The 56986-nt window shown below is 42.5% G+C and carries 62 protein-coding genes (1 of these 62 cut by a window edge); 58 read left to right on the plus strand and 4 right to left on the minus strand.

Going from position 1 to position 56986, the window contains the following annotated elements; all coding sequences use genetic code 11:
• The first annotated feature begins 240 nt into the window (after positions 1–240).
• The 30 genes from dapB (at position 241) to U9Q08_04905 (ending at position 26039) form a co-directional block, all read left to right on the plus strand.
• A complete protein-coding gene (dapB, locus tag U9Q08_04760) occupies positions 241–954 on the plus strand; it encodes a 4-hydroxy-tetrahydrodipicolinate reductase (GenBank protein ID MEA3329011.1) in 714 nt (237 codons plus the stop codon).
• Positions 951–2123, plus strand: coding sequence for an LL-diaminopimelate aminotransferase (locus tag U9Q08_04765; protein ID MEA3329012.1), 1173 nt, complete (start codon positions 951–953; stop codon positions 2121–2123). The genes dapB and U9Q08_04765 overlap by 4 nt, the downstream gene beginning before the upstream one ends.
• Positions 2124–2195: 72 nt before the next feature.
• Entirely contained in the window at positions 2196–2672 is a 477-nt protein-coding gene (gene folK / locus U9Q08_04770) for a 2-amino-4-hydroxy-6-hydroxymethyldihydropteridine diphosphokinase (GenBank protein ID MEA3329013.1), read from the plus strand.
• A 172-nt stretch (positions 2673–2844) separates the two neighbouring features.
• Entirely contained in the window at positions 2845–3714 is an 870-nt protein-coding gene (gene panC, locus U9Q08_04775) for a pantoate--beta-alanine ligase (protein MEA3329014.1), read from the plus strand.
• 83 nt (positions 3715–3797) lie between these two features.
• Complete coding sequence (gene panD / locus U9Q08_04780) at positions 3798–4154, plus strand: aspartate 1-decarboxylase (GenBank protein ID MEA3329015.1); 357 nt, start codon at positions 3798–3800, stop codon at positions 4152–4154.
• Position 4155: 1 nt separating this feature from the next.
• Positions 4156–5097 carry a quinolinate synthase NadA gene (gene nadA, locus U9Q08_04785; GenBank protein ID MEA3329016.1) on the plus strand — a complete coding sequence of 314 codons (942 nt, stop codon included), beginning with the start codon at positions 4156–4158 and terminating at the stop codon, positions 5095–5097.
• A 150-nt stretch (positions 5098–5247) separates the two neighbouring features.
• Positions 5248–6060 (plus strand): aspartate dehydrogenase, encoded by an 813-nt coding sequence (locus U9Q08_04790; protein MEA3329017.1) that lies wholly within the window; start codon positions 5248–5250, stop codon positions 6058–6060.
• A 59-nt stretch (positions 6061–6119) separates the two neighbouring features.
• Positions 6120–8567 carry a tetratricopeptide repeat protein gene (locus U9Q08_04795; GenBank protein MEA3329018.1) on the plus strand — a complete coding sequence of 816 codons (2448 nt, stop codon included), beginning with the start codon at positions 6120–6122 and terminating at the stop codon, positions 8565–8567.
• Positions 8568–8755: 188 nt separating this feature from the next.
• Positions 8756–9388, plus strand: coding sequence for a MotA/TolQ/ExbB proton channel family protein (locus tag U9Q08_04800; protein MEA3329019.1), 633 nt, complete (start codon positions 8756–8758; stop codon positions 9386–9388).
• Complete coding sequence (locus U9Q08_04805; protein MEA3329020.1) at positions 9378–9770, plus strand: biopolymer transporter ExbD; 393 nt, start codon at positions 9378–9380, stop codon at positions 9768–9770. The genes U9Q08_04800 and U9Q08_04805 overlap by 11 nt, the downstream gene beginning before the upstream one ends.
• A 79-nt stretch (positions 9771–9849) precedes the next feature.
• Positions 9850–10536, plus strand: a complete 687-nt coding sequence (locus U9Q08_04810) for a hypothetical protein (GenBank protein MEA3329021.1) — start codon at positions 9850–9852, stop codon at positions 10534–10536.
• Positions 10537–10631: 95 nt separating this feature from the next.
• Complete coding sequence (locus U9Q08_04815) at positions 10632–10934, plus strand: hypothetical protein (protein MEA3329022.1); 303 nt, start codon at positions 10632–10634, stop codon at positions 10932–10934.
• 25 nt (positions 10935–10959) lie between these two features.
• Complete coding sequence (locus tag U9Q08_04820) at positions 10960–11169, plus strand: winged helix-turn-helix domain-containing protein (GenBank protein ID MEA3329023.1); 210 nt, start codon at positions 10960–10962, stop codon at positions 11167–11169.
• An 11-nt stretch (positions 11170–11180) separates the two neighbouring features.
• Positions 11181–12119 carry an AmmeMemoRadiSam system protein B gene (gene amrB / locus U9Q08_04825; protein ID MEA3329024.1) on the plus strand — a complete coding sequence of 313 codons (939 nt, stop codon included), beginning with the start codon at positions 11181–11183 and terminating at the stop codon, positions 12117–12119.
• A gap of 57 nt (positions 12120–12176) precedes the next feature.
• Positions 12177–12530 carry a 30S ribosome-binding factor RbfA gene (gene rbfA / locus U9Q08_04830; GenBank protein ID MEA3329025.1) on the plus strand — a complete coding sequence of 118 codons (354 nt, stop codon included), beginning with the start codon at positions 12177–12179 and terminating at the stop codon, positions 12528–12530.
• Complete coding sequence (locus tag U9Q08_04835) at positions 12527–13510, plus strand: bifunctional oligoribonuclease/PAP phosphatase NrnA (protein ID MEA3329026.1); 984 nt, start codon at positions 12527–12529, stop codon at positions 13508–13510. The genes rbfA and U9Q08_04835 overlap by 4 nt, the downstream gene beginning before the upstream one ends.
• Positions 13488–14165 (plus strand): tRNA pseudouridine(55) synthase TruB, encoded by a 678-nt coding sequence (gene truB, locus U9Q08_04840; GenBank protein MEA3329027.1) that lies wholly within the window; start codon positions 13488–13490, stop codon positions 14163–14165. The genes U9Q08_04835 and truB overlap by 23 nt, the downstream gene beginning before the upstream one ends.
• A 28-nt stretch (positions 14166–14193) precedes the next feature.
• Complete coding sequence (locus tag U9Q08_04845) at positions 14194–15180, plus strand: bifunctional riboflavin kinase/FAD synthetase (GenBank protein MEA3329028.1); 987 nt, start codon at positions 14194–14196, stop codon at positions 15178–15180.
• 18 nt (positions 15181–15198) lie between these two features.
• A complete protein-coding gene (rpsO, locus tag U9Q08_04850; protein ID MEA3329029.1) occupies positions 15199–15468 on the plus strand; it encodes a 30S ribosomal protein S15 in 270 nt (89 codons plus the stop codon).
• A 9-nt stretch (positions 15469–15477) separates the two neighbouring features.
• Complete coding sequence (gene pnp / locus U9Q08_04855) at positions 15478–17568, plus strand: polyribonucleotide nucleotidyltransferase (GenBank protein ID MEA3329030.1); 2091 nt, start codon at positions 15478–15480, stop codon at positions 17566–17568.
• Between the two features lie 134 nt (positions 17569–17702).
• Entirely contained in the window at positions 17703–18137 is a 435-nt protein-coding gene (gene dut, locus U9Q08_04860) for a dUTP diphosphatase (protein ID MEA3329031.1), read from the plus strand.
• Positions 18137–20308, plus strand: coding sequence for a DNA translocase FtsK (locus tag U9Q08_04865; GenBank protein ID MEA3329032.1), 2172 nt, complete (start codon positions 18137–18139; stop codon positions 20306–20308). Before dut ends, U9Q08_04865 begins: the two co-directional genes overlap by 1 nt.
• 160 nt (positions 20309–20468) lie before the next feature.
• Positions 20469–21236, plus strand: a complete 768-nt coding sequence (locus U9Q08_04870) for a DUF4115 domain-containing protein (protein MEA3329033.1) — start codon at positions 20469–20471, stop codon at positions 21234–21236.
• A gap of 107 nt (positions 21237–21343) precedes the next feature.
• Complete coding sequence (gene rimO / locus U9Q08_04875) at positions 21344–22681, plus strand: 30S ribosomal protein S12 methylthiotransferase RimO (GenBank protein MEA3329034.1); 1338 nt, start codon at positions 21344–21346, stop codon at positions 22679–22681.
• A gap of 2 nt (positions 22682–22683) precedes the next feature.
• A complete protein-coding gene (gene pgsA / locus U9Q08_04880; GenBank protein ID MEA3329035.1) occupies positions 22684–23271 on the plus strand; it encodes a CDP-diacylglycerol--glycerol-3-phosphate 3-phosphatidyltransferase in 588 nt (195 codons plus the stop codon).
• Entirely contained in the window at positions 23255–23704 is a 450-nt protein-coding gene (locus U9Q08_04885) for a phosphatidylglycerophosphatase A (protein ID MEA3329036.1), read from the plus strand. Before pgsA ends, U9Q08_04885 begins: the two co-directional genes overlap by 17 nt.
• Entirely contained in the window at positions 23701–24471 is a 771-nt protein-coding gene (locus tag U9Q08_04890) for a thermonuclease family protein (GenBank protein MEA3329037.1), read from the plus strand. Before U9Q08_04885 ends, U9Q08_04890 begins: the two co-directional genes overlap by 4 nt.
• Complete coding sequence (locus U9Q08_04895) at positions 24471–24857, plus strand: VanZ family protein (GenBank protein MEA3329038.1); 387 nt, start codon at positions 24471–24473, stop codon at positions 24855–24857. The genes U9Q08_04890 and U9Q08_04895 overlap by 1 nt, the downstream gene beginning before the upstream one ends.
• A gap of 31 nt (positions 24858–24888) precedes the next feature.
• On the plus strand, positions 24889–25836 hold the full coding sequence (locus U9Q08_04900; GenBank protein ID MEA3329039.1) for a transposase: 948 nt from the start codon (positions 24889–24891) through the stop codon (positions 25834–25836).
• Between the two features lie 38 nt (positions 25837–25874).
• A complete protein-coding gene (locus tag U9Q08_04905; protein ID MEA3329040.1) occupies positions 25875–26039 on the plus strand; it encodes a hypothetical protein in 165 nt (54 codons plus the stop codon).
• A 48-nt stretch (positions 26040–26087) separates the two neighbouring features.
• On the opposite strand, the gene thpR is transcribed toward U9Q08_04905, so the two are convergent.
• Together thpR and U9Q08_04915 are read right to left on the minus strand one after the other, a co-directional pair.
• Positions 26088–26645 (minus strand): RNA 2',3'-cyclic phosphodiesterase, encoded by a 558-nt coding sequence (thpR, locus tag U9Q08_04910; protein ID MEA3329041.1) that lies wholly within the window; start codon positions 26643–26645, stop codon positions 26088–26090.
• On the minus strand, positions 26630–27139 hold the full coding sequence (locus U9Q08_04915; protein ID MEA3329042.1) for a CinA family protein: 510 nt from the start codon (positions 27137–27139) through the stop codon (positions 26630–26632). Before U9Q08_04915 ends, thpR begins: the two co-directional genes overlap by 16 nt.
• A gap of 162 nt (positions 27140–27301) precedes the next feature.
• Here U9Q08_04915 and recA point away from each other — a divergent pair, with 162 nt between their 5' ends.
• The 28 genes from recA (at position 27302) to U9Q08_05055 (ending at position 55819) form a co-directional block, all read left to right on the plus strand.
• A complete protein-coding gene (recA, locus tag U9Q08_04920; protein MEA3329043.1) occupies positions 27302–28285 on the plus strand; it encodes a recombinase RecA in 984 nt (327 codons plus the stop codon).
• A 14-nt stretch (positions 28286–28299) separates the two neighbouring features.
• Entirely contained in the window at positions 28300–29766 is a 1467-nt protein-coding gene (locus U9Q08_04925) for a Do family serine endopeptidase (protein ID MEA3329044.1), read from the plus strand.
• Positions 29763–32405 carry an alanine--tRNA ligase gene (gene alaS / locus U9Q08_04930; protein MEA3329045.1) on the plus strand — a complete coding sequence of 881 codons (2643 nt, stop codon included), beginning with the start codon at positions 29763–29765 and terminating at the stop codon, positions 32403–32405. Before U9Q08_04925 ends, alaS begins: the two co-directional genes overlap by 4 nt.
• Positions 32402–33778, plus strand: a complete 1377-nt coding sequence (gene hisD, locus U9Q08_04935; protein ID MEA3329046.1) for a histidinol dehydrogenase — start codon at positions 32402–32404, stop codon at positions 33776–33778. The genes alaS and hisD overlap by 4 nt, the downstream gene beginning before the upstream one ends.
• Positions 33714–34346 carry an imidazoleglycerol-phosphate dehydratase gene (locus U9Q08_04940; GenBank protein MEA3329047.1) on the plus strand — a complete coding sequence of 211 codons (633 nt, stop codon included), beginning with the start codon at positions 33714–33716 and terminating at the stop codon, positions 34344–34346. The genes hisD and U9Q08_04940 overlap by 65 nt, the downstream gene beginning before the upstream one ends.
• A 179-nt stretch (positions 34347–34525) precedes the next feature.
• A complete protein-coding gene (gene hisA, locus U9Q08_04945) occupies positions 34526–35248 on the plus strand; it encodes a 1-(5-phosphoribosyl)-5-[(5-phosphoribosylamino)methylideneamino]imidazole-4-carboxamide isomerase (protein ID MEA3329048.1) in 723 nt (240 codons plus the stop codon).
• Positions 35249–35271: 23 nt separating this feature from the next.
• Complete coding sequence (hisI, locus tag U9Q08_04950; protein MEA3329049.1) at positions 35272–35646, plus strand: phosphoribosyl-AMP cyclohydrolase; 375 nt, start codon at positions 35272–35274, stop codon at positions 35644–35646.
• Positions 35647–35787: 141 nt separating this feature from the next.
• A complete protein-coding gene (gene trpD / locus U9Q08_04955) occupies positions 35788–36795 on the plus strand; it encodes an anthranilate phosphoribosyltransferase (protein ID MEA3329050.1) in 1008 nt (335 codons plus the stop codon).
• 1 nt (position 36796) lies between these two features.
• Positions 36797–37573 (plus strand): indole-3-glycerol phosphate synthase TrpC, encoded by a 777-nt coding sequence (gene trpC, locus U9Q08_04960; GenBank protein MEA3329051.1) that lies wholly within the window; start codon positions 36797–36799, stop codon positions 37571–37573.
• Positions 37574–37771: 198 nt separating this feature from the next.
• The gene (locus U9Q08_04965) at positions 37772–38395 is read left to right on the plus strand and encodes a phosphoribosylanthranilate isomerase (protein ID MEA3329052.1); all 624 of its coding nucleotides are present in this window, start codon (positions 37772–37774) and stop codon (positions 38393–38395) included.
• 14 nt (positions 38396–38409) lie between these two features.
• Entirely contained in the window at positions 38410–39600 is a 1191-nt protein-coding gene (gene trpB / locus U9Q08_04970; protein MEA3329053.1) for a tryptophan synthase subunit beta, read from the plus strand.
• A gap of 22 nt (positions 39601–39622) precedes the next feature.
• Entirely contained in the window at positions 39623–40426 is an 804-nt protein-coding gene (gene trpA / locus U9Q08_04975; GenBank protein ID MEA3329054.1) for a tryptophan synthase subunit alpha, read from the plus strand.
• On the plus strand, positions 40427–41449 hold the full coding sequence (locus tag U9Q08_04980; GenBank protein MEA3329055.1) for a mannose-1-phosphate guanylyltransferase: 1023 nt from the start codon (positions 40427–40429) through the stop codon (positions 41447–41449).
• Positions 41388–41804, plus strand: a complete 417-nt coding sequence (ruvX, locus tag U9Q08_04985; GenBank protein ID MEA3329056.1) for a Holliday junction resolvase RuvX — start codon at positions 41388–41390, stop codon at positions 41802–41804. Before U9Q08_04980 ends, ruvX begins: the two co-directional genes overlap by 62 nt.
• The gene (locus U9Q08_04990; GenBank protein MEA3329057.1) at positions 41804–43072 is read left to right on the plus strand and encodes a pitrilysin family protein; all 1269 of its coding nucleotides are present in this window, start codon (positions 41804–41806) and stop codon (positions 43070–43072) included. The genes ruvX and U9Q08_04990 overlap by 1 nt, the downstream gene beginning before the upstream one ends.
• The gene (gene dtd, locus U9Q08_04995) at positions 43069–43506 is read left to right on the plus strand and encodes a D-aminoacyl-tRNA deacylase (GenBank protein ID MEA3329058.1); all 438 of its coding nucleotides are present in this window, start codon (positions 43069–43071) and stop codon (positions 43504–43506) included. The genes U9Q08_04990 and dtd overlap by 4 nt, the downstream gene beginning before the upstream one ends.
• A gap of 183 nt (positions 43507–43689) precedes the next feature.
• Entirely contained in the window at positions 43690–44661 is a 972-nt protein-coding gene (locus U9Q08_05000; protein ID MEA3329059.1) for a macro domain-containing protein, read from the plus strand.
• A gap of 57 nt (positions 44662–44718) precedes the next feature.
• Positions 44719–45705, plus strand: coding sequence for an FtsH protease activity modulator HflK (gene hflK, locus U9Q08_05005; protein ID MEA3329060.1), 987 nt, complete (start codon positions 44719–44721; stop codon positions 45703–45705).
• A 3-nt stretch (positions 45706–45708) separates the two neighbouring features.
• Positions 45709–46659: a protease modulator HflC gene (gene hflC / locus U9Q08_05010; GenBank protein ID MEA3329061.1), complete on the plus strand. Its 951-nt coding sequence runs from the start codon at positions 45709–45711 to the stop codon at positions 46657–46659.
• Positions 46660–46665: 6 nt separating this feature from the next.
• Positions 46666–46944, plus strand: a complete 279-nt coding sequence (locus U9Q08_05015) for an acylphosphatase (protein ID MEA3329062.1) — start codon at positions 46666–46668, stop codon at positions 46942–46944.
• Between the two features lie 35 nt (positions 46945–46979).
• The gene (rpe, locus tag U9Q08_05020) at positions 46980–47624 is read left to right on the plus strand and encodes a ribulose-phosphate 3-epimerase (protein MEA3329063.1); all 645 of its coding nucleotides are present in this window, start codon (positions 46980–46982) and stop codon (positions 47622–47624) included.
• Positions 47625–47805: 181 nt separating this feature from the next.
• Complete coding sequence (locus tag U9Q08_05025; GenBank protein ID MEA3329064.1) at positions 47806–49206, plus strand: phosphoglucomutase/phosphomannomutase family protein; 1401 nt, start codon at positions 47806–47808, stop codon at positions 49204–49206.
• The gene (locus U9Q08_05030) at positions 49203–49757 is read left to right on the plus strand and encodes a histidine phosphatase family protein (GenBank protein MEA3329065.1); all 555 of its coding nucleotides are present in this window, start codon (positions 49203–49205) and stop codon (positions 49755–49757) included. The genes U9Q08_05025 and U9Q08_05030 overlap by 4 nt, the downstream gene beginning before the upstream one ends.
• Before the next feature lie 57 nt (positions 49758–49814).
• Entirely contained in the window at positions 49815–51602 is a 1788-nt protein-coding gene (lepA, locus tag U9Q08_05035; GenBank protein MEA3329066.1) for a translation elongation factor 4, read from the plus strand.
• A gap of 155 nt (positions 51603–51757) precedes the next feature.
• Positions 51758–52297 (plus strand): signal peptidase I, encoded by a 540-nt coding sequence (lepB, locus tag U9Q08_05040; GenBank protein ID MEA3329067.1) that lies wholly within the window; start codon positions 51758–51760, stop codon positions 52295–52297.
• Positions 52298–52322: 25 nt separating this feature from the next.
• A complete protein-coding gene (locus tag U9Q08_05045) occupies positions 52323–53618 on the plus strand; it encodes an LPP20 family lipoprotein (GenBank protein MEA3329068.1) in 1296 nt (431 codons plus the stop codon).
• A gap of 10 nt (positions 53619–53628) precedes the next feature.
• Complete coding sequence (locus tag U9Q08_05050) at positions 53629–54771, plus strand: hypothetical protein (GenBank protein ID MEA3329069.1); 1143 nt, start codon at positions 53629–53631, stop codon at positions 54769–54771.
• Positions 54772–54847: 76 nt separating this feature from the next.
• Positions 54848–55819 carry a CsgG/HfaB family protein gene (locus tag U9Q08_05055; GenBank protein ID MEA3329070.1) on the plus strand — a complete coding sequence of 324 codons (972 nt, stop codon included), beginning with the start codon at positions 54848–54850 and terminating at the stop codon, positions 55817–55819.
• A gap of 6 nt (positions 55820–55825) precedes the next feature.
• On the opposite strand, the gene U9Q08_05060 is transcribed toward U9Q08_05055, so the two are convergent.
• Together U9Q08_05060 and U9Q08_05065 are read right to left on the minus strand one after the other, a co-directional pair.
• Entirely contained in the window at positions 55826–56293 is a 468-nt protein-coding gene (locus tag U9Q08_05060) for a DUF3307 domain-containing protein (GenBank protein MEA3329071.1), read from the minus strand.
• A 150-nt stretch (positions 56294–56443) separates the two neighbouring features.
• On the minus strand, positions 56444–56986 hold the 3' portion of the coding sequence (locus U9Q08_05065) for a FecR domain-containing protein (GenBank protein ID MEA3329072.1). It continues 501 nt past the right edge of the window; the window shows 543 of its 1044 coding nt (coding positions 502–1044); the start codon falls outside the window, past its right edge; its stop codon occupies positions 56444–56446.

The raw sequence follows: 56986 nt of genomic DNA on the forward strand, positions 1-56986 counted from the left end.
ATCTCAGAAAACACGGTTTTATGGGAGATCCTTCGGTCGCCCTTCGGGAATACTCAGGACTTCCTTCGGTCGCCCTTCGGGAATACTCAGGACTTCCTTCGGTCGCTTACGCTCCCTCAGGATGACATCTATCTTAAAAAGAACAAAAATTAAGGACTTAGGGAGTGTGCAGTTTTAAACTTTAAACTGTGCACTTTTAACAGTTTAACTATTTAACAATTTTTTAGAAGTGAGGTTTTTATGTTGAGGATTGCGATTAGCGGGGCGGCAGGAAAAATGGGCGGGCGGATAATCAACCTTATCGCTAAAGATAGCTCTCTTAAATTGACGGCTACCTTAGAGCAAAACGGGCATAGCGCCATAGGCAGGGATGTTTGCGGAATTGAGATAAGTGATAATCCCGGTAATATAAAAGACGCGGATTGTTTAATAGAGTTTGCAACACCCCGGGCCTCTATTGAGCATCTGGAGGCGGTTTTAAAATATAAAAAGCCGATGGTTATTGGAACGACCGGTTTAAGCCCGGAAGAAAACCTTAAAATAAGAAAGGCTTCAAAGGTTATCCCGATAGTTTTTTCGCCAAACATGTCTATTGGAGTGAACATTTTTTTTAAGCTTGTTAAACTTGCGGCGCAAAGCCTTCCCAAAGACTATTTTGCCAGTATAATCGAGGCACATCACGTACATAAAAAGGATGCGCCTTCAGGAACAGCAAAGCGCATAGCCGGGATAATTAAGGCAGAAGGCGGGGAAATAAAAAATATAGAGTCCATTCGCGAAGGAGAAATTATCGGTGACCATCGGATCAGTTTTGAAGGGCCCTTTGACAAAATCGAACTTTTTCATTCAGCCAAAACGCGTGATATCTTTGCCCAGGGCGCGTTAAAAGCAGCGAAATGGGTTATAGATAAACAGCCGGGCATTTATAATATGCAGGATGTATTGAAAAAATGAATATCGAGATTTCAGACAGATTAAAACAATTACCTCCCTATCTTTTTGTTGAACTTGACAGATTAAAACAGGAGGCCTTAAACAAGGGCAGGGATATAATCGATCTGGGAATAGGTGATCCTGACCGGGCAACCCCGGAGCATATTATTAAAGAGTTACAGCGCTCTGCCGGCGACTCGGCTAATCACCACTATGCCCTGGATTGGGGTATGAGCCGGCTGCGTGAGGCAATAGCCGGCTGGTATAACAGGAGGTTTGACGTAAGATTAGATCCAAATAAGGAAATCCTGCCGTTGATCGGTTCAAAGGAAGGTATTTCTCATATACCTTTAGGATTTATTAATCCCGGAGATGTAGTTTTGGTGCCAACCCCCGGTTATCCTCCTTATACAGCCAGCGCCATATTTGCCGGAGCAAGGCCTGTTTTTTTACCTTTATTGGAACGGAATAATTTTTTGCCTGATCTGGAAAATATAGACAGAGATGTCCTTAATAAAGCAAAGATGATGTTTTTAAATTATCCCAACAATCCTACTTCTGCCACAGCTACTAAAGAATTCTTTGAGAAAGTGGTTGATTTTGCCGATAAAAACGGGATTATCGTCTGTCATGATGCCGCTTATAGCGAGATATATTTTGACGGCAATAAACCAATGAGTTTTTTAGAGGTTCGGGGAGCTAAAGAAGTAGGGGTGGAATTCCATTCGCTTTCCAAGACCTATAATATGACCGGTTGGCGCATAGGATTTGTAAGCGGCAATCAGCAGATTATCAAGGGCTTAAGAACAGTAAAATCCAATATTGATTCGGGTATTTTCCAGGCAATTCAGCTTGCCGGGATAGAGTCGCTTAACGGTCCGCAGGATTCGGTTGAGCAGATGAGAGAGATCTATCAGGAAAGAAGGGACGTTTTGGTTAACGGCCTGAATTCTATAGGCTGGAATGTTTCCAAGCCGCAAGCTACTTTTTATGTCTGGGCGCATGCCCTGGATGGTTATAGTTCGTCCGAATTATCCAAGATCTTTTTAGAAAAACTAGGGATAGTTACTACCCCGGGAGTGGGTTTTGGAGAAAGCGGGGAGGGCTATATCAGGATGGCCCTGACTGTTTGCAAAGAGAGAATAAAAGAGGCGGTAGAGAGAATTGCTGAGTTTAAAAAGTACTGTTAAATGGTTAAATTGCTAAACTGCTAAACTGTTAAACTGTTAAACTGTTAAACTGTTAAACTGATAAATTGCTAAATGGCTAGAATTTACATCGGCATAGGTTCAAATTTAGCAGATCGCCGGGTCAATATTGAAAAGGCCCTGAATCTTTTAAGGGAAGTAAAAAACTTAGAGATTAAGAAGATTTCCTCATTACATGAAACCGAACCCGTAGGCGGGCCTCCTGAACAGGGAAATTTCTTAAATGCTGTTTTAGGGGCTGAAACCTCTATCTTACCTTTAGAATTGTTAGCCAAATTAAAAAGCATTGAAAAAAGGTTAGGCAGAGGCAAGGGTGTTCCTGACGGTCCGCGGCCAATAGACTTAGATATTCTTTTTTATGATGATGTTGTAATTAAGGGAAAAGAATTAGAAATACCTCATCCTAGATTACACGAAAGATTTTTTGCTTTAAAACCGCTTGTCGAAATTGCCCCGGACTTGGTTCATCCTATATTAAATAAACAAGCCAGGCAATTACTGGCAGAGATTTGTGAAAGAAAACCTTTTTAGTTTGTCGAAGCTCCTTTGTCTTTGTCGATGCTGGTATTGAAGCTGGAGGCTCGAGGCTGGAAGCTGGGTAATTTAAGGCTGAACACGAGTTTCCACTTTCCAAGACAAGCATCGATACGAGCATCCACAACGTTAAACCAGCATCGTATAACTTGTTAGGTAACGGATTAAAATGCAGGTAATTACCGCGATAGATAAAATGAGGTCTTATGTTGAGGAGGCCAAAAGCAGGGGTAAAAAAATAGGCCTTGTTCCCACAATGGGCTGTTTTCATCAGGGTCATTTAAGCCTGATAGAAAAAGCCGGGACTAGTACGGACACAACGATTGTCAGCATTTTTGTTAATCCTGCGCAGTTTGGGCCGGATGAAGACTATTTGGCTTATCCCCGGGATGTAGAGCAGGATAGGCTCAAGGCAGCCAGAGCAGGAGTTGATGTTATTTTTGCGCCTGGCTTAAGTGAGATGTATCCGGAGAGTTACCTTACATATGTTAATGTGGAAATGATAACCGGGGTTCTCTGCGGTAAGGCGCGGCCCGGACACTTTAAGGGTGTAGCCACAGTTTGCGCCAAGCTCTTTAATATCATAAAGCCCGATATAGCCTTTTTCGGCCAAAAGGATGCACAGCAGACGATAGTTGTCAAAAGGATGGTAAAAGACCTGAATATGGATGTTGAAATAGAGGTATTGCCCATTGTCAGGGAAAAAGACGGTTTGGCAATGAGCTCAAGAAATAAGTATTTAAATACTGTTCAGCGTAAAGACGCGTTGGTCCTTTATCAGGCTTTGACTAAGGCAAAGGATATGATCAAAAGCGGCGAGAGAAATGCCGGTATGATCATAGGGTGCACTAAACAGATAATGGACAAAGCCGGCTTAAAAATAGATTATATATCCATAGTAAATGCCAGGCAGTTGAATTCTTTAGAAGTTATCTCCGGCGAGGTATTAATTGCTTTAGCGGTGTGGGTGGGCAGGGCGAGGTTGATAGATAACATTATAGTGAACACAGAGGTTAATACTATGGGCCATGAGCTTTGAGTTTTAGGCTAAAAGCTCATGGCTCATAGCTCAAAGCTCAAAGCCTAAGTAGTAAACAAAAGCTGTAGATGGAGGAAAGTGAAATGATGCGTTTAATGCATAAATCCAAGATCCATCGGGCCACTGTGACCCAGACCGACTTGAATTATGAGGGCAGTATTACTATAGATAGTCTTCTTATGAAGGAAGCGGATATTTTGGCTAATGAAAAGGTTCATGTGCTTAACCTTGATAATGGTTCAAGGTGTGAAACTTATTGCATAGAAGGGGAAGCGAATTCGGGTGTTATTTGTATTAACGGTGCGGCTGCTCACCATTCAAAGACAGGGGATAAAGTAATAATCATTGCTTATGGTTTAATGGACACAAAAGAGGCTGTTTCAATTAAACCAAAGATTGTCTATGTGGATGAAAAAAATAAGATAAAAAGGATAAAATAAAATGGTGCGCACTCAACAAGATGAAACAAAATACAGGGAAGAATTAAAGGAAAGAATAGCTGAATTAAAAAAGGACAAAGATGCGGCTATTATCGTGCACAATTATCAGCGGCCTGAAATTCAGGATATCGCTGATATAAAAGGTGATTCTTTAGCCTTAAGCAGGGCAGCTACCAGGATCGGCAATGATGTGATAATTTTTTGCGGAGTCAGGTTTATGGCTGAGAGCGCGTCTATCTTAAATCCCGGTAAGAAGATAATTTTGCCGGTAATTGAAGCAGGATGCCCTCTGGCTGATATGGTTAATCTTGATCAGATCAAGGCCAAAAGACAACAGTTTCCCGATGCAGCCGTAGTATGTTATGTTAATTCTTTAGCCGAGATAAAGGCGGAGAGCGATATATGCTGCACCTCCGGTAACGCGGTAAATATTGTCAAATCGTTGAATGAATATCGTAAAATAATTTTTATCCCTGATAAGAACCTTGGACTATATGTTGCTTCGCAGGTTCCCGAAAAGGAAATTATCACTTTAGAAGGCTTTTGTCCGTCGCATGTCAGGTTATCTAAAGCTGATGTGTTAAAAGTAAAAGCCTCTCATCCCGGTGCTGAATTTCTTGTCCATCCTGAATGTTATCCGGAGGTAGTTGAGTTAGCTGATGGAGTTTGCAGCACAAAGCAGATGTTCGATTACATCGAGGTTTCTAAATGTAAGGAATTCATAATCGGGACCGAAACCGGCCTGCTTTATGGTTTGGAAAAGAAATTTCCCGGCAGAAAATTTTATTCTGCTTCGGTAAATTTACTATGCGCTGATATGAAACTGACTACTCTTGGCTGGGTGGCCCATGCCCTGGAATTTATGGAGCATGAAATAAAAGTTCCGGAGAATATCAGGGTCAAGGCCAAGAGGACGCTGGATAGAATGCTGGAGGTGAAGTAGCCTATAAAAAGTGTCAGAGAGTCAAAGTGTCAGAGAGTCAGAAAGAGTCAGAAAGAATCAGAGTGTCAAAGAGTCAAAGTAAAAACTTTGACACTAGCGAACGAAGTGAGCGATGACACTTTGACTCTTTGACACTATTTAAGAGGTGTTATGAATAAGATAAGGGTAGGAATAATCGGCTGCGGGGTAATCGGCTCGGCTCTGGCTAAGGCAATAGAAAAAAATTTTTTCGGTTTAGCTGAACTGACAGCAGTAAATGATTTAGATAAAGCTAAAACAATAAAATTAGTCAGTTCTTTAACGGGTAATCCCGGCGTTTTATCTATCGAAGAATTAATAAGCGCCAGTGATCTGGTAATTGAGGCTGCTTCTAAAGATATTTCCGCAGATACCGCACACAAAGCTCTTTCAAAGGGAAAAAACATAATGGTAATGAGTGTGGGGGGGTTGGTTGGCCGTGAAGATGTATTGCGGCTTGCCGATCAAAAATCTTGCCGTCTTTATATTCCTTCCGGTGCCTTATGCGGCTTAGACGGGGTTAAAGCGGCATCGATGGGGGGAGTAAACTCTGTTACTTTAACTACCCGTAAACCACCGTTGGGATTGGAAGGTGCGCCCTATGTGGTAAAAAGTAAGATTGACCTTAATGCAATTAAACAAGAAACCGTGCTTTTTGAAGGTACGGTCTTGGAAGCTGTGCAAGGTTTCCCCAAGAATATAAATGTGGCTGCTGCTTTAAGCCTTGCCGGCATTGGTCCGGTTAAAACAAAGGTAAAGATCGTTACCTCGCCTGAATATAAAAGTAATTCCCATGAAGTTAAGGTGCAGGGTGAGTTTGGAATTCTTATAACCAAGACCGAAAACCTGCCCTCTCCTCAAAACCCAAAAACCAGTCTCTTAGCTGTCCTTTCAGCCATAGCAGCCTTAAAACAGATATTGGAACATACAAAGATAGGCACTTAAATAACACACCAAATCTCAAATGTTGAAAAAGGGATAAAAATTTGATAAACTATACCGTTATGTCAAATAAGATAAAAAAGCTATTAGTAATATTATTGCTGGCCTGCAGTTCTATTCATTTATGGGCGGGAAATAGTTATGCAAGTGGCGGACGGGAAGCTATCGTTGTCGCCAGAACAGCCTATCAAGACCGATTATATGGTTTTTGTATCGGCCGGCTTAAGTCCTTTTTAAAGAAATATCCGCTTAGTGAATGGAACCAGGAAGCGCACCTCCTTTTAGGTAAATGTTTTTATCATCAGGATAAACCTTATCAGGCCCTGGAAGAGTTCGATTTTATATTACAAATTTCTCCGCCGAGCAGATATTCCGATCAGGCGCTATATTGGTCCGGGGAGACCTATGCTAAAGAAAAGGACTTTACTGCCGCGGTCAATCTTTATCAAAAGGTCATTGCTGATTACCCTCAGTCTACTTACAGCTCTTACGCCGGTTACTCGATAGGCTTTTGCTATTATCAACAGGACTTGTATGAGGAAACAGTCGGACAGTTCAGGAAGTTTTTGAAAGATTTTCCAAATCATGCTTTATTTGCCGAGGCTAAATATAGAATAGGGGAATCCTTATATCACCTCAGGAAATTTGAAGAATCCGAAGGGGTTCTTTCTTCATATGTTTTTTCCTTTCCCGAACATGAATATACAACTGCCGGCTATTACTGGCTGGGTGAGGCAGATTATTATTTAGAAAAATTCAGAAAGGCTATTTTCAACTATCAACAGGCGATTAAGGCATCTCCGAAAAGCAAATGGGCAGCTTTGGCTTATTATGGTGCCGGATGGGCTTATTATGAGCTGGAAGATTTCCAGGAAAGCCTAAAAGCACTTTCTTATTTTAGAGAATATTTCTCGAAAAATCCCCTGATCGATTCCTGTATATTTAGAATAGGGCAATGCTACACAGGGATCGGCGATTGGAACAATGCTGTTGAAAAGTATCAGGAGCTGATAACTAAATTTCCTCAAAGTGAGTGGGTAGAGAATGCCTGGTTCTGGAAGGCTGAGGGATTGTTTAGATCGGAGAAGTTTGAACGAGCCATCCAGGCCTATAAAAAATTATTGATGGAGTTTCCCCAGAGCGACCTCTATAACCAAGCCTGCTATGGGCTTGCCTGGTGTTACCTTGAGATGAAAGATTACGAAAAGGCAATTGCTGGATTCGAGCAGGTTTCAAAACTGGGACCCGATGATCTGTTAAAGGTTGATTCACTGGTAAAAATCGGAGATTGTTGGTTGGATTTAGGCCACTTTCAGAAGGCCGTTGATGCGTTTGATGTTATTTTAAAGGAATATTCCCGGAGTGCAGTGGCTGATTATGCCCAATATCAATTAGGACAGACTCTTTATAAAAAAGGGGAATTTGATTCAGCGATCTCATCTTTCCGAAGCTTAATCGTAAATTTTTCTAAAAGCGGCCTTTTAGACAAAGCCCAGTATAAAATAGGGTGGTCATATTTTAAGCAAGGCAATTGGTCAGCTGCTTACGATCAATTTCGGAAACTTATTGATAAATATCCCCGCAGTGCTTTAGCCACAGAAGCATTATTTCAAACAGGAAGCTGTCTTTATAATAACGGTGATTATAATAAAGCGCTCAAGGTGTTTAAGAAATTAACTAAAAGCAGATCTGTTTCTCCGGAAATAGTCCGTAAGGCCCGGTATGAAATGGCCTGGTGTTACTGGCAGATGAATAAAGAAGATGAAGCGATTGGGGAGTTTAAGCAGTATCTGGCTAATTGTCCGGCTTCTTCTCTAGCAGCAGATGTATTGTTATGGTTAGGCAAATATAATTATGACCATGACCAGTTTGAAAGCGCGCGAGGATATTTTAAGAAAATCCTTTCGGAGTTTTCTACCCATCAATTGAGTGATGACGCTGCTTATTGGATAGGCTGGACATTTTATTCAAGCAAAGATTTAAGTTCAGCCCTTGAGCAATTTAAGAATATGGCAGCTCATTATCCGGGGAGCGAGTTAGCCGGTGATGCATTCTTAAGGGCCGGCGATATTTTGTCCGAGCGAAAAGAACACAGGAGGGCTCTTGTTTATTACCAGAAGGCCTTGGATAAAGCAGAAGGCAGTTTAAAAGCGGAAATTCAATTTCAGATTGCCAAATGCTATCAGGACCAAAAAAATATCGATCAGGCAAAAATCGAGTATCTTAAGGTTACCTATCTCTACCCTGAGTCTAAATACTGGGCCATGGAGGCCAGGATCCGTGCTGCTTATATATTCGAGCAGCAGAACCAGTGGAGTGAAGCAAAAACTATTTATGAAAAGATAATTTCCAGCCAGTTGAAAGAAGCTGAATATGCCAAAAGAAGATTAGAGTGGATCAGGGATAATATCGGCGGTTTAACTTCTGAACTTGAGGTAATGCAGGTTGAGATTGAAAGTCCTGAACTTAAGGTTCCAGAATTGATCATACCACAAACTAACACAAATTAGCACAGAGGAAATAACACAGATGATCGCAGATGAGAAGAAGCAGATGATCGCAGATGACATTGTAAAAAACCAAGTTACAATCTTGGCGCGGATAAACACAATTTTTTTAAAAATAGGGTGTTTTGCTTTTATCTGTGTCCGGCTGTATTTTTTAATCTGTGGTCATCTGTGTATACGAGGAGGTTAGAATGTTTAGTATAATTCAAAAAGGCGGACCGCTGATTTACCTGATACTTTTCTGTTCGGTTCTGGCCTTGGCTGTAGTGGTTGACCGTTTGTTTCATCTTTATCGGGCCAGGATTGACACTGATAATTTTCTTAAAGAGATCTCCGGTTCGATCAAGAAAAATAAGATCGTAGAAGCCATTGATCTTTGCGACAGGACTCCGGGGCCGATAGCTCATACTTTAAAGGCGGGTATAGTAAAACATGACCGGTCCCGGGAAGAGATAAAAGAAGCAGTTAATGATGCCGCTGTTCACGAAGTCCCGAGGTTGGAAAAAAACCTGGGGGTTCTGGCTACCATTGCCCATGTTACGCCGCTGCTCGGACTTTTAGGAACGGTCAACGGAATGATAAGATGCTTTCAGATAATCCAGGAAAAAGCTTCTGCCTTTAATCCGGTCAGCCCGGGTGATTTAGCTCAGGGTATATGGGTGGCATTGCTTACTACTGCTGCCGGGTTGACTGTAGCTATACCTGCGTTGGTGGCTTATAATTATCTGGTCAGCCGGGTAGATAGTTTTGTTCTAGATATGGAAAAAAGCGCTACGGATCTGGTAAACATACTTGCTCAACGGAGTGAAGGTTATGAAGTTTAAACGCCATATAGAGTTAGCAAAGGGCCGTTTGGATATCGCTCCCCTGGTAGACGTCATTTTTTTACTGATCATATTTTTTATGCTTACATCTACATTTGTGCTTCAGCCGGTTATCAAGGTTAAACTGCCCAAGGCGGTTACTTCCGAAGCGCTTGAGGGAAAAAATTTAGTTATCGAGATTACCGCTGAAGGCAAGATTTATTTCGACAATAAAGTTATTTCTTTGTCTAAATTAAAAGAAGAACTTGCAAATATAGCTGACGGAGACAAACCCCTTCTTATCAAGGCAGACGAAAAAGCTTCCCTGGGTAAGGTGGTTGAGGTCTGGGATCTATGCCGGGATATAGGGATATCCCAAGTAAGCATAGCTACTAAACCCTGAAAGGTTATTGTAAAAGGGTCAGTTTAAAATTTAAAACGCTAAATGATAATTTTTAAATGGTTTTTAGAAATAAAAGAAAATGGTTTTGTTCAGAAACAAAGTATTTAATTTGGCCCTGGTGATTTCTATTCTCTGGCATTTGCTTTGTATATGCGGGGTGAGGATAGAACTCAACCCTTTTTATACCCATGAGCTTAAGAAATATCCGGCAATTTCTTTTCTGGGGCCCATACTGGAAGAAACTGCTTTTAGAAGGGGGTTAAAAATCGGTTTGCCTGAAGCTGTTAAAGTTCCTCTCAGGAAATTGTTTTCTGATAAACTGAACTTGCGAAGTCAGTTTTCAAATGATCAAATAAGGGCCAGAGGCAAAAAAAGGATTGTTACAAGACAACAGGCAGGTAGCCCGGATAAACATGTGCTGGTTGAGTCATTTGATAATTTAAGACAGGATTCCCAAAATGCCCCGGATTATTTACCGCGGGTTAGGCTCCAGGGGCCGGTTGAAAACAGGGCGGTTCTTTACAATCCACCCCTGCCTTCTTTGCCTGACTGGGCGAGCCAAGAAGGGCTTAGGTTTGACTTAAAGATTAAATTCTGGGTTTCCTCCCAGGGCGTGGTGAAGCATGCCAAACCTGAGATTTCCTGCGGGTATCCCGAATTGGACCTCTTAGGGATTAGATATATCAGTAAATGGCGATTCGGGGTTCTTGGGTCTGATTTTCAGCAAGCCGGTCAGTGGGGTATTGCGAAAATCTCTCTGGAGTGATAAATTGCTAAACTGTTAAACTGATAAATTGCTAAATGGCTAAACTGTTATAGCAGTTTAACAATTTAACCATTTAACAATATAACAATATAATTATGATAAGGTTGGATTTAACAACAGCTGTTTCAATATACCAGTTTATTACGGTGTTTGGTATTTTGACTATCTGGATTATTGTAAACTGTACTAAAAAAAGGAAGCTGACTGACCAGGATAACGCTTTTAGGCAGTGTTCGGTTTGCACCCGTCTTTATCTGGTTGATAAGGACCAGGATATAACAAGATGTCCTGGTTGTAAAAGTTATAATAAACGAGCAGATAATTTAGCAAGTGACTTTTCGGCAAACTTAGGGTCGTCTCGAGCAAAGTCGAGAGCCGATAACGAAGCTAAATTATAACTGCGAGAAAAAAGGAGGGATAAATATGATAACCAAAATCGGGATAGTAGCCGGTGATATCTGGCATCTTCTGGATGAAAAGGATGAAGTGGCTTTATCAGAGGTGGTTTCTTACACTGAAAAACCCAGTGAGCTTGTCCTAATGAGCCTGGGCTGGCTTGCCAGGGAGGGACATATTATCTTAAAAAAAGAGACCGATGATTATAGGGTTAGCTTAAGAAAAAAGGAATTGTAAAACAGCAGGTGATGAAAAAATTCAAAACTCTCAACTCGGTTATATTAGCAGCCTTAATGCTATTTAGCCGGGGATATTTTATTCAAAAGGCTTTCTGCGGCGGCACGGTCCGCCGGCCGGTAGTCAGCGGCAGGTTTTATCCTTCCGATGCCCGGGCACTGCGAATAATGATAGAAAATTTTTTAGAGAAAGCTGCTCCTTCTAAGCTTGAAGGGGAATTAATCGGCCTGGTGGTTCCTCATGCCGGCTACCGGTATTCTGGCGAGATAGCTGCCTGGGGATATAAATTGCTTGAAGAAAAGGAGTTTGAAACAGTGGTGATCCTGGGCCCAAGTCATTATTTACATTATCAAGGATCATCAGTTTATAATATAGGTGATTATCGAACCCCGTTAGGTGTTGTAAAAGTTAACAAAGGACTTTCTGACAAAATAATAGCAGAGAATAAACAAATAACTTATTACGCCCCTCTTCATCAGAAGGAACATTCAGTAGAGGTTGAAGTTCCATTTCTGCAGGTTGTATTAAATAATTTTTCAATAATTCCTGTTGTTATCGGCGATAAAAAAATGGCAATTTGCCGGGGCCTGGCTGATGCTTTAACCAAGGTTCTGAAAGGAAAAAAAATTTTATTTATCGCCTCGAGCGATATGTCACATTACTATGAATACGCGACAGCTAATCTGATAGATGAAAAGACGCTTAGAGCAATAGAAAGATTTTCCCCGGATGAGCTTTCAGATAAATTAAATAGCGGTGATGTGGAGCTTTGCGGCGGGGCAGCAATAATAACCGTGATGATCGCAGCTAAGAAATTCGGCGCCGATAAGGTAAAGGTGCTTAAGTATGCTAATTCAGGAGATACATCGGGTGAAAAGAAGAGCGTAGTTGGTTATGCGGCCATAGCCTTTTACCGGTCTTCTAAAAAGCCGCCTGCATCATTAGAATAAAAATTTATACTAAGCAATAGAAGCTCGTTTAACATTGTCAAAAATGGAGATTTTATAATGAACAACCAGCGGTTGAGCAGGGTAGCTGAGATAATTCGCCAGGAAATATCCGAACTTATCCAAAAAGAAGTAAAAGACCCCCGGATAGGTTTTATCACTATTACCGGAGTTAAGGTAACGGCTGACTTGAGATTTGCCGATGTTTATTTTAGCGTATTGGGCAGTGATAAAAATAAGAAGTCTACCCGGATCGGCTTACAGAATGCAGCCGGTTTTTTAAGAAAAGCCGTTGGCCAGAGGTTGAGGATGCGTTTTGTGCCAGAGATCAGATTCAGGTTTGATAAGTCAATTGAATATAGCGCACAGATAGACGATGTTTTAGCGAAAATAAAAAAGGAAAAGGAAATATGACTCTAAGCCAGGTCATCAGTGCTATAAAGAAATACGACAGCTTTCTTATTTCTTCTCATGTTAATCCCGACGGTGATGCGGTTGGAAGCCAATTTGCCATGAGGTCTCTTTTGAAGCAGATGAAAAAAAAGGCCGTTATAATCAATGATAAGCCTTTGCCTGCTATGTATGATTTTTTGGGAAAGTGGACCTGTATCGACGAATTAGTCCGAAAGCCAAATTTCGAAGTTGCGATCATTATGGATTCTTCTAATCTGAACAGATTAGGCAGGGTGCCGTCTCTTTTATCGCCGGCAAAAAAGATAATCAATATTGACCACCACGTCAGCAATGAGAATTTCGGCGATATAAACTGGGTGGATACCAGGGCCGGTGCGGCCGGTGAAATGGTTTATTATCTCTACAAAAAGCTGAATTGCCCGATTAAAAATGAAAGCGCTTTAGCGATGTATGTGGCCATCTTAACCGATACGGGTTCGTTTAGATATGCCAATACAACCAGCAGTACTTACCGGGTAGCCAGCCATCTTCTCGAATGCGGGGTAAAACCGGAAATCGTGGCTGAAAAAATGTACGAAGTTAATTCGCTGGCCGGGATGAGATTGTTAGGAATGGCGCTTTCAACCATTAAGGTTATCAATCACGATGGATCTATTGCTTGGTTATATGTAACAAATGATATGCTGAGAAAAGCAGGGGCTGATTGGCAGGATACAGAATATTTTGTAAATTATGCCCGTTCACTTTATGGAGTGGAAATAGCCATCTTCTTCAGCGAGACCGAGGTAAAGGGCAGGATCAGGGTCTGCCTGCGGTCCAAAAGTGTAGTAGATGTAACATTAATTGCCGGAAAGTTTGGCGGAGGAGGACATTGTCGGGCGAGCGGCTGCAGAATAAAAGGCACATTGGATGAGGTGATTAAAAAGGTAGTAGCAGAGTCTCAAGGAGCATTGAAACATGGACGGGATATTAGTCGTTAACAAACCGAGCGGGTTGACTAGCCACGATGTAGTTGATTTTATCAAAAAGAAATTCCGAATGAAAAAAGTAGGGCATGCCGGCACATTAGACCCTCTGGCTACCGGAATTCTAGTTATCCTGCTCAACAAGTCTACAAAGCTTTCAAACAAGATAATGGATGACAGCAAAGAATACGAAGTAACCTTGCAGCTGGGTGTTTCTACTGATTCCGGGGATGCAGACGGCAAAATAATTTCGAAATCAGACAAGTTTAATATAAAACAGGAGAAATTCCAGGATGTTATCAAAAACTTTCTGGGTGATATTGAACAAATTCCGCCGATGGTTTCCGCATTAAAATATAAAGGCAAAAGGCTTTATCAACTGGCCAGAAAGGGGATTGAAGTGCCTCGCAAACCCCGCTGGATCCACATTTTTAAAATTGAGATCGTGAAATTTGCCCCCCCGTTTGTCAATCTTCGCGTTCTTTGTTCAAAAGGTACATATATCAGGACTCTTTGTTCTGAAATCGGCCGGTTCTTGGGGTGCGGCGCTTATGCCGCCAAGATGTGCCGGACCAGAAGCGGCAATTATCGTATTGAAGATAGTCTTACGCTGGATGAGCTGGGGAAAATGAGCGATGAGGACCTGAGAGAGAAGATAGTGACTTTATAATAACTGGATCCTGCAGTCAAGCCGCAGGATGGCAGTGGATGATAATATGCAGGTAATTAAAGGGTTAGATAAAATAAAAAGGAAATTTAAGAAACCGATAGTTACCATCGGAACCTTTGATGGAGTCCATATTGGCCATCAAAAAATTATAACCGAAGTGAAGAAAAGAGCTGAGCTGACAGGCGGAACCAGCGTCGTTATCACCTTTGATCTTCATCCCTTAAGAGTGATAAACTTTGAAGGCAGCCCCCCTCTTTTAACCTCTATGGAGCATAAGATGAAGTTGTTGGATGATATGGGGGTTAAAAAATGTTTATTGCTTAAATTTAAGAGAGATTTTTTTACCCTTACCCCGGAGGAGTTTGTTAAGAAAACCCTGGTTGAGAGCCTGAAGGTTAACGAAATATTTTTAGGGAACAATTATTGCTTTGGGAGAGGTAAAAGCGGCGATATCAAACTGATGCAGGCTTTGGCAGAAAAGTATTCTTTTTATTTACATAAGATGAAATTGATTAAACTAAACGGGAATATCGTCAGCAGTAGTTTAATACGGTCTTTTCTGAAGCAGGGTAAATTAAACCAGGCAGCAAGGTTTTTAGGCCGTCCTTTTTCTATTTTAGGACAGGTGGTAAAGGGGAGTAAGCGCGGAAGGTTAATAGGTTATCCAACCGCAAATTTAAAACCATATCATGAAGTTATTCCTCCCGGCGGAGTTTATGCGGTTAAGGTGAGCTTGGGCCGGAGGCTGTATAACGCAATAATTAACATTGGCAGCAGGCCTACGTTTGAGTTTATCGACGGGGAAAACATAGAGCCAATAATTGAGGTTCATATCTTTGATTTTAACTCCTCTCTCTATGGCCGTGAGCTGGAAGTTGTTTTTGCAGGGAAAATCCGCAATGAACGCAGATTTTCAGGAAAAGAAGAGCTGATTAGGCAGATTAGGCTGGACGAAGCCAGGGCCAGAAGACTGCTCGATTCTCCTTTACATATTTTTTCAACTGTGGTAAAATAAAATATCCCGGAGGTGTATATGAGTTTAAGTAAAGAAGAAAAAGAACAGGTAATCAAAGATTACCGCGGTGATGAAAAAGATACCGGCTCCAGTTCTGTACAGATCGCCTTATTAACTAAAAGAATAAATGATCTTAGCGAACATTTTAAGCTTCACAAAAAAGATCATCATTCACGATATGGCCTTTTGAAGCTGGTAAGCCAGAGAAGAAAGCTTTCAAATTATTTAAAGAAAAAGAACCCGACGCAATACGCTGATGTCATAAAAAAGCTGGGATTGCGCAGATAAGGAGAAAACGTGTCTGAAAAAGTTATAACAAAAATCGGTAGCCAGGATTTGATTATTGAAACAGGAAAAATAGCTAACTCAGCTGATGGTTCAGTTACAGTTCAACACGGAGGAACTATTGTGCTGGTAACAGTAGTTGCCTCTAAAAAGATGAAAGAAGGCATGAGCTTTCTTCCGTTGACCGTTGAGTATAGAGAAAAAACTTACGCTGCCGGTAAGATCCCCGGCGGTTTTTTTAAAAGGGAAGGAAGGCCTTCGGAAAAGGAAATACTAACTTCACGGTTGATCGACCGGCCGCTGAGGGCGCTTTTTCCCAAGGGTTTTGCCAATGAGGTCCAGGTTATCGCAACGGTTTTATCTGCCGATGAACAAAATGACCCTGATTGCCTGGCGGTAATTGGAGCTTCAGCAGCGCTGGCTGTGTCTGATGTGCCTTTTCCTGAATTAGTCGGAGCAATAAGGGTAGGCAAGGCAGGGGATAAATTCGTTATTAACCCCGCTTATTCAGAACTGGAAGAAAACGGCTTGGATTTGATAGTAGCGGGGACCAGGCAGGGCGTCATCATGCTGGAGGGCGGTGCTGACCAATGTGATGAAAAAACGATCTTAGAAGCTATAGAGTTTGGATATGAAAACCTCCTGGGGATAATCGATCTGCAGGAAAAATTGGCTAAATCCAGCGGAAAGCCTAAAAGAGAAATTGAGCTTAAGAAAACAGACCAGGAGTTTTATCAACAAATAAAAGATTTAAGCCAGGAAAAATTGGACGAAATAGTTAAAATAGACTTGAAGGAACAACGGGAAGAAGAGTTTAACCTTCTTTGCAATCAGCTGATAGAGAAGCTGGTTACTGAAAATTCTGAAAAGACAGAAGGTGATATTAAAGATATCTTAGAGCAGATTGAATGTGAAAAAGTAAGAGAGATGATCGTGGAGCAGGGCAAAAGAATAGGAGGCCGGGACTATAAAACCGTCAGGCCGGTTGATTGTGAAACAGGCGTATTGCCCCGGGCTCATGGTTCAGCCATATTTACCCGGGGCCAAACCCAGAGCTTAGCCACTGCTACTCTGGGAAGCAGAATGGATGAGCAGATGATAGATGCCTTAAAAGGCGTGTCTTATAAACGGTTTATGCTGCATTACAACTTTCCTCCGTTTAGCGTCGGAGAAGTCCGTCCGATGCGCGGGACAGGCAGAAGAGAGATTGGGCACGGTGCATTAGCCGAAAGGGCAATGAAGCCGGTTATGCCTTCGGAAGATGATTTTCCTTATACCGTCAGGCTGGTCTCTGATATTTTGGAATCAAATGGCTCTTCAAGTATGGCTACTGTCTGTGGCGCTTCTTTAGCGATGATGGATGCCGGCATACCGGTGAAGGCCCAGGTTGCCGGGATAGCTATGGGTTTGGTCAAGCAAAATGGAAAGGAAGCAGTCCTCACTGATATTATCGGTTCAGAAGACCATTTCGGAGATATGGACTTTAAGGTCGCTGGAACTGCCAAAGGAATTACCGCATTGCAGTTAGATATTAAAATGAACGTGATTTCAAATGAAGTTCTTGCCCGGGCTTTGGAAGAGGCTAAGAGCGCCCGGATATTTATTCTTGATAAAATGGATCAAGTCCTGGATAAGGCCAGAAGCTCTCTTTCGCCTTACGCACCCAGGATTATCACGCTTAAAGTTAACCCGAGCAAAGTGGGGGATGTAATCGGCCCCGGCGGAAAGATTATCAGGAAGATTCAGGATGATACAGGCGCTAAGATCGAGATTGAAGACGGCGGAAAGATAAATATCGTTTCCGTAAATGAGGAAGCGAGCAATAAAGCGGTGGAGATAATTAAGAAGTTGGTCGAAGAAGCAGAAATAGGAAAGATATATTTAGCGAAGGTGGGTAAAATAACTAATTTCGGCGCCTTCTGTGAAATTTTACCCGGTCAATCCGGATTGATTCATGTCTCTGAGATGGACAAAGGATATGTTAAAAAGGTCGGGGATGTTTTAAAAGAAGGCGAGGAAGTATTGGTTAAAGTGATTGGTATAGATGAACAAGGCAGGATTAATCTTTCCCGCAAGCAAGCTATGGGAGAAGAAAATAAATAAATTGCTAAACTGTTAAATGGCTAAATTGTTATAAAGATCCAAAAAATATTTTATTACAGTATTTTGTTAAAAATTGATTTTAAGAGGGATAAACAAATTTAACAATTTAAATGAATGCGGCTTTAAGCACGGACATGGTTTTAAAGATTAGATTAAGCCCCGAGGCCAAAGAGAAGGGTTTAGTCCCGCCTTCTTATTCAAGAGAAGGAGATGCCGGCCTGGACTTACGGGCAGTGGAAACCGCTGATATTGCGCCCAAAGGAAGAAAGGTTATCGGAACCGGCCTGCATCTTGCTATTCCTGCGGGTTTTGTGGGAATTATTAAAGACCGCAGCGGCCTGGCTTCAAAAGAGGGCATCCATGTTATGGCCGGAGTGGTAGATTCAAATTATAGAGGGGAAGTGAAGGTAGTGGCTTTAAATACTACCGGGGAAAATTATTGCATTGAGGCAGGACAACGTTTTGCCCAAATGTTGATCTTGCCCGTAGCCCGGGTAAAAATAGAAGAAGGTTCAAGCCTAAACAGCACCAACAGGAACGAAAACGGTTGGGGAAGTACTGGACAATAATGACTAAGGAGAGAGTAAACGAAGCAATAGGTTTACTACTGATAGCTGTTTCTGTTTTAATTAGCCTGAGCCTTATTTCCTATAATCCCGGCGATACAAACCTGATTACCTCTTCAACAAATCTCCAGATAAATAATTTCGTAGGAGTAGCCGGAGCCTATTTGGCTCAAGCCATCTTTTTTTTAATAGGAAAAGGCGCTTATTTAATCCCTTTTTTCATCGCTATCTGGGGGATATTCAAATTAAGGGGTAAAAAAACAGAGCACTTCTACCTTAAGCTGATCGGCGCTATAATTCTCCTTGTGTCTATTTCGTCAATATTTAGTCTGCAGGGAGTAGATGTTCAACGGATAGCCAATGGCGGAATTGTTGGTTTTCGGTTTTCAGAATTGAGCATTATTTACTTTGGGATGGTGGGTTCTTATGTAATATTAGCTACGTTATTTATTTTGTCTGTTTTATTGACTACAGAGCTGCTATTTTTTTCATATTTAATCCGTTTGTTCAAAGGAATATTGGCCAGGGTTATCGAACTGAGAAAAAAATCGATTAAGTACTCTGTAGCGGTCAGGCCCAAGCCAGTTAGGCCTATTCCGGTCAAGCCCGCATTGGTTAAGCCCGTTCCGGTTAAACCTCGTGTAGAAATTAGGCCTGCGGTAAAACCAACTCCTCCCAAACATGGTTTTGAAAAAGCCGGACCAATTCCAGTTGGAGGCGCCGGTCTTAACCAAACAAACGGGTATAAACTGCCTTCTTTGGATCTCTTGCAATCTCCGCCTCCGGTAAAGGCCAGAAAGTTGATTGATAACTTGAATGCCAATGCCCGGGTTTTAGAAGAGACCTTAAAGGATTTTGGAATAGAAGTAAAGGTTACTGAAATTAACCGCGGACCAGTAATTACCAGATATGAGGTGTTACCGGCTCCGGGAGTCAAGGTAAATCGAATTATAACGTTAGGTGACGACCTTGCTTTGGCTTTAAAGGCTGCAACAGTCCAGATAGTTGCCCCCATCCCGGGGAAGTCAGCAGTAGGGATAGAGGTCCCTAACAGCGCTATGACCCTGGTTTATTTAAAAGAAATTCTTCAGTCGTCTGAATGGCGAAATTCCTCTTTTAGATTAACCCTGTCTTTAGGAAAAGATGTTGCCGGTCATCCTATTGTTACCGATTTGGCTAGTATGCCTCATCTTTTGATTGCCGGGGCAACCGGCAGCGGCAAGACATTGTGTATCAACAACCTGATTATCGGATTATTGTTTAAGTTTACGCCTGAAGAACTAAAATTCTTAATGATTGATCCCAAGCGGGTAGAGTTGGCTATTTTCAACAATCTTCCCCACCTGCTCTGTCCGGTGATTACAGAACCCAATAAGGTAGTTGGAGCCTTAAATTGGGTGGTTGAAGAGATGGAATCCCGCTACAAACTTTTTGCCAGATTAGGGGTCAGGAACATAGAAGCTTATAACGACAAATTGACAGCGGGGAAATTAAAATTAGAAGAGGAGGAGCTCAAGCGCTTACCTTATTTTATCATTGTTATTGATGAGTTGGCCGATCTTATGGTGGTTGCTCCGGATAAAATAGAAAATTCCATTACCAGATTAGCCCAGCTTTCCCGGGCAGTGGGTATTCATATCATCCTGGCTACCCAGCGGCCGTCAGTCGATGTAATTACCGGGGTGATCAAAGCTAATTTTCCTGCCCGGATATCATTCAAAGTAGCGTCCAAGGTAGATTCCCGAACAGTCTTAGATGCCAATGGCGCTGATAAGCTTTTGGGCAAAGGAGACCTTTTATTCTTAAGACCGGGCAGCTTCAAGCCTATTCGCGGCCAGGGAACCTTGATCTCTGACCAAGAAATAGAAAAAGTGATCAATTTTGTCAAATTGCAGGCCGGCCCCCGGTATAATCAAGAAATTTTGGCCCAGCAGCAAAAGAAGGACAGCCAGGGATATTTTGAAGAAGATGAGTTGTTTGAAGAAGCGGTAAAAATGGTATTAACCACAGGCCAGGCCTCTGTATCTATGCTTCAGCGCAGGATGCGCCTTGGTTACACCCGGGCGGCAAGAATGATAGATGCAATGGAGGAAAAGGGAGTGGTAGGGCCCTATAGAGGTCCAAGGCCAAGAGAGATATTGGTCGAGGACTACAAAGAAGAAGCAACCCCTTAAACTGTTAAATGGCTAAATTGTTAAATTGTTATAAAGATCCAAAAATATTTTATTACAGATTGTTGTGAAAAAGTTATGTTTCAAAATTTAGAAGACAAATCTCCAGTTTATCAATTTAACAGTTTAGCAATTTAACCATTTAGCAATATAGCAATATATTATGGAATCGATAGGTAAGTACTTAAAAAAAGCCCGTCAGAAAAAAGGCGTATCTCTTTTAGAGGCAGCAAACCAGACCAGGATTCATCATAGCGTGCTGGAGAACATGGAGTCTGGTAATTTTGAAAACCTTCCGAGCCCGATGTATGTTAAAGGTTTTTTAAAAAGATATGCCGAGTATTTAGGCGTAGAAAGCACTCCGTTAATTGATAAATACTTATCTACCCATCCCAAAGATCCTCAGCAGATCTTAACTCTAAAAGGCGAGAAGATTTCACCGGATTTTTTAACTAAATTTGCTGTTCCTGCCATGATAGCCGGTGTATTGATAGTTATTTTCCTGATCGCATTTTCTATTATTAAGCTCTTGCCTTTGCACAGGCCGGATGCGCCCCCTGTTAAGGCGGCAACTGCAGAAATAGAAACTAAAGAACCAAGCCCGGTGGCTGTGGTTAGCCAGAAAAAAAATATAATTTCCAAACCAGGGCCTCTAACCTTACAGGCTATTGCTAAAGATGATCTTTGGTTAGAGGTCAGATGCGACGGAAACTTGCTTTTTCAAGGAATGTTGGCCAAGGGCAGTGTAGAGACCTGGAAAGCTGACACTAAATTCAGGCTGTCGATCGGTAATGCCGGAGCGCTTAGCTTAAGCCTGAATGATGAACCACTGGGGATACTGGGAGAAAACGGCCAAGTTTTAAAAGAAGTTATTCTGACCAAAGAGGCAGTAGAGATAAATCCTAAATCCGAAGCACTAAATCCTAAATAAATTCAAATTAAGTCATAAGTTTTAAAGTCATAAGTCATAAGTCGTAAATTCTCGAGTTTAAAACTTATGACTTATGACTTTTAATTGGTTTTTTAATCTCTTTAGTTATGATTAAAATAGGTATGATAAGCTTAGGTTGTCCCCGTAACCTGATTGATTCGGAGATAATGCTTGGCCTGTTAGAAAAGGCAGGTTATAAGATAAGCGAAGACATTAAGTTTTCAGACGTAGCTATAGTGAATACTTGCGCCTTTATAGATGACGCGAAAAAAGAATCTGTTGATATTATTTTGGAGTTGATCCAACTGAAAAAGGATGGTAATATCAAGGCCTTGGTAGTTGCTGGTTGTTTTTCGCAGAGATATGGCCGTAAGTTGTCCGATGAACTAAAAGAAGTAGATGTTTTTATCGGGACCGCTGATTACCCTAAAATTGTAAGTATAGTTAAAAAAACCTTAAATAATCAGAAAGTTTTCGAAGTAAATAAGCCGAATTTTATTTATAGCCATTCTACGCCGAGATTCTTTGTCACTCCGAAACATTTCTCCTATCTTAAGATATCCGAAGGTTGCGGCAACCGTTGTAGTTTTTGTATAATCCGCAGGATTCGCGGTAGATACCGCTCGAGGCCAATCGAGTCCATTCTAAAAGAGGCTAAAGGGTTATCTAAAAGAGGGGCTAAAGAAATTAATCTGATCGGCCAAGATACTACTTTTTACGGGAAAGACATCTATAATAAACTTAAATTAGCAGATTTACTTAAACAGCTGGCCGAAGAAAACATTGTTCCCTGGATCAGACTGCTTTATACTTACCCCGGTCATTTTACGGATCAACTGATAGAGGTAATTGCTCAGTACTCTAACATCTGTAAATATATAGACTTGCCTCTTCAGCATATTAATGACAGAATCTTAAGCAGGATGAAAAGATCTGTTAGTAAAAAGCAAATTTTGACTTTAATAGATAAACTAAGGAAAGCCATGCCTGATTTAGCCCTGCGCACCACATTTATAGTCGGTTTTCCTGGAGAAACTGCCAAGGAATTTAACGAACTGCTGGATTTTATGAAGCAAATAAGATTTGAAAGACTGGGGATTTTTATCTATTCCAGGGAAGAGGGTACCCCGGCTTTTAGTTTTCCGGATCAGATCCCCCAATATATCAAGAGGCAGCGTTTTGATAAAGCGATGAGCTTGCAGCAAGATATTTCCAGAAAGATTAACCAGGGTTTTCTGGGCAAGAAAATAGATGTTTTGATTGATCAAATGGATAGCACTGATCCTGGTTTGGCTATCGGCCGTTCTAAGGACGATGCGCCGGAGGTAGATGGCCGGGTTTTTGTAAAGATAAAACAAAAAAAGATCAAACCGGGAGACCTTTTGAAAGTTAAAATAACAGATACTTACGAATACGATTTAGTAGGCGAGATAACCGCGAATTAACCATGAATTTACCCAATAAACTAACCATCTCAAGAATAATTCTTACGTTTGTTTTTATGTTTTTTTTATTCTCCAGTTGGTGGCCGGGTAAGTACCTGGCCCTGCTGATTTTTATTATTGCCTGCCTGACAGATTATTATGACGGGTATATTGCCAAGCAAAAAAATATGATTACCAATTTTGGAAGGCTGGCTGATCCAATAGCAGATAAGATATTAGTACTTGCCGCATTTTTGGCTTTTGTCGAACTCAAAATCCTGCCGGCCTGGATGGTGGTCCTGATCATTCTGCGGGAGCTCATCATTACCGGGGTGAGATTATTGGCGTTTTCCAGAGGAAAAGTGCTGCCGGCTAAAAAGGAAGGTAAGCATAAGACCGTTTCCCAGATGCTGGCTATATTCTCTATTCTGGTCTTTTTGGCTTTTAGAGAGACATTGAGCAGGTTTTTTGGGCTTTGGAATATATCCTTTGAGATTATGTTCAGGCGGACTGTATTTATTTTAATGTTGGTTACCGTAGCTCTTACTCTTAGTTCCGGACTTTTATATTTATGGCGAAATAAGGGGATATTAAGTGCGAACTTTGATTAAATTAGTAGCCTCGGTTTTTTTTATCGGGTATGTACCGTTTATTCCCGGAACTGCTGCATCTTTGGCCGGAGTAGGGTTATATTTATTGATAAAAAACAGCCAGATTGTCTATTTCATAGTAACCCTGGTTGTAATCTGCTTGGGTTTTTTGACCGCTGGCTGGGCTGAGCGTTTATTTGCTAAAAAAGACGCAAGCCAAATAGTGATTGATGAGGTAGCCGGCTTACTGGTTGCTTTCTGGTTTGTAGCATATGAACCGGTATATTTAACAGCAGGGTTTGTAATCTATCGGCTGTTCGATTGGTTAAAACCCTATCCCTTAAGAAGATTAGAAAAAATAGGAGGAAGCTCGGGGATAATGTTAGATGACATTGGAGCCGGAATATATACCAACATTATTCTCCAGATAGCGATATACTTCTTTATTAAATGAAGGCTAAAATATATTTTTTTATAATTCTTTCATTGCTTGCGGTTATAGGATGCAGCGCAGGCGGATCCAAAGCCGACTTTTATGTATCCAAGGTAATCGATGGGGATACGATCGAGCTATCTAACGGCAAGACTGTCCGCTATATCGGAATAGATACCCCTGAACTCAGGGAAAGAAAAGGCAGTATTTGGGTATATAAACCCGAAGAATATGGTCTCCAGGCAGAAGAAGCCAACAAAAAATTGGTGGAAGGCAAGAAGGTAACACTTGAATTTGATATAGTTAAAACCGATAAATACGGCAGGTGGCTGGCCTATGTATTTGTAGACAATAAGATGGTTAATCAGGAATTGCTGCGTTTGGGTTATGCCGTGCTTTATACCTACCCGCCTAACGTAAAGTATGTCGAAAAATTAGTGGCTGCTCAACAGGAAGCGCGGCAGAAAAAAAGAGGATTCTGGAAAAGCTACGAGATTATCACTCACCAGGAGGCCGCCGGGCACATCGGAGAATTTTATACTGTTCGGGGACGAGTAACAAGCACCTTTGCTTCTAAAAAGGTAGTGTTTTTAAATTTCGGGCGGGACTGGCACGAGGATTTTACGGTAGCGATCTTTAAATCTAACCTGGGGCTGTTTGAAGATAAGGCGATAGACCCGGTTGTTTTTTATAAGAATAAGCAGATAGAGGTAACCGGTAAAATAAAATTTTATAACGGGCCGGAGATAATCATCAATCACCCTTCCCAGATAAAGGTAATAAACTGATGAGCCGGTCTAAAAGATTTTTAAAGTTCTGGGTTCCGTTGCTGGTTTATATGGCATTGATGTGGTTTCTTTCCTCAAGGCCGGCCAGGTCCCTGCCTTTAATGTTGTTTCCTTTCGCGGATAAAGTATTTCATTTTCTGGAATATTTTGTCTTTGGGTTTCTCCTGGCCCGGGTGATCCAGACAGCGCAGCCAAAAACAAGGCCTAAATTGTTTATCTTTGTAATAGTGTCTGCCCTGATCTGGGGCGCTATCGATGAACTGCACCAGGCCTCTGTTCCATTACGCGACCCCAGCGTTTTTGACTTATTAACCGATTGCTTCGGAGCAGGCATCGGCCAGCTTTTGATAAAAAGGGGTCAGTCCTCGAAAATCGAAAAAGCTTGACATTCAAATATTGAAGGCATAAAATAAAGGTATGGCAAGACCATACAGATTACAAACAGAAGATTGTTTTTATCATATAACCAGCAGGGGGGATAACAAGAAGAAGATTTATGTTAGTGAATATGACTATAAAAAATTTCTAGAGTATATACTGAACGCAAAGGCGAGATTTAAATTTTATATCTATGCATACGTTTTAATGCCCAACCACTATCATTTTCTAATAAAAACTCTTCATGCAAATTTATCAAAACTAATGCATTACATAAACGGGTCATACACAACTTACTACAATGTGAAGCGTAAAAAGTCGGGACATTTATTTCAGGGCAGGTATAAGTCAATAGTTGTGGATACAGACAGTTATTTTTCAATATTGAGCCGGTATATTCATTTGAATCCAGTATTGGCAAAGCTTGTAAAGTTTCCGGAAGAGTACAAGTGGTCGAGTTGTAATGCTTACATCAAAAAGGAAAAAGATGAAATTATAGATAAAGGAGAAATAAATAGGGTTTTAGGAATGTCGGCCAGGCAGTATCGTCAATTCATGATGGAAGGTTTGGGAAAAAAGGAAAATCCATTTAAAGATTTGTATGGAGGATTTATTTTGGGAGGCACAAAATTTATTCAAGATAAGTTAAATGAGTTAAGAGAGCAAGTGGAGGGTGGGGAATTTTCTCATCAGAAAGACCTTAAAAGGTATATATCCATAAAAAGCATAGATGATTTAATGGAAAGAGAATATGGAAAAAGAATTAAGGAAATGCGCGCCAAAAGGACCTGGACTATGAGGAAGAAGAGAATAGCAATATATTTAATGAGAAAATTTGCGGGATTGGATAATAAGGAAATCGGTGGAGTTTTTAGGATGAATTCTTCGGCAGTAAGTAAGGCGGCAATGAGTATTGAGAAAGGCATGAATGAAAGTAGCCAGTTGAGGAAAGAAATGAAGAAACTATTTTCGATTTTCGAGGGCTGACCCCTTATGTTGGAGGATAGAGCCAGAGGAGGTGGGTTGTGGATAAGTTTTCGATGAAGGTGGGTGTTCACAAAACTCCAAAGAACCCCAATGTTTTTATTTTTACTATTGCTACTCCGACGTTGAGATCCCAATTTAAACTTCCAAGAAAGGTAGTCAACGAGTTAAGGATTTTAATTGAAAAAGTTCTTACAAGCAAATAGCCCAGAACTGGTTCTGGGCTATTTAGCGGCGGGGAAGTCCCCGCCCAATCAGGATAACGCTGTTTGATAGAGAGGAGTGTAGATCGAACCGGTTGGGGTTAGGGTGCTTTGGATCAGGTTAAGGTGGGTGACCTTTATTCTGCTCTGGCTTTTGAATGTGGTTGAGGATAGAAGAACAGAAAGTTTATCTCTGTTTTTGGGAGAACGCAAGCGTCCCAGGGTGAGGTGGGGGTGAAAAGGACGCTTTTCTTTTGCAAACCCGATTTTTGCCAGTTCACACTCTATTTTTTTAGCTAAATCCAGAGTATTTTGGCTGCCCTGCTTGAGGCCGGTCCAAATAACCCTGGGAAAGCTGGGGTTGGGAAAGGCACTCAGGTCCTCCATGGACATTTCAAAAGAATTTTCAGTTTTTGCTACCCGATCTAAGATGTTTTGGATTTCTTTTAACCGGGATTGATCAATATTTCCCAGGAACTTGAGCGTAAGATGGACATCCTGCGGCTTAACCCATTTTACATCTGCCTGAGAAGACCTTAATGTGTCAATTATTTGGCTGAGCTCTGACTTGACGTCCCGGGGGATCTCTATTGCTATGAAAGCGCGCATAAATATTTTCTTACCATCTCCAGGGCTGCCCGGGAGACCTTTGATTTTATTGTGGTTCTGTTTCCAGTGAAATTAAACTCTTGCCAGATGGCCTGATTTGTTGTTGCCAGCGCTATAAACACAAGGCCGAGAGGTTTTTTTCTGGTTGCTCCTCCGGGACCGGCAATGCCGGTTATACCCAATCCTATGTCGGTTCTGGATAACTTTCTAATAGCTTTGGCCATGGCCAGGGCTGTCTTAACGCTGACCGCCCCGTTTTTTTCTATTATTTTAAGTGGAACATTAAGCAGGTTGACCTTTATTTGGTTAGAATATGCAACTATCCCTACTTTAAAGTATTTTGAACTTCCGGGGATATTGGTTAATTGGTTAGCTACCAGCCCCCCTGTGCAGGATTCAGCTACAGAGATGGTTTTTTTTGAAGTAGTCAGGAGTTCTGCTATTCTGGCTTCCAGCGTTTGTTTATTTTCTGTTTTCGTAATCTTTTTTCTCATTGCTCCCTAACCGTAAACTGTAATTCGTAAACCTGCAATAGTATACCACCAAAATTTTGCTTTACAAAATATTTTCTCTGATTTATAATACTAACCTATGTATTAAGGATAATTTACTGGAAAGAGGAGGTAAAAATGACAGTCAAACATGAAGATCGTCAGATCTCAGATAAAACAAAGGCATTAGAAATGACTTTAACCCAGATAGAAAAACAGTTTGGCAAAGGTTCAATTATGAAATTAGACCAGGCAAAGAGAATCGATATTGAAGCCATATCCACCGGCGCTATAACCCTGGATTGGGCCCTGGGGGTAGGCGGGGTTCCTCGGGGTAGAGTTATTGAAATATTCGGGCCGGAAGGAGGAGGAAAGACCACCCTTAGCCTGAGTATCATTAGTCAGGTCCAGAAGAGCGGAGGAGTGGCTGCTTTTATTGATGCCGAGCATGCGCTGGATCCTGCTTATGCTGAGAAATTAGGCGTAAAGCTTAGTGAATTTTTAATCTCCCAGCCGGATACAGGCGAACAGGCATTGGAAATAGTTGAGGCCCTGGTTAGAAGCAACGCCGTAGATATTGTCGTTGTTGATTCTGTAGCTGCTTTGGTTCCCCGGGCTGAGATTGAGGGAGAAATGGGCGATACCCATATTGGTCTTCAGGCCAGGCTTATGTCTCAGGCGCTGAGGAAGCTTACCGGATCGATCAGTAAATCAAAAACCTGCGTTATATTTATTAATCAGATCAGAATGAAGATAGGGGTAATGTTCGGTAATCCTGAAACTACTCCCGGAGGCAGGGCGTTGAAGTTTTATTCTTCAGTCAGGATTGATATCAGGAGAAAAGGCTCAATAAAGGTAGGGGATGTAGTGGTTGGCAGCAGGACATTGGCCAAGGTTGTTAAAAATAAGGTAGCCCCGCCGTTTAAAAGGGCAGAGTTTGATATTATGTTTGATCAGGGTATCTGCCGGGCCGGCAGTATTATGGATCTGGGAATAGAAAATAATATTATCCAGAAGTCCGGCACATGGTTGATATATAACCAGGTGAAGATTGGCCAGGGCAGGGAAAAAGGAAGGATTCATTTAAAGGAAAACCCCAAGCTTATGCGTGAAATTGAAACTAAAGTCAGAGAAATAATGGGAATATAGGGAGGTATGATTCAATGGCCAGGATAGGGCTGAAAAGTAAAAGTTTGTTTTTGACAGCTGTTTTAACCAGTATTTTGATTGGCAGCGTATTTACCAACCATGCTCTGGCTGATAATTTTGGAAAAGAGAATGCATTCACTTTAATAGCCAGGGATGTATACCCGGCGGTAGTCAGTATTACTACAACCCACATAGAAAAATTAGGAGGTTCTGGATACAGACGTTCCAGCCCGTTCGGGGAAGACGATTTCTTTGATCAATTCTTTAAAGATTTTTTTACTCAAATTCCCGAGAGAGAATATAAGCAAGTGGGGATCGGCTCGGGCGTTATTATTGATAGTAATGGCTATATCCTGACCAATTATCACGTAGTAGAAGAAGTGGATAACGGCGAGGTCACTGTTAAGCTTCCTGACGGCCGGGAATTTAAAGGAAAGATAAAAGGCAGTGATCCCCGAAGCGACCTGGCAATAGTTAAAATCGACGGCAAAAATTTACCCTTAGCCCAACTGGGAGATTCAGATAATGTCAAGATTGGGCAATGGGCAGTTGCTATTGGAAACCCTTTTGCTTTTATCATTGACGACCCCAACCCGACCATGACCGTAGGCGTAATCAGCGCGCTGCATCGCAGCCTGCCGGCGGTCAGAGGAACCACCCGCTATTATGGCGATCTTATTCAGACTGATGCGGCCATTAATCGAGGCAATTCCGGAGGGCCGTTGGTTAATGTAAAAGGGGAAGTAATAGGCATAAATGTAGCTATATTTTCGAGTACCGGCGGTTATCAAGGTGTGGGCTTTGCCATCCCGATCAATACAGCCAAGGATGTTATTAATAGTCTGGTTAAGGGTGAAAAGGTTCTTTATGGATGGCTGGGGGTAAATGTTCAGGATATAGATCAGGATTTAGCTGAGTATTTTGAGTTGGGAGACAAAAAAGGAGTATTGGTGGCAAAGGTGCTTAAAGACAGTCCCGCTGAACAGGCTGGAATTAGGGATAAAGATATAATCAGGACATTTAACGGAAGGGACATAAAAGATACGCAGCAACTGATAAAGATAGTGAGCCGGACTTTACCGAATAAAAAGGTACTGGTTAAGGTAATGCGCGACAAGAAAGAGTTGATCTTAAAGGTTAAGGTGGGCGAGCGTCCGGATATTTTAGAGGAATCCAGAAAAGAAAAAGAAGCCGAATCTCAGGAATTGTGGAGGGGCTTAAAAGTAAGCAATATTACGCCGGAAATAAGCAGAATGTTTGCTATTCCTGAAGCTGCAGCAGGGATAGTTATTATAGATATAGAATACGGCAGTGCTGGCGATGAGTCAGGCCTGCGCAAAAGAGATATTATTACCCAGATCGGCCGCAGGGCAATAACCAGCTTAACTGATTATCGGCAGGTTACTTCAAAGATTAAAGGTAACGTTTTGATAAAGACCAACCGGGGTTATTTTGTTGTTCGGGAAAAAATAAACGAGTGAAGACCGGGGAAATCAGAAGTGAATTTTTAGATTTCTTTAAATCAAAAGGCCACCGGATTGTTGCCAGCGATTCTTTGGTTCCTGCCAATGACCCCACGCTTTTATTTACCGGTAGTGGAATGAATCAGTTCAAGGAGGAATTCCTCGGACATGTTAAAGATCACAAAAGAGCAGCATCCTGCCAGAAGTGCCTGCGAACAGTGGATCTGGAAAAGGTGGGCCATAGCCCCGGCCACCACACCTTTTTTGAGATGCTGGGTAACTTTTCCTTTGGGGATTATTTTAAAGAGGAAGCCATTAAATGGGCCTGGGAATTTTTAACAGATAGGTTAGGCCTGCCTTCTTCCAAGATCTGGGTTTCGGTCTATACCGAAGATCAGGAGTCATTTAATATCTGGAAATCCAAGATAAAGATTCCTGTCTCAAGGATTGTCAAACTCGGGCAAAAGGAGAACTTTTGGCCGTCGGAGGCCCCGAGTGAAGGACCTAATGGGCCGTGCGGGCCAAGCAGCGAAATATTTTATGACCGAGGCCAAAAAACAGGATGTAAAAAGCCTGGCTGTAATCCGGGTTGTGATTGTGAAAGGTTTATAGAGATCTGGAACTTGGTTTTTACTCAGTTTGACCGTCAACCCGATGGAAGCCTTGGCGAGCTTCCCAATAAATGCATTGATACCGGAATGGGTTTGGAAAGGATTGCTGCTGTTTGTCAAGGTGTGGAAAATAATTTCCAGGCAGACCTGCTTAAATCCCTAATTGACCGTTTATGCGAGGCAGGTAACCTGAAATATGGCCGGGACGAGCAGAAAGATTACCACTTGATGGCCATAGCCGATCATATCCGGGCGGTGATTTTTTTAATATCTGACGGGGTGCTGCCCTCTAATCAGGGCCGGGGTTATGTAGAGCGGATGTTAATCAGAAGGGCTATTGGCCATTTACGGACTCTCAATTTAACAGGTTTATTTCTTTATAAGTTTGTTCCATTTGTTGGCGGGATAATGCAGGATTTTTATCCAGAGGTTTTTGAACAAAAAAAGGCAATATCAGAGATTATCCTGGCTGAGGAAAAGCGCTTCCAAAATACTATCGAAGAAGGAAGGCGCATTCAGCAGGAATTGATGGATAGCCTTTCCCGGCAGGGAAAAAAGGTTATTCCCGGTGAAAACTGTTTCAGGCTTTACGATACCTACGGGTTTCCCCTTGACCTGATTGAGGTTGATGCCGAAAAAAAAGGCTTCAAACTGGATAAGCATGGATTTGAAAAAGCGATGTTTAAACAACGGGAGATGTCACGGGAAGGTTCTCAAATTCAAAGCACAATTTTCGCTGCTACGTTAGCTGCCAAGATCAAGTCAGCAGCCAAAGCTACTAAATTTGTGGGTTATAAAAAAGAGGAAATTGAGGCAAAAGTGGTTCTGATTTTGCATGATGATCAGCCGGTTAAAAACATTAAGCAGGGAAGTCAGGCAGGGATAATTTTAGACCAGAGCCCATATTACGGAGAGTCAGGCGGACAAATAGGAGATGAGGGTTTAATCAAAAAACAGGCAACAGTGGTGGAGGTATCAGATACCAAATTAATAGATGGGATAATTGTCCACTACGGAAGAGTGATCAAAGGGAAGCTGGCTTTAGGTGATAAGGTTATAGCCTCTGTTGATAAGGAACGAAGGCTGAAGATAAAAAGGAATCACACCGCGACTCATTTACTTCAAAGCGCCTTGCGGGAAGTCCTTGGGCCCCAGGTTAAACAACGGGGATCTTTAGTCAGTGACCAGAAATTGAGATTTGATTTTAATTATTTTAAATTGGTTACTAAAGAAGAGCTTGACCGTATAGAAGATATAGTGAATCAAAATATCCGGTGCAATATTCAGGTAAAGGTTGAACATCTGCCTTTAACCCAGGCAAAGAAAGCCGGCGCATTAGCGCTATTTGGCGAAAAATATGGCGAAACAGTCCGGGTGCTTTCTATTGGCGGGCTTAGTAAAGAGCTTTGCAGAGGGACACATGTTGCTTCGACTTCCGAAATAGCGCTATTTAGAATAACAGGCGAAAGCGCTGTAGCAGCAGGTATAAGAAGAATAGAGGCTGTTACCGGCCGGGCAGCTTACCAACTGATGAAAACCGAAGAGAATATTATGTCCAACTTGTCTCAGATGTTGAAGTCCAGTCCTCCCAAAATAATAGAGCGGATAGAAAAACTTCTTTCCGAGACGGCTTCCTATGCAAAGCAAATAGGCAGGTTGAAAAAACAGGCATCCTCGATCGAGATTAAGAACATGATTGGGGGGGCTATTGATCTCAAAGGCGCCAAAGTGATCATTAAAAAGATAGAGGCTGCTGCTGCCGGAGACCTAAAAGACAAAGTGGACCTTTTGAAGGAGCAGTTACCTTCAGCGCTTATCATCCTCGGTTCAATATCGGAAGGTAAGGTTTCGTTGGTCAGCGCAGCGACCGATGATTTAGTTAAGAAAGGATTAAACTGCAGGGATGTTATTAAAGAATTAGCCCGGCTGATCGGCGGGAGCGGAGGAGGGAAACCGGATTTTGCTCAGGCCGGTTCCAGAGAACCGGCAAAACTTGCTTCGGCATTGCAGCAGGCACCACAAATAGTTAAGAGGTATTTAAGATGATGCATGTAATATTTTGGGAAAAAGGAAGCTCCAGGAAGCTCGAACGATTAACTGTTCAGGATTTTGATAAACAATTATATAAGGCAGTTGCCAGGATAATAGATGGCGTGAGAAAGACCGGCGATAGAGCCCTGGTAAAATATACTAAGAAGTTTGATGGCGTGGAATTAAGCCCTAAAAGGTTAAAGGTAAAAGAAGGGGATATAAATAAAGCTTATGAACAGATAGATGTTAAATTTGTGCCACTGCTCAAACAGGCGATAGAGAATGTAAGGAGTTTTTACAAAAAGAGGTCGAAGAGGTCTTTTAGATTAAAAGCAAAAGACGGAGTTATGCTGGAGGAAAAGTATTATCCGATTGAGCGGGTAGGTATTTATATCCCGGGAGGGACAGCGCCCCTGTTCTCCACTGTTTATATGGCAGTTTTACCTGCAAAGATGGCCGGGGTAAAAGAAATAACAATAGTTTCTCCGCCAGCCAGGAACGGAGAAATAGATCCTCATATTCTGGTAGTAGCTAATCTTTTAGGCGTAGGAGAGATATATCGGGTCGGTGGTTCTCAAGCTATAGCTGCCCTGGCGCTGGGTACAAGGAGCATTCCCAAGGTCGATAAAATTGTTGGTCCGGGAAACCGGTATGTCACTGAGGCCAAAAGGCAGGTCTATGGATTTTGCGACGTTGATATGGTGGCTGGCCCAAGCGAAGCAGTGTTGCTTGCCGATGGGCATGCTAATCCAGACTACGTAGCCGCAGATCTTCTTGCTCAAGCTGAACATGCCAATTCCACGGCTATTCTTATCACTACCTCCAAGAAGTTAGCCAATGAAATAAAGAAAAAAGTAGATTCGGGATATGCGATCATAGTCCACAACCTTAAAGAAGCAGTTAAAATCATAAATACTATTGCGCCTGAGCATTTACAGATCATGGTCAAGAGTCCTTCCCGGATCAGAAAGAAGATAGTTAATGCCGGCGCTATTTTCCTTGGAGCCTATTCTCCAATAGCAGTGGGAGATTATATTGCTGGTCCGAGCCATATCTTGCCTACCGGCGGAACAGCCAGGTTTTATTCAGCGTTAGGTATCGATGATTTTATTAAACGCTCACATTTTATCACCTACAGCAGAGAAGCGCTGGAGAAGGTCAAGAAACAGATAGGCAGGCTGGCTGAAATAGAAGGCCTTAAGCTGCACAAAAACTCTTTAGATGTGAGGTTCCCTGAGCCGGAGACAGTTCTAGCGCGGGAAGAGAGAAAGAAGAATTTTTCTGAACCTCCTTTAGGAGCCAAATCCACACAGGAGATTAAAGATGCCCAAAAAGGAAAAAACCCCAAAGACCCCCAGGAAAGCCCGGATAAAAAGACAGACCACTGAAGTTAAAGTTGCCGGCAGGTTATTGCTGGACGGCAAAGGCAAATCCAAGATTGATAGCGGTATTAAATTTTTGGATCATATGCTAGACCTGTTTACATTTCACGGTTTTTTCGATTTGGAGCTTACGGCAAGAGGAGATTTGGGGGTAGATTACCATCATACCAATGAAGATATCGGAATTGTCTTAGGCGAAGCGTTTAAAAAATCTATTGGTAAAGCGCGGGGCATAAAAAGATTTGGCGAGGCATCAGTCCCGATGGAAGAAGCATTGGCGTGGGTAGTGGTGGATGTTTGCGGAAGGGGCAGTTTTTCCTGGAACTTACCGGCTAATACAGAGTTAAAAAAGGAAACAGGGGGATATAGCTTTGATGACGCCAGGCATTTTCTGGACTCATTTGCCAAGAAATCAGGCATTAACATAAAGATTGATATAATTGAACCAAGCCCGGATGTCCACCATTTATTAGAGGCAGCATTTAAATCTTTAGGAATAGCAATTGACCGGGCGACTCAGATAGATAAGAGAAGAAAGGGCGTCCCTTCTACTAAAGGGGTTATAGACCTATAAAAACTGCAGGTTGCAGGCTGGGAAGCTGGTTTAACGTTGTCGATGCTCATATGGGTGCTCGTTTTAGAAACTAGAGGCTTGGACATAGTGAATTATCCAGCTTCCAGCCTTCAGCTTCGATACCAGTATCGACAACGACAAACGAGCTTCTATAACTTTGATTTTGAGAAAGGTATGTTATGTTGATCATTCCCGCGATTGATCTAAAAAACGGAAAAGTAGTCAGGCTCTGGCAGGGAGATTTTTCTAAAGAGATAGTTTATTCTGAAAATCCCGCATCAGTTGCCCGGCAATGGGAATTTATGGGAGCCAAGCTGCTGCACCTGGTTGATTTAGACGGCGCTTTGACCGGCAGCCTGAAAAACCTGGATATAGCAGCCGAGATAGCCAAGAGAATAGCTATTCCTGTCGAATTAGGAGGCGGGATCAGGACTGAAGAAGCGATCGAAAAGGTGTTATCTAAAGGAATAAACCGGGTAGTGTTGGGTACAAAAATCTATAAAGACCCGGAATTTGCTCAAAAGATAATTTCCAAATATCAGGATAAAGTGATTGTCAGCATTGATTCAAAAGCAGGCCTGATTCAAGCCAATGGCTGGACCAGCCCTATTTCCCTGGCGCCGGTTGAATTGGCAGGGAAAATAAAAGAACTCGGCTTAAATAGCGTTATCTATACGGATATCTCTAAAGATGGGACGTTAAGCGGGCCTGACCTGGCGAGCATCAAGCGGTTTCTGCGGGAATCGCAGATAAAAACTATTGTTTCCGGCGGTATCGCTTCTTTAGAAGACATTACTAAGCTTAACACCCTAAAACCAGAGGGGTTATCGGGCGTGATAATCGGAAAGGCCTTGTATGAGGGTAAGGTTGACCTTAGAGAGGCGATAGCGGCGGGGAAATAATATGAGGCAAGAGGTTATATAACATGAAATTAAAGTACGATAAACAAGGTTTGATCCCGGTAATAGTGCAGGACTATAAAACCAAGGAAGTTTTGATGCTGGCTTACATGAATAAGCTGGCTTTAAAAAAGACGCTGGATACAGGAAAGGTGCACTTTTTTTCCCGTTCTCGCAAGAAATTATGGCTTAAAGGAGAAACGTCAGGCCATTACCAGAGGGTTTACGAGGTCCTTTTTGATTGTGATAAGGATACGCTTTTGATCAGGGTTCAACAGAAAGGCGGCGCCTGCCATATGGGATACAGATCTTGTTTTTATCGAAGCGCAGGCAAAAAGTGCAAGACAGTGAACGTGGTTGGCCGGAAGGTATTCGATCCGGAAGAGGTATATAAAAAGTAAGCAGTAGGCAGTAAGCAGCAGGCAGAAAGAAACACGGTAGAAAAAAATAGACACAGATGGGCACAGAAGGAGTAATTGGCAATGTGCAGCATAGAAATATTGGTTTACTGTTTATGATTAGCAGATAAGGGGTTATTTAAAGTGATCAAAGAAGTGATTGCTGAAGTTGTTAAAGGAATAGATCTTTCTTGCCTTGAAGCTGAACAGGTGATGAAAGAGATTATGGATGGAGAAGCAACCCCATCCCAAATAGCCTCTTTTATAACTGCCTTAAGAATAAAGGGCGAAACAGTAGATGAGATTACCGGTTGTGCCCGGATAATGAGGCAGTACGCAAAAAAGATTAAGGTAACCGGAGCAGCGGTTGATACCTGTGGAACAGGCGGAGATAAATCTTACACATTTAATATCTCTACAGTCAGTGCATTTGTGGTTAGTGCCGCGGGTTTGACTGTGGCCAAGCACGGTAATGTTTCTGTTTCCAGTAAGTGCGGAAGTGCTAATTTACTTGAGGCATTAGGGGTTAAAATCTATATTAGCCCGGACAAAGTAGAGCAGTGCCTGGCAAAGATTGGAATAGGCTTTTTGTTTGCTCCGGCCCTTCACCAGGCGATGAAATATGCCATGCCCAGCCGGAGGGAAATCGGAATCAGGACGGTTTTTAATATTTTAGGGCCGCTGACCAACCCGGCTGGAGCGAATTGCCAGCTTTTGGGAGTTTATAAAAGGGAATTAACCGAGCCTTTAGCCAGAGTATTAGCTAATTTAGGATCTGATCACGCGCTTGTAGTTCATGGTTTAGATGGCCTGGATGAAGTGACTATTACCAGCCAGACCCAGGTTTCTGAACTGGTCAATGGAGAAGTAAGAACATACCTGATTGGCCCCGAGGATTTCGGGATAAAAAAGGCAGATTCAAAAGACCTGAAAGGCGGAGAAATTCAAGTTAATCTCAGAATAGCCCGGGAGGTATTAGGCGGTCAGCCCGGTCCGCAGCGGGATATAGTGCTTTTAAATGCCGGTTGCGCTATCTATGCCGCTGATTTAACTAAAGATATTAACCAGGGTATAAAACTAGCTCAAAAGTCGATCGATTCAGGCAGCGCCTTAAAAAAACTGGAATTATTGAAAAAATATACCAACAACTAAGATGATCTTAAATAAGATATTAAGCCAGAAAAGAAAAGAGATTGAAGAGGCAAAAGCAAAAGTTTCCCAAAAAGGACTTATAGAAAAAAAATCCGATTTTCCCGGCCGGCGCGATTTCAAATCGGCAATAAGCAAAGCTCATCAAATTAACCTGATAGCTGAGATTAAAAAAGCCAGTCCTTCAAGAGGGATAATCAGAGAGGATTTTAATCCTGTCAGGATCGCCCAGCTTTATCAAAATAGCGCGGCCCGGGCAATATCTATTCTGACTGATCAACAATTTTTTAAAGGAAGCCTTGACTATTTAAACCAGGTAAGACAGGTAGTTACTCTGCCGATTTTACGAAAAGATTTTATTATTGATGAGTATCAAATTTATCAATCTGCTTTGGCCGGGGCTGATGCCGTACTTTTGATTGCAGCTATACTTTCCGGAGAGGAATTGAACAGATTCTTATCCGTAGCATCCGGGATAGGCCTGGATGTGATTGTAGAGATTCATTCAGAAAAGGATATAGAAAAGCTTAGTCAGACAGACCCTTTGATTATCGGGATTAATAACCGGGATTTGGTTTCTTTCGAGGTTAACCTGGACACTACTGAACGACTAATCAGATTGCTGCCTAAAGGTAAAATTATAATTTCAGAAAGCGGGGTTAAAACCCATCAGGATGTTATGAAGTTAAAAAGTTTGGGTGTAAATGCAGTATTGATTGGTGAGGGTTTTATGGAGAGCGAAGATATCAGCGCTAAGGTGAAAGAAGTGATGGGGTGCTGATGAATTGCTAAACTGTTAAGTCCGTCGTGCGTTATGCGTATTGCGTTGTGCGCTATGCGCTGTGCGCTTTGCGTTTTGACGCTTTTAAATCCCGTTTTTCTTTAAAAAATAGTTTTTGTTTTTTTTGACGCATTACGCACGACGCATAACGCATAACGCACAGCGCATAACGCACTTATTGAAAAGGATTTTGTTTAAATGACCAAGGTCAAGATATGCGGGATTACTAATTTAGATGATGCTCTGGCTGCAACCGAGTTAGGAGCAGACTTTTTGGGATTTGTTTTTAGCCAACAGAGCCCCCGGCAGATCAAGATTAAACAAGCAGTCAAGATCATCAGCTCGCTTCCCGGAAACGTATCTACGGTTGGATTGTTTGTCAACCAGCGAGGGCTGTTAGTCAAATTAGCTTCCCAAGAATGCGGTTTTAATTACCTGCAATTTCACGGAGATGAATCCCCGCATTATTGCCAGCAGATTAGAAAAGAAGTTAAGATTATCAAGGCGTTCAGGGTCAAGGACAAAGATAGCTTAAAAAATCTTGCTGATTATGATGTTGATATATATTTGCTGGATGCTTACAACAAAGACAACTTTGGGGGAAGCGGCAGCATGTTTAACTGGGACCTGGCAATTGAACCTAAGAAGATTGGCAAGCCGATCATTTTGGCTGGAGGCCTTACGCCTAAAAATGTAATAAAGGCCATAGAAAAAGTAAGGCCGTATGCAGTCGATGTTTCCAGCGGGATCGAGAAGGGCCCGGGCAGGAAGGACCACAAATTAATTAAGAAGTTTATTGAACAGGTTAGAAGCGCAGGTTAAGGAGGTCTGAACAGATGCAGCCGGATAAACAGGGTTATTTTGGCCGATTTGGCGGTAAGTTCATTCCTGAAACCCTGACTACTGTCTTAAAGGAATTAGGGGCTGAGTATAGCCATGCCCGAAAAGACAAAATTTTTCAAAAAGAGCTGAGTTGCTACTTAAACGAGTACGCAGGCAGGCCTACCCCTTTATATTACGCAGCCAGGTTTAGCAAGTTTCTTAAAGGCCCTAAGATCTATCTAAAAAGGGAAGACCTTTGTCACACTGGTGCTCATAAGATAAATAATACCCTGGGCCAGGTGCTTTTGGCCCGGCGGATGAAAAAGCAACGCATTATTGCCGAAACAGGCGCCGGCCAGCACGGTGTTGCCACAGCTACTGCGGCTGCTATGTTTGGCTTGAAGTGCGTTGTTTATATGGGCGTAAAAGATATTGAGCGCCAGGCTTTGAATGTTTTTCGAATGAAACTTCTTGGTGCTGAGCTGAGGCCGGTAACCAGCGGCAGTCAGACCTTAAAAGATGCCTGCAACGAAGCAATAAGAGACTGGGTGACTAACGTTAAGGATACTTATTATGTTATCGGTTCAGTCGTAGGCCCGCACCCCTATCCAATGATGGTCAGGGATTTTCAAACAGTAATCGGAAAAGAAACAAGGGTTCAGATTTTGAAAAAAGAAGGCAGGCTGCCGGATTATTTGGTTGCCTGTGTTGGAGGGGGCAGTAATTCTATCGGCCTATTCCACCCTTTCTTTAATGATAAAAAAGTAAAGTTTGCCGGGATAGAGGCGGCAGGATTTGGTATTAAAACAAGTAAGCATGCGGCTACCCTGATTAAGGGCAGCATTGGTGTATTACACGGGGCCAAAAGTTATCTCCTGCAGGATAAGGATGGCCAGATTAATATAGCCCACTCTCTTGCTCCGGGCCTGGATTATCCGGGAGTAGGGCCGGAGCATTCTTATTATAAAGAAATAGGCCGGGCCAGGTATCTGGCTGTTACTGATAAGCAAGCCCTGGCCGGTCTTAAATTATTGTCAGAGGTCGAGGGTATTATACCCGCGCTTGAGTCTGCCCACGCCATAGCCTATGTTCAAAAGCTCGCTCCGCAGTTAACTAAAAATAAAATTGTAGTAGTTTGCCTTTCCGGCCGGGGCGATAAGGATATAGACATTGTACAAAAGGCGAACCTGAAAAGATTTAATTAATGAGTATTAGTAAAGGGTGATAATGAACAGAATCGATAAAAGATTAAACGAGTTGAGGAAAGAGGGAAAGAAGGCGTTTATTGCTTATATTACCTGCGGGTATCCCAATCTTAAGCTGACCGAGTCTTTGATGATTGAGCTTAGCCGGGCAGGGGTGGATATGATAGAGATGGGGATGCCTTTTTCAGATCCCATGGCTGACGGAATAACCATCCAGATGTCTTCTCAGGCAGCACTTAAAAACAAGATAACCTTGACTAAGGTATTTAGCCTGGCCAGGAGATTAAGGGCAAAGATAGAGGCCCCTTTGATATTGTTTACATATTATAACCCTATTTATCACATGGGGATAGCAAAAATAGGTAAAAGACTGCTCAGCTCAGGAATTGACGGCCTGATTGTCCCGGATCTTTTACCCGAAGAAGCCGGCGGATTAAAAAGTGAACTTAAAAAATATAACCTGGACTTGATCTATTTAGCAGCTCCAACTACAAAAACATCCAGGATGAAGAAAATAGCCCAGCAGTCCAAAGGATTTATTTATTATATTTCAAGGACAGGGATAACCGGTGCGAGAAAAGACATATCTTCGGATATTGAGTACAACATGGATCGCATCAAACGTATTGCTAAAAAGCCGGTTGTGGTTGGTTTTGGTATTTCAAATCCGGCTCAGGCAGCTCAAATTGCCCGTATTAGCGACGGCGTAGTGGTAGGCAGTGCTATTGTTAACCAGATAAAGAAGAATCTGGGGAAACCCAATCTGGTCAAAAAAGTCGGAGAATTTGTCGGTGAATTAGTAAAGGCGGCGAAGGAAGCAAGGTAAATGAACAAAAAACTGTATTGCTTAATTATGGCTGGCGGAGAAGGTAAGAGGTTTTGGCCCAAGAACAAGAAAAAAAAAGGAGTTTCCAAACAATTTTTTTCGATCAGGGGTAAATCCTCAATGCTTGAAGTGACATTTCAAAGAATGAAAAGGGTTACTTCCAGCAAGAGGATTTTCATAGTCATAAATAAAAAGCAGGCGGTATTTGCGAAAAAGAAAATACCTTCTTTAAGGCAAGACGCTTTTATATTGGAACCGTTTGGCCGCAATACCGCAGCGGCAATAGGACTGGCTGCTTTGCATCTCCAGATTAAAGACCCATCGGCAATTATGCTGGTTAGCCCCTGCGATCATATTATAAAAAATAATAAGAAATTTTTACAAGCTGTCAGCCTGGCGGTAAAAACAGCTGTTTCTGGCAGTCTCTTAGTGACTATCGGGATAGAACCGGCTCATCCGGATGTGGAATATGGGTATATAAAGATTAAAAGACACCCCTCGACTTCGTCCCTCGACAAGCTCGGGACTTCGCCCGGGGCAGGGAAGACAGAAGACACCCCTCGACTTCGTCCCTCGACAAGCTCGGGACTTCGCCCGGGGCAGGGAGATCAGAAAAATAAAATATTTAAGGTTGAAAAGTTTACAGAAAAGCCGGATAGAAAAACAGCCGAGAGGTTTTTAAAAAGCGGTGATTATTTCTGGAACAGCGGTATATTTGCCTGGAAGGCGCAGGTAATATTAGATGCGATCGCCGAATATATGCCCGAGCTTTTCAAAGCGCTTTTGGAAGTTAAGAGTTCCTTTGGCTTACCCGAACAGGAAGAAGTTTTAAATAGGGCTTACAGCCGGCTTAAATGTGTGCCGATTGATTCCGGCATTATGGAGCAGGCTGAAAACGTAGTCAGCTTAAAGGCGGATTTTGGCTGGGATGACCTTGGGCACTGGGAAGACGCCAGAAAATATGCGAAGGATTTTAGGATTAGACATAGGACAAAAAAGAATAGGCCTGGCTCTAAGCGATAGGCTTGGCTGCACTGCTCAGGGCCTGGATACATTAATCAGGGCCAATGATAGCCGGGACATAGACAGCTTAAGAGAGATCATTAAAAAATATGATGTTGAAGAAATAGTAGCCGGGCTTCCGTTGAATATGAATGGCTCTGCGGGGCCGTCTGCTGAGAAGGTTATGGGGTTTATTGAAACGTTAAGAAAAGATCTTAAATTACCGGTAAAAACCTGGGATGAGCGCCTGACCAGCTTGCAGGCAAGGGGCGTGCTTTTACAGGCTAACTTAAGCCGGAAGAAAAGAAAAAAAGTAACTGATAAATTAGCCGCCCAGTTGATATTACAGGGCTATTTGGAAAGTAGAGGAGAATAATGTATGAGATAACAAGGCTGGATAGCGGACTAAGGATAGCGACTCACAGGATAAAGGGTATGAATTCGGCGGCTGTCGGGGTGTGGGTAGCTACCGGTAGCAGATATGAACGAGAAGCCATTTCAGGCATTTCTCATTTTATAGAACACCTTTTATTTAAAGGGACTTCCAAAAGATCGGCCAAAGCAATAAAGACATCTATCGAGGGCAAAGGAGGGTCTTTAAACGGGTTTACATCCGAAGAGGTTACTTGTTTTCTCTGTAAGGTGCTGTTGAAAGACTTAAGGGCCGGAATAGACGTCCTTTCCGATATGGTAGTTGGGTCATTACTCAATAAAGATGATATAGAAAAAGAAAGGACTGTAATCTGCGAAGAGATAAAGATGTATCTGGACCTGCCTTCCCATTATGTGAGCGAACTACTCAATGAATTACTCTGGCCATCCCAACCCCTGGGCAGGCTTATATCCGGGACCGTTGATACGGTGGGAAACATTAAACGGGCTGATATTGTAAAATATTTAAAATCTCACTATGTTCCTAATAATGTGATCGTGGCTGTTGTGGCGGATTTACCTCATCAGGATATTTTAGGATGGTCTGAGAAATATTTAACCCTCGATCCCTTAAAAAAACACTTTCGCTTTCAGCCGGCAAAGGAAAACCAGACCAGGCCGCAGCTTAAATTTCACCGGCAGGAGACTAAGCAGGTTCATCTTGCTCTTGGCTGCCACTCTTTTTCCAGATTTCATCCTGATAGATATGCTCTTGGCCTTTTGAATGTAATATTAGGGGCAAATATGAGTTCAAGATTATATGAGACAGTAAGAGAAAAAAGAGGACTGGCTTATGATATTGCCTCTCATCTCAGAAGACATCAGGACACAGGTGTTTTTAGCGTTAACATGGGAGTGGAAAAAGCAAAGGCAACCAAGGCATTAAAACTGGTGCTTGCTGAGTTAAATAAGATTTCTCAAAACCCGGTTAAAGATAATGAGATTAAAAGGGCCAAACACTTTTTTAAGGGACAGCTTTTGATAGGATTGGAAGACAGCCTTAATCACATGCTTTGGATGGGAGAGAAGCTGTTGACCGGCGGCCGCATTCCGGATATTTCAGAAGTAGTGAAAAAAATAGACATGGTTACCAAAAAAGATATAAAACGAGTAGCCGGGAAACTATTTACCAACCGTAACATTAATCTGGCTGTTATCGGTCCTCTTGCCGAGAAGGAAAGAACGAAGATCGAAAAGATATTTTCTTTATGAAAGCAATAATTCAAAAAGTAAATAATGCATCTGTGAAAGTGAAGGAAGAACTTATCTCTGAAATAGGCAGGGGACTGGTTGTCTTTCTCGGCGTGGAAAAAGGCGATTCATTAAAAGAAGTTGAATTTCTGGTGGATAGGGCAGTGAAAGTCCGGTGTTTTGAGGACGAAAAAAATAAAATGAACCTATCTGTTAAAGATATAGCCGGAGAAATTCTGGTAGTGCCGGAATTTACACTTTGTGCCGACCTTTTACGCGGCCGCCGGCCGGGATTTGAAAAAGCAGCTCCGTTCCAGGAGGCTGAAAAACTTTACCGGGATTTTATAGTCTTACTGGTTAGCCAAGGAGTAAAAATTAAGCAGGGCAAATTTAGAGAACATATGGTGGTCGATATTTCTAACGATGGTCCGGTAACGTTCATTTTGGACAGCTAGCAGGAATGAAAGATAATTAAATAGAGAAATCTAAAAATATTTTAACGCAGATATACGCAAATCTAACGCAGATAAACGCAGATGTTTTACTTATCTGCGACCATCTGCGTGCAATCTGCGAGAATCTGCGTTCAAAGTTTTCTGTGTGGTATTATTTTAAAATCTGTGTAATTAAGTATAGATATGAAAATCAAAGATTGCGAGATCGAGATAATTAAAGCAGATATTACCCGGCTTGATGTGGATGCAATAGTCAATCCTGCCAATAACAAATTGCTTATGGGCGGAGGTGTGGCTGGAGCGATAAAAAGAAAAGGAGGTAAGATAATTGAGCAAGAGGCACTAAGCAAGGGAACGATAAAAATCGGAGAAACGATAGTTACTACCGGAGGGAAGCTTGCCGCAAAATATGTGATCCACGCAGCAACCATGGGTATGGATTTTAAGACCGATGAAGCAAAGATAAGAAAGTCATCTGCCGGCAGCTTGAGGTCAGCCGAACAAATGAAAATTAAATCAATTGCTTTTCCTGCCCTGGGCTGCGGAGTAGGAGGATTTTCTTATCTGGCTTCGGCAAAGATTATGGCTCAAGAAATTGTTAAGTATTTAAGAGGGAAAGGGTTACACCTAAGAAAAATTATTTTTTGTCTTTATGATCAAGAAGCTTATCGGGTTTTTAATAAGGCTGTGTTCAGGTATCTCGGGCATATTGCCGGCCAACTTCAAAAAGGACCTTTCGTTACCGTGGATGCGATTGTTCTTTCGGGTGAAAAAATAGTTTTGGTTAAAAGGACCAATCCGCCCTTTGGATGGGCAATGCCCGGCGGATTTGTCGATTATGGAGAGAGTTTAGAGCAGGCGGTTCGACGGGAAGTAAAAGAAGAAACCGGACTTGATTTGGAAGGGCTAAAACAATTTCATACTTACTCCAAGCCGGATAGAGACCCCCGGTTTCACACTGTTTCTACGGTTTATACCGGCCAGGGAAAGGGCAGGCCTGTTGCCGGAAGTGACGCAGGTTCGTTGGCTGTAGTGGGTTTAACCGAGTTAGGTAAATATAAGCTTGCGTTTGACCACAAAGAGATAGTCGGCGCTTATTTAAAAATGATGGACCCCCGGCATTTTTTGATGTCGAGGATAAATTCGCACAGATAATTTATGAAAATCAAAGATTTTCATAAATTATGTGCTCATTTAAAGGAGGGATGAATTATGGAGTTTAACACGCCTGAAGACATACTTAATGTAGGAAGAAAGGAGTTTGGCAAATATAGAAAGTTTACCCCGGCCATAATCACGGTTTTAGTTATATTGATAGGTTTGACCGGAATGATTTATTCTATCGGGCCGGACGAAGTAGGCGTAGTGCAGAGATTCGGCAAATACATCAGCACAACCTTATCGGGATTGCACATCAAATTGCCTTTTGGAATTGATAAAGTAACCCCGGTAAAGGTGGAGCGTATATTTAAAGAGGAGTTTGGAACAAGGACCATACGCCCGGGAGTAAGAAGTAAATATTCCAGCCGCTCATATTCTGATGAATCTCTGATGCTTACCGGTGACCTTAATATTCTGGATGTGCGCTGGATTGTGCAGTTCAGGATAACTGACCCGGTTAAGTTACTTTTTAATACCAGAGACCCGCAGGATAATGTTCGGGATGTCTCTGAAATTGTGATGCGGAGACTTACGGGGGATTATAGTGTGGACGGAGTACTTACTACAAAGAGAGAAGAGATCAATGACCTTGCCCAGCTTGAGATGCAGAAGATATTAGATAGTTATCAAACAGGCATTCAGATAGTTACCGTTAAATTGTTGGATGTTAATCCACCCGATGAAGTAAAGCCGGCTTTTAACGAGGTTAACGAGGCCAAGCAGGAAAAAGAACGGGTGATTAACCAGGCCTGGGAGGCTTATAACAAAGCTGTTCCCCGGGCTAAAGGCGAGGCGGAAAGGACGATCCGCGAAGCTGAAGGGTATGCCTTAGATAAGATAAACCGGGCTAAAGGCGAGGCGGAAAGATTCAGCGCTGTCTTAACGGAATACAAAAAGTCCCCGGATATAACTCAAAAAAGGCTTTATTTGGAAACGTTAACGGATGTCTTACCTGAATCCAGGCAAAAATATATAATTGACCCGGAACAAACCTCGATATTACCTCTATTGAACATTGGCCGGGAAGGGGGGAAATAAGTGATGAAAAAAGTGTTAGGAGCATTTATTGTTTTAATTATTTTGGTGATAGTGATGTTTATGAGTGGATTGGCATACATAGTGGAGGAAACCAAACAGGTAGTGATTACCCAGTTTGGCAAACCGGTGGGAAAGCCGGTTGTTGATTCCGGGCTGCATTTTAAAAAGCCGTTTATTCAGCAAACTCGTTATTTCGAAAAAAGACTTCTTGATTGGGACGGCGACCCTAATCAAATTCCAACAAAAGATAAAAGGTATATCTGGGTTGATACCACAGCCCGCTGGAAGATTTCTGATGCCTTGAGGTTTTTGCAGTCTGTAACTAATGAGATGGGCGCGCATGCCCGGCTCGATGACATTATTAATTCGGCAACCCGCGACGCCATTACCGGCCACATCCTTGTTGAAACAGTGAGAAATTCCAATCGGATTATAGAAACTAAACAACAAGGTGAAAGCTTAATGCTTACCGAAGAAGCAATTGAACGGATCAAGATAGGCCGGAGTAAGTTAGAAAAGTTAATTTTGCAGGAAGCAAGGAAATTGGCTCCGCAATACGGGATCGAGTTAAGAGATGTGCGGATAAAACGCATCAATTACGTGGAAGCTGTAAGGGTAAAGGTTTATGACCGCATGATTGCTGAAAGAAAACGCGCTGCCGAGATGTACCGTTCTGAAGGACAGGGAAAGCGCGCAGAAATAGACGGCCAGAGAGAAAAAGAATTAAAGCTGATCACCTCCAAGGCTTATAGGACGGCTCAGGTTGTTAAGGGCAAGGCAGACGCTGAATCAATAACTATCTATGCCCGGGCTTACAGCCAGGATCCAAATTTCTATTCATTTCTAAAAACTTTAGAGACATATCGAAAGACCATTGATCGAAACACCACTTTAATTTTGAGCGCCGACAGCGAGTATTATAAATATCTAACAGAGTTCGGCCTTAAAAAATAGGAAAAAATGGTTGGAGTCAGGACGCATTTGTTGATTTCCGGGCTGGTTCAGGGGGTCTTCTTTCGCGCTAAGACCCGTTACCAGGCCCGGGCCCTGGGTCTTACTGGGTGGGTAAGGAATCGTTGGGATGGCAAGGTAGAGGCGATTTTCGAAGGAGAAAAGACAAAGGTGGACCAAATAGTTAATTGGTGCCGCCGGGGTCCTGCCGGAGCAGTAGTAAAAAATGTAGAGGTCAGCCGGGAAGATTATTCCGGGGAGTTTGATTCTTTTTCGATAAAGAGTTAATGCCCTTTAAATTTTTGTTCAGGAAATTAAAAAATATGAAAAAAAAGATTTTGATTGCTCCCAGTTTATTAGCAGCGGATTTTGCAAATCTATCCGCTGAAATGAAGTCAGTAGAAAAAGCAGGCGCTGATTTGTTTCACGTGGATATTATGGACGGCCATTTCGTTCCTAATATTACTATTGGCCCGGCTGTGGTCAGCGCTATCAGGGCCCAAACCAAACTGCCGATTAGTATTCACTTGATGATCGAACACCCTGATAAATATATAGATGTTTTTGCTAAAAGCGGCGGGACTTGTTTGACTTTTCACATTGAAACCTGCCCTGATCCCCTAAAAACTATCAATTTAATTAAATCCTTTGGCCTGAAGGCTGGAGTTGCGTTTAATCCCAAGACCGGACTCGGGTGTATTAGAAATATATTAGGAGCGCTTGATATGGTGTTGTTTATGACGGTTGAGCCGGGATTTGGCGGTCAACTATTTATGCCTTCGGTTTTATCCAAAATTTCCCAGCTTCGTCAGATCTGGAACGGAGATATAGAGGTTGACGGAGGTATAAACCAGCATACAGCAAAAGAGGTCTTAAAGGCCGGAGCCAATATATTGGCTGTCGGGACAGCTATATTTAAGGCAAAAAATAGAAAGAAAGCAATAAAAGCACTGAGAAAATCTAAGTAAGAGTCAGAGATTCAGAGTGTCAAAGTAAAAACTCTGACACTAGCGAACGAAGTCCCCGACTTGTCCTTTGACCTGTTTTCTGAAGCCTTAGCGCAGGAAGAAGCTTTGGCGAAGGAGGAAAGGGGCGAAGTGAGCGATGACACTTTGAATCTCTGACACTAATCAAGGAGGGAGTTTTTAGATGATCAAGTTCGGGACAGATGGGTGGAGAGCAATAATCAGCGAAGATTTTACCTTTGACAATGTTAAAATAGTAGCTCAGGCCCTGGCAGATTTTATTAATAAAGACCAGCATGCTAAATCTAAGCAGATAGTAGTGGGATATGACACAAGATTTCTTTCTTCGACATATGCTCAGCTTATTAGCTGTGTTCTGGCAGCCAATGGAATAAAAGTACTATTGACCGATAGGCCAACTCCTACTCCGGCCGTAAGTTTTACTATAGTTGGCAGAAAAATGGGCGGCGGGATTGTGGTTACCGCCAGCCATAACCCTGCTGAATTTAACGGTATTAAATACAAAGCTTATTACGGAGGCTCGGCCGATCCTGAAATTATTAAAAAAATAGAACAGGAACTTTATAGGGAAAGAACCAGGTTTTTACCTTTGGAAGAAGCCCTCAAGAGCCTGCTGACGATAGAAGATGTAATCCCTTCTTACCTTAAAGCAGTAGCGGACTATGTTGATCTAGAACTTTTGAAGAAAAGTAAATTTAATTTGCTGGTTGATGTTATGTATGGCGCGGGGAATAGTTATATTGGTAAACTTCTTGCCGGCGGGGCCTGCAGGGTAGAAACTATTCACAGCCGGCCAAATCCGGGCTTTGGCGGAAGAAGGCCGGAGCCCTCAGCTGAGAATCTGCAAGAGACGGCTGAGCTTATAAAAAAAGGAAATTATGATTTAGGCCTGGCCACCGACGGAGATGTGGATAGATTAGGAGTGATTACACCGCAGGGAGAAGTGATCAGCGGGCATAAGGTAATGGCGCTTTTATTAAAACACCTTGTGGAGGATAAAAAGTTGTCCGGTTCGGTAGTCCAAACCATCTGCGGAACAGTCCTGATCAATAAGATGTGCGAAAAATACGGGCTGAAAATACACGAGACGCCGGTCGGTTTTAAATATATCTGTGAAATCATGAGGAAAGAAAAGGTTGTTGTCGGAGGAGAGGAAACAGGCGGAGTAGGATTCAGAGATTTTATACCCGAAAGAGACGGTATCCTTTCCGGGCTTTTGATATTAGAACTGATGGCCTGCCGGCAGAAGGGAATAGTCGAGATTTTAGATGAAATGGAAAAAGAATACGGCAGATTTATTTATCTGCGCAAGGACGTAGCTTATCCTGACCAAGAAAAGAAAAAGAAACTCATCTCTAATTTGAAAAATAATCCCCCTGGCGATATACTGGGCAAAAAGATAAACGAGATTAAAGCAGAAGATGGAATAAAATTCATTTGCAGCGATTTAAGCTGGCTTTTAATCAGGCCTTCCGGTACAGAACAGCTTGTCCGGATTTATTCCGAGGCATCCAGCCGGGAACAGGCTGAACAGATGATAGAGGTTGGAAAGAAGTATATATGACAAAATTAATTTTGGTTAACCAAAATCAAACGGATTGGGATTGTGAACACAGGATCCAGGGTTTGATAGATATGCCTTTAAACACTAAAGGCAATAGGCAATCTAAGGTTCTTGCTGAGGAATTGAGCGATATGAAAATAGATGTTGTTTATTCCAGTGATCTCTTGCGGGCCCACCAGACAGCTCAAGCAGTAGCCCGGCCGCATAAACTGAAGGTAAAAAAACTAAAAGCGTTAAACGATATTAATTATGGGTTGTGGCAGGGGATGCTGGTTAGTGAAGCCCAAAAAAAACACAGGAAAAGTTATCGGCTCTGGCAGACGACTCCATTGTGTTCAAAACCACCTAAGGGAGAAGGGATTAAAGAAGCCTACCAGAGAGTATCCGTTCAGATTGAAAAATTGGCGGTTAAGCATAAACAACAGGTAGCATGCGTTATTTCTCATCCTGCGGTAAACGCCCTTATAAAATGTTACTTTTTTAAGCAGGATTTAAATAATTTCTGGAATGTATTACCGGAAGTTGGAACATGGGAGATACTGGAGGTATAAATTGAAAAGCACAAATATACACAAATCGTGGAAATAAGATTGTCAACGTAAAAAAGAATGTCTATCAAAATAGATAAAATAAGAAATTTCAGCATAATTGCCCATATAGATCACGGAAAGTCTACGTTGGCCGACAGGTTACTGCAGTTTACCGGAGCGATCAGCGACCGCGAATTCAGAAATCAGGTTCTTGATGATATGGATCTGGAGCGGGAAAGAGGGATTACGATTAAGGCCCGGGCAGTGAGGATAGCTTATAAAGGTTATTGGCTTAACCTTATTGATACGCCCGGACACGTAGATTTTACTTACGAAGTGGCTAAATCCCTGGCAGCATGCGAAGGGGCTTTGCTTTTGGTGGATGCGGCCCAGGGGGTAGAGGCCCAGACTGTTTCAACTTTGCATCTGGCCTTGGAGCACAATTTAAAAATTATCCCGATAATCAATAAGATCGATCTGATTAATGCTGATCCGGAGAGGGTTAAGCGTCAGCTGAAAGATGTCTTGAATATTGAAACCGATCAGGTAATTCTGGCATCGGCCAAAGAGGGCATAGGGACAGAGGAGGTGCTTGATGCTGTTGTTTCGCGTATACCTGCGCCCAAAGGCAAAAAGGACAGCTCTCTTCAGGCGCTTATATTTGATTCCAAATTTGACGTTTTTAAAGGCGTTGTTGTCTATTTACGGGTAATGAAAGGCTGTATTTGCCCTCGAATGAAGATTAAATTTATGTCTACCGGCAGTATATATGAAGTTGAAGAAGTGGGTGTTTTTACGCCTCGGCCTTGCAAGGTAGATGAATTGGCTTGTGGACAGGTGGGATATATCAGCTGTAATATAAAAGAGACGGGAGTAGTAAGCGTTGGCGATACTATTACTAATGCCCTGTTGCCCTGCAAAGAGAGACTTCCCGGTTATAAAAAACTTATTTCGTTGGTATTCAGCAGCCTTTACCCCGTAAACAGCAAGGATCATTCTTTGCTGCGCGAAGGGCTTGCCAAGTTAAAACTTAATGATGCGGGCTTGGTATATGAGCCGGAAAGTTCCGCCTCTCTCGGCCTGGGTTTCAGGTGCGGTTTTTTAGGGCTTTTGCATATGGAAATAGTCCAGGAAAGGCTGGAAAGAGAGTTCGACCTTAATTTGATAACCACTGCTCCCAGCGTTACCTACCAGATTAAAGAAAAAGACGGCCGGGTTATTACTGTAGATGACCCCTCCAAGTTTCCGCCCAACAATAAAATAACCCAGATGTTCGAGCCATACATCAGGGCATTTATGATTATCCCTAAGGATTCCCTGGGCGCGATAATGGAATTGTCTCACTCCCGGCGGGGGGTCTATAAGGGCACGGAATATTTGGATGTAGAAAGAGTGTTGTTGACATATGAACTTCCTCTATCGGAGATACTGGTCGATTTTTACGATAAGATAAAATCGATTACCCGGGGTTATGGCTCCCTGGATTATGAATTTATCGGCTATTTTCCCACGGCTCTGGTAAAATTAGATATTTTGATTAATGGAGAAATTTGTGAAAACCTGTCTTCAATAGTATATAAGAAAGAGGCCCGGGCAAGAGGACAAGTGTTGGCCGGCAGGCTGAAGCAGTTGATTCCCCGGCAGCTTTTCGAAGTAGTAATTCAAGCGGCAATCGGCAGCCAGGTGATTACCCGGGAGTCTGTCAGGCCTTTGGGTAAACACGTGACAGGTAAATGTTATGGAGGGGATATTACCAGAAAACGCAAGCTCTGGGAAAAGCAGAAGGCGGGGAAAAAACGCATGAAGCAGTTTGGAAAAGTCAAAATTCCCCAGGAAGCGTTTATGGCGATCTTGACTACCAAATAAATGGTTAAACTGCTAAATGGCTAAATGGTTAAATTGCTAAACTGAAGATTTGTATCCTGAATTTTAAAACGCATTTTTTTACAATAAGTTACGTTAAAATAATTTTTTAGTTCAACAATTTAACAGTTTAACAATTTATAAAGAGGATTGATTAAATGAAAAAGAAAACCAAGTTAATTGTCCGCGAATGGGTTGAATCTTTACTTATCGCCTTTATTTTAGCGATGCTGATTAGGACATTTATTGTCCAGGCATTTAAAATCCCTACTTCTTCGATGAAGCCGACACTGATGTGCGGAGACCGTATTTTAGTCAATAGATTTATTTACCGTTTTAAAAAACCAGAGCGATGGGATGTGGTTGTGTTTAAATATCCCCTAGATCGCAAGAAACCTTTTATCAAACGGTTGGTGGCTGAGCAGGGCGAAAAGATTACCATTGCCAATGGAAGAGTATTTATTAACGGCCAGATGATTGATAATCCGCATCTCCCGGAATATTATTATAATCGGGGGGATTATGGACGCCAGGGTTTAAAGATAGATGTTCCGGAGGATAAACTTTTTGTCCTGGGGGATAACAGCTTCAATAGCAAGGATAGCCGGTATTGGGGGTTTGTTCCTAAAAAAGATCTGGTCGGTAAGGCCTTTTTGATTTACTGGCCGTTGAACAGAATAAAAATACTTAATAAATAAAGAACGGGTTGAAGGGAGGCGGAAGATGGAAAAGGCAATCAGGAAAGGTTTGGTTTTATCGTTGGTAGTCGGGTTGGTGAGTTTAGCAGCGGTTTGCAGTGTTAAAGCCGAGTTAACAGAAGCCCAGCAAAAATTGCTGGCCAAACGGGCTGCCAGGGTAGATGCCTATAGAAATCTGGCAGAGAAAGTAAAAGGCTTACAGATTAATTCTACGACCTATGTCCGTGATTTTGTAGTTCTCAGTGACCAGATCAGCACTGACCTCAACACATTCTTGAAAGGCGCTGAGGTGGTTTCAGCAAGGTATCCGGGGGATGGAACCTGTGAAGTTGAAGTGGCAATGCAGGTTGGCAGAATAATTACGGAACTTAAGAGGCTTCATCGCGTTCACTGGGAAAGGGTTCATTTATTTCGTATTCGACCGAATGATTTTACCAGGATCACAACTTATTATACGGAAGGCGTGGTAACCGCCAGGGGTTCCGGCCTTCCCAGGTCTCAAGAATCCCTTGAAACCAGTTCTTTAGCAAGCCCCACTATGGGAATTCCGGGCTGGGAAAATGTGACTGCCAGGGGCCGGCTCATGGCCCAACGGGCTGCCAAGGTAGATGCCTATAGAAATCTGGCCGAGATTGTCAAGGGATTGCGGATTACGTCAAATACCTATGTGCGTGATTTTGTAGCTGAAAGCGACCAGATCAGCACTCAATTGGACGCTTTTATTAAAGGAATAGAGCAGATAGGTCCTTATCGATATACCCCGGAAGGGATATGCGAGGCGGATGTTGAAGTAAGCGTTAGAAAGGTAGTCAAGAAATTAAAAGAAATACGTAAGTGGTATATCCGCCGCCGTTACCCCTGGCGCCGTGTATATATCAAGACGATAAGGTTTGAAAAGATAATCGAATATTATCCTGCCAGGGTTATCAGGGCTACCGGCCAGGGAGTAGCGCCGGCCAAATACATTAAAGGGTCTTCGATTTCACCGGCTGCTCCGGGATGGGTGAACAGCAGGCTTACGGTTACCGGCGTGGGCATAGCTCCTGAGGGCAAATCAGGGCCAGAGGCAGGCTTGATGGCTGAACGGGCGGCTGAAATGGATGCCCGCAGGAATCTGGCCGAAGAGCTCTACGGAGTTCAGATTAGCGCTTCTACTACAGTGATAGATTTTGTGGTTCAGCATGACAAAGTCAAAGCAGAGGTAGAGACCTTTCTACGGGGCGCCAGAAAAGCGGATACCAGATTCCTGACTGATGGCAGTGTCGAGGTAGATATCGAGCTTCCCATGGAAGGATTGTGGGAAATAGTGAAAAAATATTGAGGAGAACATTATGCTGAAAAGTCCGAAAATATGGTCGAATATTGCTATATTGCTGTTGGGTGTTTTGCTGTCGTCTGCCGGCACTGTTCTGGCTCAAATCGAGCAAAAGGAAATGATCGGTGAAGGTATGGCAGCGGGTTCTTCTCTTATCTCGCGAGAGGAAGCCCTGAACCGGGCATTAAGGGACGCTATTGAAAAAGGAGTCGGGGTGCTTATTGATTCGGAAACAATAGTCCAAAATTTTCAACTGCTTGACGATAAAGTATATTCCCAGGTGAAAGGCTATGTAAAAAGTTACGAAATAGCCGGCGATAACCAGGGCGAAGGAGGAATATATAGAATCAAGGTAAAAGCAGTGGTTGCCCTGGGCGCATTGAGAAAAAGCATCAAAGGCCTGAACATTGTGCTCGAAAAAAAGGGCCGGCCGAGAGTTATGGCGGTATTTTCTGAGTCAATCGATGGTTTAGAGCAGCCGGGAGCAGTGGTCCAGACAGAAATGGAGAAGGCTTTTCTTGAAAACAATTTTCCCCTTATCGATAGGGCGCAGATGGAGATGGTTAAATCCAGGGATGCTGCTTTGAGTTATGCCGATCCTTCAAAGGCAGCTGCTTTAGGCAGGCGCTACGGAGCCGAAGTGGTTATAGTGGGCCAGGCTGCCAGCGATTTAATGGATACGTCCAAACCTTACGGGGTTTCTGTCTATGCCTACCAGGCGCAGGTTTCAGCCAGGGTTATTAAGGTGGATACCGCCGGCTTGATGGTTTCCGAGAGCGTTGAATCTGTTCAAAGAGGAGGAGGCAGGATTCCTACTGCCAAGAAGTCATTAAAAGACGCCGGCCGTAAACTATCTGATTTAGTGATGAAACAGATTGTTGAAAAATGGAGAAGCGAGGTCTATAATTTAACAAGCATCCAGCTGATTTGCGAAAATGCCACTTTTGATAAATTAAATTTATTAAAAGCCGGGCTTCGGAATTTAGGCGCGGTTGAAAGCGTAAGCGAAAGAAGTTTTGTAAATCAGATCGGGATCATAGATCTTCAGATGGCTGGCGATGCTAATATGCTGGCCGCTAAATTGCGTGAATTTACCGATCCATTAGTGGATATAACCGGCAAGACACAAAATAGAATTGATCTGAAATTCTTGGAGTGAAAAAACATTCTATAAAGAGTATAGATGATTACAGAGATTAAAGGACAGAAACTGAACATTATATCGGGAGGTTAAGATGTTTAGAAACAAGGTGTTGCTGGGCAGTTTGGCTGTTTTAATCTTACTCGGATTGACCAGCCAGGATGCATTTGCCGGAACCAGGAAAAGGAAGCGCAAGAAAGAGGTGGTTGTTGAACTGCCGTCCCTTCCGCCTTTGGTAGGGCCAAGGAAAATGATCGCGGTTATGGACTTTGAAAATAAGGCCGGAGCAGCGTCTAATTTTAGGATTGGTTCAGGTATGGCGGAAATGCTTACCACTGCTTTGATAAATAGCGGGCGGTTTATTGTGGTGGAGCGCCAGGCTATTCAGGATGTTCTGGCTGAACAGGATTTTGGGGCAAGCGGCCGCACCGCTCCGGAAGCAGCAGCTAAATTCGGAAGGATTTTGAATGCCCAGATTATGGTCAGGGGCGCGGTAACGGAATTTGCGCAAAGCACCAGCGGCGGAGGCCAGGGATTTAGCTATAAAGGCTTTTCTCTGGGAGTGAGCGGAGGAAAAGCGCATGTAGCGGTAAATATCAGGCTTTATGATTCTACCACCGGCCAGGTTCTTGATTCTCAAAGGTGCGAGGGCTTAGCCAGTTCTTCCGGGCTTTCGTTCGGTTATTCTGAATCGGATTGGGCGGTAGGAACTTCTACGTTTAAAGCCACGCCTCTGGGAGAAGCGACACAGCGCGCTATAGATGATGCAGTATATTTTATTGCCCGGCGAATGCAGGATGTTGTCTGGGAAGGCCGGATAGTGACGGTAAAAGGTCCGGTTATCTACCTGAATTGCGGAGCAACTTCAGGTGTGCAGGCAGGAGATAGTTTTAATGTTTACAGGCCGGGAGAGGAATTGATCGACCCGGCAACCGGTATTTCTCTCGGCTCTGAGGTCACCATGCTTGGAAGGGTTCAGATAGCAGAGGTGCAGGATAAGTTTTCAAAGGCAGCAGCGGTTAGCGGAACAGGATTCAAGCGGGGAGACATTATCCGGTTTGAGTGAAAAGAGCTATTGTGAACCGCGTAAAATCTTCATCCGCTTTATTACATAAGCAGATATTATAAGAATAATAAGGAAGAGAATCAGGAAGTTATTAGCGTAAAGACGTTCGAGAAAGCAGGGATTTGCAGAAAAAGATAAGTCTTTAAGACCGGTTAAAAATATAATACTGACAGCCCCCAAATGCAGAAGCTGGTCAGCCAGAAATGACCAGATTTTAGCCCTTCCTTTATCAACATACCTGACTTTTAGGCAATCAATAGCAAAATGGCTGGCTCCCAGAAATAAAAACAATCCCCAGATAGCCTTAATCCCTAAAAAAGGCCAGGAAAGGCCGACAGCGCAGACAACGAATATCAATGCATGAAGAAACTGGCCCCAGAGGTTTTTTATCTTGAGCTTATAGATTATGTCGGGCTGCAAAGGGAAATCTGCTAAAAAATGCGCAAGAATAAGACGCAGGAATAAAAACATCATTCCTCCTTTTCCGGGAAATAACAACTAACAAATAGCGAGAAAATTAAATTTCTAATTGCCCTAATTAACCTAATTAATGCCCAATCCCCAATGTCCAAATTTTGTTATTAGTTATTGGGTCATTGGAGGGTTATTTAGGTCAATTAGAAATTAGTCATTTGTGTTTAGTTCTATAATCTCTAAATAGTCTCCAAAGTCATCTATCTCGATTACCTCCGGACTGGCAAGATAATTAGAGCCAAAAATATCGCCGGTTAGGGGTATTAGCCGGTCGACTATTTTTTTAGATTTTATTTTCATGTCAATGGATATCGCTCCGTCAGAATAATATCCGGTGTTTATTATCCCGGCTCCTTTTACCACCCCTTTAACGGTCGTGCGGATAGAATCGTTCTTAATAGCGTAATTCTCCAGGGTTGTTTTGGAATCTATGACTGTACCGTGCATTATTTCAGCAAGTTTTCGATAGGCATCTATCCGGGCAGAGCGTTCAGTAGTTACCTTTGCCAGGGCGCCGAATTTAGAGGAATATTCTTCTTCGGTTATTGGAAGATGCTTTAAGGAAGCATTGGCCGGTATTTGTTCGCCTAATATTTTCCTGGATAATACCCCGTTTCCTTCAGCGCCTATTTCAGCAAACTTCCAGGGAGAAATGACTGAAGAGGTAAGCTTGGTGACTTTAATGTATTTATC

This window comes from Candidatus Omnitrophota bacterium (assembly GCA_034717435.1).
Lineage (GTDB): Bacteria > Omnitrophota > JAUWXU01 > JAUWXU01 > JAUWXU01 > JAYELI01.

Bases quoted from the DNA above. Each gene is read 5' to 3' on its own strand.
- U9Q08_04865 (MEA3329032.1), top strand. From the start codon at position 18,137: ATGACTAAGGAGAGAGTAAACGAAGCAATAGGTTTACTACTGATAGCT.
- truB (MEA3329027.1), top strand. From the start codon at position 13,488: ATGGACGGGATATTAGTCGTTAACAAACCGAGCGGGTTGACTAGCCAC.
- rpe (MEA3329063.1), top strand. From the start codon at position 46,980: ATGAAAAAAAAGATTTTGATTGCTCCCAGTTTATTAGCAGCGGATTTT.
- U9Q08_05055 (MEA3329070.1), top strand. From the start codon at position 54,848: ATGTTTAGAAACAAGGTGTTGCTGGGCAGTTTGGCTGTTTTAATCTTA.
- U9Q08_04925 (MEA3329044.1), top strand. From the start codon at position 28,300: ATGGCCAGGATAGGGCTGAAAAGTAAAAGTTTGTTTTTGACAGCTGTT.
- U9Q08_04870 (MEA3329033.1), top strand. From the start codon at position 20,469: ATGGAATCGATAGGTAAGTACTTAAAAAAAGCCCGTCAGAAAAAAGGC.
- U9Q08_04805 (MEA3329020.1), top strand. From the start codon at position 9,378: ATGAAGTTTAAACGCCATATAGAGTTAGCAAAGGGCCGTTTGGATATC.
- hisI (MEA3329049.1), top strand. From the start codon at position 35,272: ATGAAATTAAAGTACGATAAACAAGGTTTGATCCCGGTAATAGTGCAG.
- lepB (MEA3329067.1), top strand. From the start codon at position 51,758: ATGAAAAAGAAAACCAAGTTAATTGTCCGCGAATGGGTTGAATCTTTA.
- U9Q08_04795 (MEA3329018.1), top strand. From the start codon at position 6,120: ATGTCAAATAAGATAAAAAAGCTATTAGTAATATTATTGCTGGCCTGC.
- U9Q08_05025 (MEA3329064.1), top strand. From the start codon at position 47,806: ATGATCAAGTTCGGGACAGATGGGTGGAGAGCAATAATCAGCGAAGAT.
- hflC (MEA3329061.1), top strand. From the start codon at position 45,709: ATGAAAAAAGTGTTAGGAGCATTTATTGTTTTAATTATTTTGGTGATA.
- folK (MEA3329013.1), top strand. From the start codon at position 2,196: ATGGCTAGAATTTACATCGGCATAGGTTCAAATTTAGCAGATCGCCGG.
- U9Q08_04810 (MEA3329021.1), top strand. From the start codon at position 9,850: ATGGTTTTGTTCAGAAACAAAGTATTTAATTTGGCCCTGGTGATTTCT.
- U9Q08_05015 (MEA3329062.1), top strand. From the start codon at position 46,666: ATGGTTGGAGTCAGGACGCATTTGTTGATTTCCGGGCTGGTTCAGGGG.
- nadA (MEA3329016.1), top strand. From the start codon at position 4,156: ATGGTGCGCACTCAACAAGATGAAACAAAATACAGGGAAGAATTAAAG.
- U9Q08_04895 (MEA3329038.1), top strand. From the start codon at position 24,471: ATGAGCCGGTCTAAAAGATTTTTAAAGTTCTGGGTTCCGTTGCTGGTT.
- pgsA (MEA3329035.1), top strand. From the start codon at position 22,684: ATGAATTTACCCAATAAACTAACCATCTCAAGAATAATTCTTACGTTT.
- dapB (MEA3329011.1), top strand. From the start codon at position 241: ATGTTGAGGATTGCGATTAGCGGGGCGGCAGGAAAAATGGGCGGGCGG.
- trpC (MEA3329051.1), top strand. From the start codon at position 36,797: ATGATCTTAAATAAGATATTAAGCCAGAAAAGAAAAGAGATTGAAGAG.
- rimO (MEA3329034.1), top strand. From the start codon at position 21,344: ATGATTAAAATAGGTATGATAAGCTTAGGTTGTCCCCGTAACCTGATT.
- trpA (MEA3329054.1), top strand. From the start codon at position 39,623: ATGAACAGAATCGATAAAAGATTAAACGAGTTGAGGAAAGAGGGAAAG.
- U9Q08_04965 (MEA3329052.1), top strand. From the start codon at position 37,772: ATGACCAAGGTCAAGATATGCGGGATTACTAATTTAGATGATGCTCTG.
- panD (MEA3329015.1), top strand. From the start codon at position 3,798: ATGATGCGTTTAATGCATAAATCCAAGATCCATCGGGCCACTGTGACC.
- panC (MEA3329014.1), top strand. From the start codon at position 2,845: ATGCAGGTAATTACCGCGATAGATAAAATGAGGTCTTATGTTGAGGAG.
- rpsO (MEA3329029.1), top strand. From the start codon at position 15,199: ATGAGTTTAAGTAAAGAAGAAAAAGAACAGGTAATCAAAGATTACCGC.
- U9Q08_04765 (MEA3329012.1), top strand. From the start codon at position 951: ATGAATATCGAGATTTCAGACAGATTAAAACAATTACCTCCCTATCTT.
- U9Q08_04900 (MEA3329039.1), top strand. From the start codon at position 24,889: ATGGCAAGACCATACAGATTACAAACAGAAGATTGTTTTTATCATATA.
- hisD (MEA3329046.1), top strand. From the start codon at position 32,402: ATGATGCATGTAATATTTTGGGAAAAAGGAAGCTCCAGGAAGCTCGAA.
- U9Q08_05060 (MEA3329071.1), bottom strand. From the start codon at position 56,293: ATGATGTTTTTATTCCTGCGTCTTATTCTTGCGCATTTTTTAGCAGAT.
- amrB (MEA3329024.1), top strand. From the start codon at position 11,181: ATGAAAAAATTCAAAACTCTCAACTCGGTTATATTAGCAGCCTTAATG.
- U9Q08_04790 (MEA3329017.1), top strand. From the start codon at position 5,248: ATGAATAAGATAAGGGTAGGAATAATCGGCTGCGGGGTAATCGGCTCG.
- trpB (MEA3329053.1), top strand. From the start codon at position 38,410: ATGCAGCCGGATAAACAGGGTTATTTTGGCCGATTTGGCGGTAAGTTC.
- U9Q08_04915 (MEA3329042.1), bottom strand. From the start codon at position 27,139: ATGAGAAAAAAGATTACGAAAACAGAAAATAAACAAACGCTGGAAGCC.
- U9Q08_04820 (MEA3329023.1), top strand. From the start codon at position 10,960: ATGATAACCAAAATCGGGATAGTAGCCGGTGATATCTGGCATCTTCTG.
- U9Q08_04845 (MEA3329028.1), top strand. From the start codon at position 14,194: ATGGCAGTGGATGATAATATGCAGGTAATTAAAGGGTTAGATAAAATA.
- U9Q08_04815 (MEA3329022.1), top strand. From the start codon at position 10,632: ATGATAAGGTTGGATTTAACAACAGCTGTTTCAATATACCAGTTTATT.
- U9Q08_05045 (MEA3329068.1), top strand. From the start codon at position 52,323: ATGGAAAAGGCAATCAGGAAAGGTTTGGTTTTATCGTTGGTAGTCGGG.
- U9Q08_05050 (MEA3329069.1), top strand. From the start codon at position 53,629: ATGCTGAAAAGTCCGAAAATATGGTCGAATATTGCTATATTGCTGTTG.
- rbfA (MEA3329025.1), top strand. From the start codon at position 12,177: ATGAACAACCAGCGGTTGAGCAGGGTAGCTGAGATAATTCGCCAGGAA.
- hisA (MEA3329048.1), top strand. From the start codon at position 34,526: ATGTTGATCATTCCCGCGATTGATCTAAAAAACGGAAAAGTAGTCAGG.
- U9Q08_04940 (MEA3329047.1), top strand. From the start codon at position 33,714: ATGCCCAAAAAGGAAAAAACCCCAAAGACCCCCAGGAAAGCCCGGATA.
- U9Q08_04990 (MEA3329057.1), top strand. From the start codon at position 41,804: ATGTATGAGATAACAAGGCTGGATAGCGGACTAAGGATAGCGACTCAC.
- ruvX (MEA3329056.1), top strand. From the start codon at position 41,388: ATGCGAAGGATTTTAGGATTAGACATAGGACAAAAAAGAATAGGCCTG.
- U9Q08_05030 (MEA3329065.1), top strand. From the start codon at position 49,203: ATGACAAAATTAATTTTGGTTAACCAAAATCAAACGGATTGGGATTGT.
- lepA (MEA3329066.1), top strand. From the start codon at position 49,815: ATGTCTATCAAAATAGATAAAATAAGAAATTTCAGCATAATTGCCCAT.
- U9Q08_04890 (MEA3329037.1), top strand. From the start codon at position 23,701: ATGAAGGCTAAAATATATTTTTTTATAATTCTTTCATTGCTTGCGGTT.
- hflK (MEA3329060.1), top strand. From the start codon at position 44,719: ATGGAGTTTAACACGCCTGAAGACATACTTAATGTAGGAAGAAAGGAG.
- dtd (MEA3329058.1), top strand. From the start codon at position 43,069: ATGAAAGCAATAATTCAAAAAGTAAATAATGCATCTGTGAAAGTGAAG.
- dut (MEA3329031.1), top strand. From the start codon at position 17,703: ATGGTTTTAAAGATTAGATTAAGCCCCGAGGCCAAAGAGAAGGGTTTA.
- U9Q08_04980 (MEA3329055.1), top strand. From the start codon at position 40,427: ATGAACAAAAAACTGTATTGCTTAATTATGGCTGGCGGAGAAGGTAAG.
- U9Q08_05000 (MEA3329059.1), top strand. From the start codon at position 43,690: ATGAAAATCAAAGATTGCGAGATCGAGATAATTAAAGCAGATATTACC.
- thpR (MEA3329041.1), bottom strand. From the start codon at position 26,645: ATGCGCGCTTTCATAGCAATAGAGATCCCCCGGGACGTCAAGTCAGAG.
- U9Q08_04835 (MEA3329026.1), top strand. From the start codon at position 12,527: ATGACTCTAAGCCAGGTCATCAGTGCTATAAAGAAATACGACAGCTTT.
- U9Q08_04800 (MEA3329019.1), top strand. From the start codon at position 8,756: ATGTTTAGTATAATTCAAAAAGGCGGACCGCTGATTTACCTGATACTT.